This window comes from Pseudomonas fontis, from assembly GCF_028656955.1.
In the GTDB taxonomy this organism is placed as follows: Bacteria; Pseudomonadota; Gammaproteobacteria; order Pseudomonadales; family Pseudomonadaceae; genus Aquipseudomonas; species Aquipseudomonas fontis.
The window spans coordinates 1-54,919 of record NZ_JAMDGY010000015.1; the positions used below are offsets into that span (position 1 = coordinate 1).

At 63.8% G+C, this 54,919-nt stretch carries 41 protein-coding genes; 12 read left to right on the plus strand and 29 right to left on the minus strand.

The window, feature by feature from the left end:
• Nucleotides 1-549: 549 nt before the first annotated feature.
• From M5G11_RS05725 to M5G11_RS05745, 5 genes are all read left to right on the plus strand, one after another.
• A complete protein-coding gene (locus M5G11_RS05725) occupies nucleotides 550-2,007 on the plus strand; it encodes a sensor histidine kinase (RefSeq protein WP_273910057.1) in 1,458 nt (485 codons plus the stop codon).
• A gap of 181 nt (nucleotides 2,008-2,188) precedes the next feature.
• Complete coding sequence (locus tag M5G11_RS05730; protein WP_273910058.1) at nucleotides 2,189-4,948, plus strand: multicopper oxidase domain-containing protein; 2,760 nt, start codon at nucleotides 2,189-2,191, stop codon at nucleotides 4,946-4,948.
• Nucleotides 4,949-4,959: 11 nt separating this feature from the next.
• A complete protein-coding gene (locus tag M5G11_RS05735; RefSeq protein WP_273910059.1) occupies nucleotides 4,960-5,943 on the plus strand; it encodes an SCO family protein in 984 nt (327 codons plus the stop codon).
• A 108-nt stretch (nucleotides 5,944-6,051) separates the two neighbouring features.
• A complete protein-coding gene (locus M5G11_RS05740) occupies nucleotides 6,052-7,524 on the plus strand; it encodes a sensor histidine kinase (RefSeq protein WP_273910060.1) in 1,473 nt (490 codons plus the stop codon).
• Nucleotides 7,514-8,941, plus strand: a complete 1,428-nt coding sequence (locus M5G11_RS05745; RefSeq protein WP_273910061.1) for a sigma-54-dependent transcriptional regulator — start codon at nucleotides 7,514-7,516, stop codon at nucleotides 8,939-8,941. The genes M5G11_RS05740 and M5G11_RS05745 overlap by 11 nt, the downstream gene beginning before the upstream one ends.
• Nucleotides 8,942-9,063: 122 nt before the next feature.
• On the opposite strand, the gene M5G11_RS05750 is transcribed toward M5G11_RS05745, so the two are convergent.
• The 3 genes from M5G11_RS05750 to M5G11_RS05760 form a co-directional block, all read right to left on the minus strand.
• Nucleotides 9,064-10,260, minus strand: coding sequence for a hypothetical protein (locus M5G11_RS05750; RefSeq protein WP_273910062.1), 1,197 nt, complete (start codon nucleotides 10,258-10,260; stop codon nucleotides 9,064-9,066).
• Between the two features lie 84 nt (nucleotides 10,261-10,344).
• Nucleotides 10,345-10,812 carry a VOC family protein gene (locus tag M5G11_RS05755; protein ID WP_273910063.1) on the minus strand — a complete coding sequence of 156 codons (468 nt, stop codon included), beginning with the start codon at nucleotides 10,810-10,812 and terminating at the stop codon, nucleotides 10,345-10,347.
• A gap of 187 nt (nucleotides 10,813-10,999) precedes the next feature.
• A complete protein-coding gene (locus tag M5G11_RS05760) occupies nucleotides 11,000-12,619 on the minus strand; it encodes an NADP-dependent glyceraldehyde-3-phosphate dehydrogenase (RefSeq protein WP_273910064.1) in 1,620 nt (539 codons plus the stop codon).
• Nucleotides 12,620-12,758: 139 nt separating this feature from the next.
• Between M5G11_RS05760 and M5G11_RS05765 the strand changes: the two genes are divergently transcribed.
• Entirely contained in the window at nucleotides 12,759-14,987 is a 2,229-nt protein-coding gene (locus tag M5G11_RS05765) for a putative bifunctional diguanylate cyclase/phosphodiesterase (protein ID WP_273910065.1), read from the plus strand.
• Here M5G11_RS05765 and M5G11_RS05770 read toward each other — a convergent pair whose 3' ends face one another.
• Complete coding sequence (locus M5G11_RS05770) at nucleotides 14,988-19,418, minus strand: dermonecrotic toxin domain-containing protein (RefSeq protein ID WP_273910066.1); 4,431 nt, start codon at nucleotides 19,416-19,418, stop codon at nucleotides 14,988-14,990.
• 119 nt (nucleotides 19,419-19,537) lie between these two features.
• Between M5G11_RS05770 and M5G11_RS05775 the strand changes: the two genes are divergently transcribed.
• Complete coding sequence (locus M5G11_RS05775; protein WP_273910067.1) at nucleotides 19,538-19,732, plus strand: hypothetical protein; 195 nt, start codon at nucleotides 19,538-19,540, stop codon at nucleotides 19,730-19,732.
• Between the two features lie 157 nt (nucleotides 19,733-19,889).
• Here the strand turns inward: M5G11_RS05775 and M5G11_RS05780 are convergent, their stop codons facing one another.
• The 16 genes from M5G11_RS05780 to M5G11_RS05855 are packed head-to-tail and all read right to left on the minus strand — an operon-like array spanning nucleotide 19,890 to nucleotide 37,846.
• Complete coding sequence (locus M5G11_RS05780; RefSeq protein ID WP_273910068.1) at nucleotides 19,890-20,690, minus strand: carbohydrate deacetylase; 801 nt, start codon at nucleotides 20,688-20,690, stop codon at nucleotides 19,890-19,892.
• Nucleotides 20,662-21,837 carry a GNAT family N-acetyltransferase gene (locus M5G11_RS05785; RefSeq protein WP_273910069.1) on the minus strand — a complete coding sequence of 392 codons (1,176 nt, stop codon included), beginning with the start codon at nucleotides 21,835-21,837 and terminating at the stop codon, nucleotides 20,662-20,664. Before M5G11_RS05785 ends, M5G11_RS05780 begins: the two co-directional genes overlap by 29 nt.
• Before the next feature lie 3 nt (nucleotides 21,838-21,840).
• Nucleotides 21,841-22,530 (minus strand): GNAT family N-acetyltransferase, encoded by a 690-nt coding sequence (locus tag M5G11_RS05790; RefSeq protein WP_273910070.1) that lies wholly within the window; start codon nucleotides 22,528-22,530, stop codon nucleotides 21,841-21,843.
• Between the two features lie 46 nt (nucleotides 22,531-22,576).
• Nucleotides 22,577-24,505, minus strand: coding sequence for a hypothetical protein (locus tag M5G11_RS05795; RefSeq protein ID WP_273910071.1), 1,929 nt, complete (start codon nucleotides 24,503-24,505; stop codon nucleotides 22,577-22,579).
• Nucleotides 24,502-25,806 carry an oligosaccharide flippase family protein gene (locus M5G11_RS05800; protein WP_273910072.1) on the minus strand — a complete coding sequence of 435 codons (1,305 nt, stop codon included), beginning with the start codon at nucleotides 25,804-25,806 and terminating at the stop codon, nucleotides 24,502-24,504. Before M5G11_RS05800 ends, M5G11_RS05795 begins: the two co-directional genes overlap by 4 nt.
• A complete protein-coding gene (locus M5G11_RS05805; RefSeq protein ID WP_273910073.1) occupies nucleotides 25,803-26,810 on the minus strand; it encodes a polysaccharide deacetylase family protein in 1,008 nt (335 codons plus the stop codon). The genes M5G11_RS05800 and M5G11_RS05805 overlap by 4 nt, the downstream gene beginning before the upstream one ends.
• Before the next feature lie 8 nt (nucleotides 26,811-26,818).
• Entirely contained in the window at nucleotides 26,819-27,955 is a 1,137-nt protein-coding gene (locus M5G11_RS05810) for a glycosyltransferase family 2 protein (protein ID WP_273910074.1), read from the minus strand.
• Nucleotides 27,948-28,910, minus strand: coding sequence for a glycosyltransferase family 2 protein (locus M5G11_RS05815; protein ID WP_273910075.1), 963 nt, complete (start codon nucleotides 28,908-28,910; stop codon nucleotides 27,948-27,950). Before M5G11_RS05815 ends, M5G11_RS05810 begins: the two co-directional genes overlap by 8 nt.
• Nucleotides 28,907-30,277, minus strand: coding sequence for an O-antigen ligase family protein (locus M5G11_RS05820; RefSeq protein WP_273910076.1), 1,371 nt, complete (start codon nucleotides 30,275-30,277; stop codon nucleotides 28,907-28,909). Before M5G11_RS05820 ends, M5G11_RS05815 begins: the two co-directional genes overlap by 4 nt.
• Nucleotides 30,274-31,374, minus strand: coding sequence for a glycosyltransferase family 4 protein (locus M5G11_RS05825; protein WP_420793801.1), 1,101 nt, complete (start codon nucleotides 31,372-31,374; stop codon nucleotides 30,274-30,276). The genes M5G11_RS05820 and M5G11_RS05825 overlap by 4 nt, the downstream gene beginning before the upstream one ends.
• The gene (locus tag M5G11_RS05830) at nucleotides 31,359-32,951 is read right to left on the minus strand and encodes a GumC family protein (RefSeq protein WP_273910077.1); all 1,593 of its coding nucleotides are present in this window, start codon (nucleotides 32,949-32,951) and stop codon (nucleotides 31,359-31,361) included. The genes M5G11_RS05825 and M5G11_RS05830 overlap by 16 nt, the downstream gene beginning before the upstream one ends.
• 20 nt (nucleotides 32,952-32,971) lie before the next feature.
• Nucleotides 32,972-34,000, minus strand: a complete 1,029-nt coding sequence (locus tag M5G11_RS05835) for a polysaccharide biosynthesis/export family protein (protein ID WP_273910078.1) — start codon at nucleotides 33,998-34,000, stop codon at nucleotides 32,972-32,974.
• A gap of 23 nt (nucleotides 34,001-34,023) precedes the next feature.
• The gene (locus M5G11_RS05840; RefSeq protein WP_273910079.1) at nucleotides 34,024-34,671 is read right to left on the minus strand and encodes a CpsD/CapB family tyrosine-protein kinase; all 648 of its coding nucleotides are present in this window, start codon (nucleotides 34,669-34,671) and stop codon (nucleotides 34,024-34,026) included.
• Entirely contained in the window at nucleotides 34,672-35,418 is a 747-nt protein-coding gene (locus M5G11_RS05845) for a sugar transferase (protein ID WP_273910080.1), read from the minus strand.
• Nucleotides 35,415-36,497, minus strand: a complete 1,083-nt coding sequence (locus M5G11_RS05850; protein ID WP_273910081.1) for an NAD-dependent epimerase — start codon at nucleotides 36,495-36,497, stop codon at nucleotides 35,415-35,417. The genes M5G11_RS05845 and M5G11_RS05850 overlap by 4 nt, the downstream gene beginning before the upstream one ends.
• Nucleotides 36,494-37,846, minus strand: a complete 1,353-nt coding sequence (locus tag M5G11_RS05855) for a UDP-glucose dehydrogenase family protein (RefSeq protein WP_273910082.1) — start codon at nucleotides 37,844-37,846, stop codon at nucleotides 36,494-36,496. The genes M5G11_RS05850 and M5G11_RS05855 overlap by 4 nt, the downstream gene beginning before the upstream one ends.
• A 406-nt stretch (nucleotides 37,847-38,252) precedes the next feature.
• Between M5G11_RS05855 and M5G11_RS05860 the strand changes: the two genes are divergently transcribed.
• Complete coding sequence (locus tag M5G11_RS05860) at nucleotides 38,253-39,950, plus strand: sulfatase-like hydrolase/transferase (protein WP_273910083.1); 1,698 nt, start codon at nucleotides 38,253-38,255, stop codon at nucleotides 39,948-39,950.
• 117 nt (nucleotides 39,951-40,067) lie between these two features.
• Here M5G11_RS05860 and M5G11_RS05865 read toward each other — a convergent pair whose 3' ends face one another.
• On the minus strand, nucleotides 40,068-41,003 hold the full coding sequence (locus M5G11_RS05865; protein WP_273910084.1) for a LysR substrate-binding domain-containing protein: 936 nt from the start codon (nucleotides 41,001-41,003) through the stop codon (nucleotides 40,068-40,070).
• Between the two features lie 146 nt (nucleotides 41,004-41,149).
• Between M5G11_RS05865 and M5G11_RS05870 the strand changes: the two genes are divergently transcribed.
• The 3 genes from M5G11_RS05870 to M5G11_RS05880 all read left to right on the plus strand — a co-directional run bounded on the left by M5G11_RS05870 (nucleotide 41,150) and on the right by M5G11_RS05880 (nucleotide 46,493).
• Complete coding sequence (locus M5G11_RS05870; protein WP_273910085.1) at nucleotides 41,150-42,526, plus strand: L-serine ammonia-lyase; 1,377 nt, start codon at nucleotides 41,150-41,152, stop codon at nucleotides 42,524-42,526.
• A gap of 166 nt (nucleotides 42,527-42,692) precedes the next feature.
• Entirely contained in the window at nucleotides 42,693-43,991 is a 1,299-nt protein-coding gene (locus tag M5G11_RS05875) for a serine/threonine transporter (RefSeq protein ID WP_273910086.1), read from the plus strand.
• 114 nt (nucleotides 43,992-44,105) lie between these two features.
• Nucleotides 44,106-46,493 carry a DUF3772 domain-containing protein gene (locus tag M5G11_RS05880; RefSeq protein WP_273910087.1) on the plus strand — a complete coding sequence of 796 codons (2,388 nt, stop codon included), beginning with the start codon at nucleotides 44,106-44,108 and terminating at the stop codon, nucleotides 46,491-46,493.
• A 42-nt stretch (nucleotides 46,494-46,535) separates the two neighbouring features.
• Here M5G11_RS05880 and M5G11_RS05885 read toward each other — a convergent pair whose 3' ends face one another.
• A complete protein-coding gene (locus M5G11_RS05885) occupies nucleotides 46,536-47,018 on the minus strand; it encodes a DUF1842 domain-containing protein (RefSeq protein WP_273910088.1) in 483 nt (160 codons plus the stop codon).
• Nucleotides 47,019-47,037: 19 nt separating this feature from the next.
• The gene (locus M5G11_RS05890; RefSeq protein WP_273910089.1) at nucleotides 47,038-47,640 is read right to left on the minus strand and encodes a DUF1842 domain-containing protein; all 603 of its coding nucleotides are present in this window, start codon (nucleotides 47,638-47,640) and stop codon (nucleotides 47,038-47,040) included.
• Between the two features lie 446 nt (nucleotides 47,641-48,086).
• Here M5G11_RS05890 and M5G11_RS05895 point away from each other — a divergent pair, with 446 nt between their 5' ends.
• A complete protein-coding gene (locus M5G11_RS05895; protein ID WP_273910090.1) occupies nucleotides 48,087-48,521 on the plus strand; it encodes a PaaI family thioesterase in 435 nt (144 codons plus the stop codon).
• Nucleotides 48,522-48,554: 33 nt separating this feature from the next.
• Here M5G11_RS05895 and M5G11_RS05900 read toward each other — a convergent pair whose 3' ends face one another.
• From M5G11_RS05900 to M5G11_RS05925, 6 genes are all read right to left on the minus strand, one after another.
• A complete protein-coding gene (locus M5G11_RS05900; RefSeq protein ID WP_273910091.1) occupies nucleotides 48,555-49,100 on the minus strand; it encodes a PqiC family protein in 546 nt (181 codons plus the stop codon).
• A gap of 17 nt (nucleotides 49,101-49,117) precedes the next feature.
• Nucleotides 49,118-50,761 (minus strand): PqiB family protein, encoded by a 1,644-nt coding sequence (locus M5G11_RS05905; protein WP_273910092.1) that lies wholly within the window; start codon nucleotides 50,759-50,761, stop codon nucleotides 49,118-49,120.
• Complete coding sequence (locus M5G11_RS05910) at nucleotides 50,742-51,368, minus strand: paraquat-inducible protein A (RefSeq protein ID WP_273910093.1); 627 nt, start codon at nucleotides 51,366-51,368, stop codon at nucleotides 50,742-50,744. Before M5G11_RS05910 ends, M5G11_RS05905 begins: the two co-directional genes overlap by 20 nt.
• Nucleotides 51,365-51,964 (minus strand): paraquat-inducible protein A, encoded by a 600-nt coding sequence (locus M5G11_RS05915; RefSeq protein ID WP_273910094.1) that lies wholly within the window; start codon nucleotides 51,962-51,964, stop codon nucleotides 51,365-51,367. Before M5G11_RS05915 ends, M5G11_RS05910 begins: the two co-directional genes overlap by 4 nt.
• A gap of 81 nt (nucleotides 51,965-52,045) precedes the next feature.
• On the minus strand, nucleotides 52,046-53,707 hold the full coding sequence (locus tag M5G11_RS05920; protein ID WP_273910095.1) for an alkaline phosphatase D family protein: 1,662 nt from the start codon (nucleotides 53,705-53,707) through the stop codon (nucleotides 52,046-52,048).
• A 72-nt stretch (nucleotides 53,708-53,779) separates the two neighbouring features.
• Nucleotides 53,780-54,550 carry an ABC transporter ATP-binding protein gene (locus M5G11_RS05925; protein WP_273910096.1) on the minus strand — a complete coding sequence of 257 codons (771 nt, stop codon included), beginning with the start codon at nucleotides 54,548-54,550 and terminating at the stop codon, nucleotides 53,780-53,782.
• Nucleotides 54,551-54,919 lie beyond the last annotated feature (369 nt).

Consider the following 54,919-nt stretch of genomic DNA (forward strand, 5'->3'; position numbering starts at 1 on the left):
CTCCTCAGGAAAAGTGAGAACCTCAGCAGTGTAGACCTGAGGTTCTCGCCGGGCTGACCATCTCATTAACGCCCAGCCCCACCATTCGGCCCTACGCTTCGCTTCGGGTCCCTTCACTCCGGTGCCGTTAAACGGGCCCGCGGACACAAGTTGCTGCGCAACTTGCACGCCTCGCGTCTTCGGCTTACGCCGAAGGGGGCTACGCCCCTGCCCGTTTAACGACACCTGCGTTCAGCCTCTGGAAGACGGGGCGCTCAGATCAAAATCAAGGGCAGATCAAGAGCAACGGCACAATTCGCTTCGCTCTTGCTCTGCAGGCTGTGAACGCAACTGTCGTGCGAAATTTTGTAGCCGCTGCCGTCAGGCTGCGCTGGAGCCCGAGAGGGCTCCCAAAGGCGGCGCCTACTATGCAGGCGAGCGCAGCCTGACGGCAGCGGCTAGAGGCCCCGCACAAAACGAATAAGCCCCCCAAACAGCAGCCTCCCCAGATAAGGGCCCAACCCCCAATCCTGGGCTATACCTAACAGCAACCGGGCCCGGGAGTACGCCATGAGCACCGATCAGACCCTGGAATCAGCCACACTGCGCACCGCCAGCACGCCGGTAGCCCCCGAGCGCCCGGCTTTCAACCTGCTGCGCTGGTACGCCGTGGTCAGCCTGGCCGTGATCGTCAGCGTCGCCGTTGGCCTGGGCCTGATCTCCAGCCGCTTCGTGATCAACGAAAGCGTCGAACGCGACGCCTTGCTCACCGCCCAGTTCATCCAGTCAATCGCCTCAGCCGAAGTGCGCCACGTCGCCATTCCCAACATCCGCACCATGGGCGAACTGCTCGACCCACGCCTGGACGAAGCCTTCCCCGACGTCACCCCCGAATCGCGCCGTAGCGCCCGCTGGGAGTTCCTCGACCACATCGCCCACCTGCCAGACGTGCTGCTGGCCAATATCTACGCCCCCGACCGCACGGTGATCTGGTCCACCAACCCGGCCCTGATCGGCAAGCTGATCGACGCCGACGAAGACCTCGACCATGCCTTCGACTACAAGGTCCGGGTCTCGGCCAGCTACCACAACATCGACGATGCCCGCAGCGAACAGAAATTCATCGTGCCGCCACAAAACCTGTTCATCGAAAACTACATCCCGCTGTTCGACAACAGCGGCGAACACGTCACCGCCATGGTGGAAATCTACAAGGAACCCCGCGACCTGATCGAACGCATCGAAAACGGCCTGCTACTGATCTGGCTCGGTACGGCGCTAGGGGCCGGGGTGGTGTATTTCAGCCTGTACCTGATCGTGCGCCGGGCCGCCATCTTGCTGGCCGTGCAGCAGAAACAACTGATCAACAACGAAACCTATATCGCCCTGGGCGAAATGTCCTCGGCGGTCGCCCACAGCCTGCGCAACCCCCTGGCAAGCATCCGCTCCAGCGCAGAATTGGCGCTGGAATTCGATGACGGCGCCGCCCACAAGAACATCAACGACATCATCTTCCAGGTCGACCGCATGTCGCAGTGGGTGCGCGAGCTGCTGCAATCGTTGCGGCCACTCACTGACGAGCTTGAGGAGGTCGACCTGCAGCGAGCTCTGCGCGAAAGCCTGAACGCCTATCGCGCAGCACTCGATGCCGCCCACATCACCCTGCAGGTCGGCGAGCTGCAAGGCCTGCGTGTGCTCGGGCAAACGGTGATGCTGGTGCAGGTGTTCAACAGCCTGATCGCCAACGCGCTCGAAGCCATGCCCGATGGCGGCGAACTGCGCCTGGAAGTAGCGCGCCAGGAGCGCAAGGTGCTCAGCCTGCGCCTGAGCGACACCGGCAAGGGCATGAGCGGGCCGCTGCAACGCATGGCCTTCAAACCGTTCTTCACCACCAAGCAAGGTGGCTTGGGCGTTGGCCTGGTACTGGTGAAGCGCATCATGGAACGCTTCGGCGGCTCGGTACGGCTTAGCAGCCGTGAAGGCGAGGGCACCTGCGTGCTCCTGACCTTCCGCGTGCCCCCCCGTTAACGGGGGATTTTCCCCAGAGCGGGTACCCCCCCATTCGCTAGCCGCTATCACCAAGGTATTAATTCACAAGGTAAAATCAGCGCTGACATATTCAGTCACAGTTTTGGCCGGGTAATTGCTTTTTAACATTACCGACCGCCATTTCGGAGTGACTGCCATGTCCAGATGCAGACCTTACTTGATGTCTATCAGCGCCGTTGCCGCGATGGTCTTGGCATTCGAGCTGGCGGCCAGCCCGATTGATGACGTCGCCCCACCCGAGCCAAACGACCCTTCTCACTTCAACGATCCCCCGGCAGATCCCGCCGCCGCGCTCAACGAGCTGCCAAGCTTGCCCGAGGCCAACGTCGGCGCCTTCGACCTGCCCGATGGCATCGAGGGCGACCGCGATACACCGCGCAAGGAAAACGGCCTGCCACCGGCGCAGCAGACGAGCTTCAACTACCCCACCAACGGCAAGCCCAGCCCGCTGTTCGGCGCCCAGCCGTTCACCCAGCAGTTGCTCCTGTTCGAAGAATTCGGCCCGGCGCGGCTGGACCCGACCACCCCGGCAGGCCCGCTGAGCTTCCCGGCCCCGAGCATCGGCCCGGCGCCCCAGCAGGACCCCGCCAGTGTCGCCCGTAGCACCCCGGCCGGGCCCTTGCTGGATGCCTTCCTCAAGCAACCGGGCTTGACCCCGTTCCCCAGCCAGTTCGCCAACGTGGTCGACCGCAACCCCTGGCAGTCGCAGATCGAGCTGTTCCTCAATCGTCACATCGCAGCCCCGGCAGAGGGCCGCCCGCCTGGAAAGGGCTGGTCGCACCAACGCTGGAACGAGTTCTACCCCCAGGCCGCGTACAAAACCGCCCAGGCCGGGGCACGGATCAATGGCGGCCTGCGTGACGGCGCGCAAATGCACCACTACGCGGTCGGCGAGTTCGGCCCGGGCGGGCTGTATTACAACACCGCCGGGCAAACCAACACCCAAGGCACCACCAAGGGCGTGGACACCCGTTTCCACCCGAGCATGCCGCTGCAGGATCACAAATCGGTGTGGACCTTCGACGGCACCCTGCCGCCCAAGCTGCTGATGGTGCGCTATGGCCAGCCGGTGTTGATGCGTCACTACAACGCCTTGCCCATCGACCCGTCCGCCAACCATGGCTTTGGCCTGCACACCATCAGCACCCACGAACACAACGGCCATGCACCGGCCGAAAGCGACGGCTATGCCAACGCGTTCTTCTTCCCGGGGCAGTATTACGACTATCGCTGGCCGATCCAGCTGGCCGGCTACGACAGCATCAACACCCGCGCCGAAGACCCGCGTGCAGCGTTCCCCTGCGCGCCAGGTGAAACCCTCTGGGTGAACGACGCCAACCCAGGGCTCAAGACCTGCGACCACGGCAGCATCCGCATCCGTGGCGATTACCGCGAAACCATGAGCACCCACTGGTTCCACGACCACATGCTCGATTTCACCGCGCAGAACGTCTACAAGGGCAACGCGGCGATGATGAACTACTACAGCGCCCTGGACCGTGGCAACGAGGCCGTCGATGACGGGGTCAACCTGCGCTTGCCCAGCGGCTCGGCACTGGCCTGGGGCAACCGTGACTACGACGTCAACCTGGTGATCGCCGACAAGGCCTGGGATGCCAATGGCCAGCTGTGGTTCAACCCGTTCAACACCGACGGCTTTCTCGGTGACCAGATCCTGGTCAACTGGCAGTACAAACCGAACCTCGACGTGCGCGCGCGCAGTTATCGCTTCAGGATCCTCAACGGCTCGGTGTCGCGTTACCTGAAGCTGGCACTGGTCCGCGAAATCAAGGGCAGCAGCGGCGAGTTCCAGGGCCCCAAGGGCTCGGGCCTGTCGTATGCCCGCGTGCCGTTCCACCTGATCGCCAACGACGGCAACATCATGGAACACAGCGTGCCGTTCGACGGCAGCATGGACCTTGATGCCGACGGCGACAAACAGAACCACAACGCCATCCTGCCGACCCAGGGCATCGCCGAACGCTTCGATATCATCGTCAATTTCGCGAAGAACGGCGTCAAAACGGGCGACAAGCTGTACCTGCTCAACCTCAAGGAACACGACACCGGCAAGGGCCCGAAAGACGACATCGCCCTGGCCGACGCGTTGTCGGAGAAATACCTGGCAGCCATCAAGCAATCGAGCAAGGGCCCGCAGTGGGACAAGGGCGACCCGGCCGTGGGCAAGGTGTTGCAATTCACCGTCAAGGCCTACAGCGGCCAGGACCTGGCGATGGACCCGGCGCTGTATGAGCCGGCCAAGCCCGGCAAGGCCATGGGCAAGATCATGATCCCGCTCAAGCTGCACCGCGACGACCCGGCCGACCAGGCCAGGCTGGCCCAGGCCCGGCACCGCACGTTCATCTTCGGGCGCTCTGATGGCTCCGACAAGGTGCCGTGGACGGTCAAGACCGACGGCGGCTTTGGCTACAACATGGACCCGCGCCGGCTGAGCTCGGCGGTCCAGTTGGCCAGCGGGCCGACGGATGCCGGCAGCAGCGGCTTCGGCACCTTGGAAGTGTGGAAGATCCAGAACGGTGGCAACGGCTGGAGCCACCCGGTGCATGTGCATTTCGAGGAGGGCATCATCCTCAGCCGCGGCGGCAAGGCGCCGCCCGAATGGGAGAAATGGGCGCGCAAGGACGTCTACCGGATCGGCAGTGAAAAGGACGGCACCGACTCGGTGGAAATGGCGATCAATTTCCGCGAGTTCGCCGGCACCTACATGGAGCACTGTCACAACACCCAGCACGAGGACAACTCGATGCTGCTGCGCTGGGACATTGAGCACCCCGGCCAGTTCCAGATGATGCCGACGCCACTGCCCAGCTGGGACGGCGTGAAGTACATCAACTCCGCTGCGCTGCCGACCTGGCGCCTGGGCGACGGGTTTGGTCCACAGGTCAAGGTGAAGAACTGAAGGGGGCCGTCATGGGCAGGCACGTATACAGGCTGGCGGCATGGCTGTGCGGCGTTGCGCTGTTGGCAACGGCCGCCCGGGCGGACGAAGCGCAAACGCCGTGGGGGCGTGACTACTTCCCCAACACCGAACTGGTCGACCACAACGGCCGTACCGTGCATTTCTTCGACGACCTGATCAAGGACAAGGTCGTGGTGGTCAACTTCATCTTCACTGGCTGTGGCGATTCCTGCCCGCTGGAGACCGCGCGCTTGCGCCAGGTCCAGCAACTGCTGGGCGAGCGGGTCGGGCGTGAAGTGTTCTTCTACTCGATCAGCATCGACCCGCTGTCGGACACGCCCGAGGTACTCAAGGCCTACGCCGACAAGTTCAAGGTTGGCCCCGGCTGGCTGTTCCTCACGGGTGAGTTCGAGCAGATCACCCAGCTGCGCCAGGCGCTGGGCCTGTTCATCGAGGGTATCGACAACGGTCGCAATCGCGACCACAACCTCAGCCTGATCGTCGGCAACCAGGCCACCGGCCGTTGGATGAAGGCCTCACCCTTCGAGAACCCATGGATTCTCGCCGACCAGTTGGCCAACAGCTTGCAGAACTGGAAACAGCCCAGCGGTGGCGAGAGTTACGCCCAGGCTCCGCAGATCCGCCCACCCAGTCACGGCGAGGAGCTGTTTCGCACCCGCTGCGCAGCCTGTCACAGCCTCGGGCCAACTGACGGCCAGACCACCGGCATGCGCGCCGTAGGCCCGGACCTGCTCGGGGTGACCACGCGCCGTGAGCCCGCCTGGTTGAGCCGCTGGATTCGTGAACCGGATCGCCTGCTCGCCGAACAGGACCCGCTCGCGCTGGAGATGTTCGAACGCTACAACCAGGTGAGGATGCCCAACCTGGGCCTGAACGAGGCCGATACCCAAGCGCTGATCGATTTTTTGCAGGCCGAACAGGACCGACAACTGAAGCTGAGTAGCCAGCAGGCCGGCACGCTTACCTTGCAGTGAAGGTAAAGTGCTATCACCGTGCGTCGCGTCATAGCTAATCATGTCCGCTGACCACGCCGCGCTGCGCTATAAGCTTTTAAAGCAAGCATCCCACCAGGAAATCTTCCGATGCAGATGCTCAATAACGATAAGGTGGCCCGCGAGGCCCCAACAGACCAGCCGTGGGCCCGACCGCAGCGCCAGTTCAACCTGCTGCGCTGGTTCTCGCTGGTCAGCCTGGTGATCATCGCCTCGGTGGCTGCGGGGTTGGGCTATGTCTCGACCGCGTTTGTCGTGCGCGAAAGCGTCGAGCGCGACGCCATGCTCACGGCGCAGTTCATCCAGGCAATGGCCCAGGCCGAAGTGCGCCATGCGCGTATTGCGCCCGGCGTGACCATGGGCGAGTTGCTCGACCCACGACGCGACAGCAGCCATCCGGAGGTCGCAGCTGATGTCGCCGCCAGCGCCCGGGTCGAGTTTCTCGAGCATGTCGAACACCTGCCCGATACGCTGCTGGCGAATGTCTACGCGCTGGACCGGACCATCGTCTGGTCGACCAACCCGCAATTGATCGGCAAGAAGATCGAGGCGGACGAAGACCTGGACGAGTCATTCGAGTCCAGGGTGCCGGTGTCGGCCAGCTACCACAAGGCGGACGATGACCGTGACGAGCAGAAGTTCCTGCGTGAGCCGGACTACCTGTTCATCGAGAACTACATCCCGATGTTCAGCAACGACGGCACCAAGGTCGTGTCGATGGTCGAAGTCTACAAGGAGCCCCAGGACCTGGTGCGGCGTATCCAGCGCGGCTACGTGCTGATCTGGAGCAGCACGATCATTGGCGGGATCCTGGTCTACCTCGGCCTGTTCTGGATCGTTCGCCGCGGCGCCGGCATGCTGGCCACGCAGCAGACGCAACTGATCGCCAGCGAAACCTTTGTCGCGCTGGGGGAAATGTCCTCGGCGGTGGCCCATAGCCTGCGCAACCCCCTGGCGACCATCCGTTCCAGCGCCGAACTGGCCCACGAAGTGGCCAGCCAGCCGGCGCAGAAGAACATCGACGACATCATCAGCCAGGTTGATCGCATGTCGCGCTGGGTACGCGAACTGCTGGTGTCCCTGCGCCCGGTGCATGACGACGCCGAGGCAGTCGACTTGTTGGCCAGCATCGACGACACCCGTGCAGCCTTTGCCCCACAGCTCAAGCGCAACGGCGTGCAGGTCGAGATGCAGGCGCCCGACAGTGCCTGGGTGGTCAGCCAGCCGGTGTTGCTCACGCAAATTCTCAACAGCCTGTTTTCCAATGCACTGGAAGCCATGCCCAGCGGCGGGCGGCTGAATATCGAGGTGACCTTGCTGGCCGGCGGGCGGCAATTGCACATGCTGCTGAGCGACACCGGCAAGGGCATGACCCAGCAACAGGAGCGCATGGTCTTCAAACCGTTTTTCACCACCAAGCAGGGCGGCCTGGGGGTCGGCCTGGTGTTGGTCAAACGCATCATGGAACGATTCGGCGGCGCGGTCAGCCTGACCAGCCGCGAGGAGGAGGGAACCCGTGTCAGCCTGACGTTCAATGTGGTGGGAGGGGATCATGGAACATAGCATTCTGGTGGTCGAGGATGACGAACTCCTTGCCGAGAACATACAGACCTACCTTGAGCGCAAGAACTTCGAGGTCACCGTCTGCCACAGCGCCGAGGAAGCCCTCGAGCTGTTGCAGCGGGTGCAGCCCGATGCAGTGCTCACCGACAACTCGCTGCCGGGCATGAACGGTCACGAGCTGCTGCGCATCCTGGTGGCCAAGGCGCCGGAGCTCAAGGTCATCATGATGACCGGCTATGGCAACGTCGAGGATGCGGTCACCGCCATGAAGGAGGGGGCTTTCCACTACCTGACCAAACCGGTGGCCCTGGCCGAGCTCAAGGTCATGCTCGACAAGGCCCTGGCCACCGAGCGGATGGAACGGACCTTGTCCTTCTACCAGGAGCGCGAGGCGCAAAAGTCCGGGGTACAGGCGCTGCTGGGCGAGTCGCTGGCGATGCTTGATCTCAAACACACCATCGGCCAGTTGCTGGAAGCCGAGCGGCGCATGACCGGCGGGGATCTGCCGCCGGTGCTGGTGGAGGGCGAGACCGGCACCGGCAAGGAACTGGTGGCGCGCGCCCTGCATTTTGACGGGCCGCGTAGCAAGGGGCCGTTTATCGAGTTCAACTGCGCATCGATCCCGGCCAACCTGCTGGAGGCGGAGTTGTTCGGCCACGAGAAGGGTGCCTTCACTGACGCCAAGGACCGTCGGGTCGGCCTGGTGGAGGCGGCGGACGGCGGCACCTTGTTTCTCGACGAGATTGGCGAGATGGACCTGCTGTTGCAGGCCAAGCTGCTGAAGCTGCTGGAAGACCGCACCATCCGCCGGATCGGCGCGGTGAAGGAGCGCAAGGTCGACCTGCGGATCATCAGTGCGACCAACTGCAACCTGGAGCAGATGGTGCAGCAGGGCAAGTTCCGTCGGGATCTGTTCTTCCGCCTGCGGATCATTGCCATCAAGGTGCCGCGTTTGTATGCGCGAGGTGAGGATGTGCTGCTGCTGGCCCAGCATTTTCTCGGGCTGCATGGCAAACGCTATGGCAAGTCGAAATTGCGCTTCAGCCCCGAGGCGCAGGAGCTGCTGCTGAATTACAGCTGGCCGGGCAATGTGCGGGAGCTACGCAACATGCTCGAGCAGACTGTGCTGCTGACGCCGCATGAGGTCATCGCGGCCAACCAGCTGAATGTGTGCATGAGCCTGGTGGATGAGCCGCTGGACCTGCCAATGCAAGCCTTGCATGAGTCGCGGGCGGTGCCGGAGGGGCTGGAGTCGATGAACCTGCCGGAGGTGGAACGCGACATGGTGCGCAAGATGCTCGACCGTACGGACTGGAACGTGACCAAGTCGGCGCGCCTGTTGGGGTTGAGTCGCGACATGCTGCGCTATCGGATCGAGAAGCTGGGGCTTACCCGGCCAGACAAGCGACAGTGGTGAGGCTATCGCCGGCAAGGCCGGCTCCCACAGAACAGCAATCCATCGCCGGCCCCAGCTTCAAGGCACTTTGGATACCTGTGGGAGCCGGCTTTGCCGGCGATGAGGCCTACACAGTCGACGGACTACTCCCGCCCGCGCATGAAGAACCCCGCCACATACTTGCGAAACGTCTCCAGGCTCTTGAAGTCGGCAAAGCGCTTGAAGGTCTCGGCATCCGGTTCCGGCCCCAGCGGCTGCTCGGTGAGCGACACCGAAAGCACCCGGTCCTGATCGGAACTGAGCACCAGCTCATCCATTACCTGCCCACCAATCACCGGCCGGCGCATGATCACCCGCACACCCTTGCTTGCCATCCAGTCGATCAACGACATGAGCATTTTCAGCGGTTCGCGCTCTTCCTCCCGGTACACCGGGAACATCTGCCCGCGTGACAGTACCGGCACGCTGGCGACATGGATCAGTTCATAGAAATGGCTACCCGCCGTAGCCGGCGAATAGATCGCCAGGGCCAGCAGCGGCCCCGGCGTCTTGCTGCCACCCCACAGCAAGTGGTGGCCCTGAAAATCAAAGCCGTCCTCGCTGCGCTCATTGAACACCTTGCGTGCCTTGATCTGGCTGACGCAATCAAGCATCAAGCCATGCCGGCGATGATTGCCGAACACCGTGGACTCCCGTAGCCGCGCCTTGAGCATCATCATGTGCTTCATGTCCAGGCGGGTTTCCAGGTAGTTGCTCGCCGGCACGCGTTCGATCAATGGGTAACGGTTGGCCACGCTGCGCAGTTCGCTGAACTGCGCGGTGAGGTCTTTTTTCAGGTGTGTGGCGTAGACGTTCAAGCCGCTGGCTTCGATCAATGTCAGTAGCAGCGAGAGCAAGCGATGCTGCTCGCGCTTGTCGCCCGCGCCCGCAGTGTCGGCCCCCCCGGCCTCGGTAACGCGCTTGAAGTCGCCGATCAGGCGCAGCGGTGTATCGGGTGGCAGCCAGGCTGCCGGGGCGCTGTCGAGGTCATCATGGCTGTCGGCCGTGTCGCGCTCATCCTTGATGAAGGCGCAGTGTGCGGCATGTTCGGCAGTGCCCGGGTTGTTCTTCAGGAACAGCGTGCCGGTATGGCTGTTGAGCGTGACGTTGAGGACCGGCATGGCCTTAGGCTGACAGTCGCAAGCCAGCCAGTGCCCGGCGGCGCGCACCTTCATCAGCAGCTGATTGGCTTGCAGCAGGCGTGGCCCTTCCAGGGTGCCCTGGGCAAAACCGCGCAACAGTTGTTCTTCGGCGGGTGTCAGTGTGCGCACCAGCGCGGCGTTTTTTTCGATGATTCGCATGGACTATCCTGGCCAGCCTTCCTTTGCCTGCCACCTTAAATCAAAGCCCGGCTGGCGACCATGGGTGCCAGCCGGGCAGGGGGCTTAGCCTTGGGCGCCGCCGAACATTTTCGCGGCGCGTGCGCGGATCTCTTCCACGCTCAGGTCTTCCTTGTGGGTGGCAATGAACCAGAGGTTGCCGAACGGGTCTTTAACGCTGCCGCTGCGGTCACCGTAGAACTGGTCTGTCACGGGGCTGTCTTGTATGGCACCAGCCTTGATGGCCTGGGCGAAGGTGGCGTCGACATCTTCGACGTACAGGTGCAGCCCGATGCCAGGTTTTGCCTGCTCCTGGTTGCCGAGTGAGCTCATGTCACAGGGTTCGGCAAGCATCAGCGATGAATCGCCGATTTTCAGCTCGGCATGGCCGACCCTGCCGTCGGGGCCGTTGAGACGGAACATCTCGATGGCGCCAAAGGCCTCTTTGTAGAACTCGATGGCGATGTGGGCGCCTTTGATGCCCAGGTACGGGGTGATGCTGTGCTGCCCTTCGGGGATTGGTTTGACGGCCATTTTGTGGGTCCTCCTCAAGATCAAGCGGGGTAGGTGGCTTGTGCAAACCCTATGGGAGCTGGCCTTGCCAGCGATATCGCCGGCAAGGGCGGCTCCCACAATGGTGTTGCAGTTAACTGTATATTTGTACAGTTTTGGCGTTTACGCAAACCGAAAATTCACCCCACATGACCAGCGGTACACCCCCTCAGAAAATGTAGTCGGTGGTCAGGAAGCTCGACTCGCGGTTGCGGATGATCTCGCTGATCAACTGCTTGTTGCTCTCCTGGAACTTGGTCGCCACCAGGGTGCGGATCGAGAACACGCGCAAGGCATCGTGCACCGACAGCGTGCCCTCGGCCGAATTCTTGCGGCCATTGAACGGGTAGGTGTCCGGGCCACGTTGGCATTGGGCGTTGAGGTTGATCCGGCCGACCTGGTTGGCGAAGGTGTCGACCAGCCGGCCAACATCGGCGCTGTTGGTGCCAAAGATGCTCAACTGCTGGCCAAAGTCCGAATCCAGCACGTAGTCGATCACCGTCTGCAGGTCGCGGTAAGGCACCACCGGCACCACCGGGCCGAACTGCTCCTCCTGGTACACCCGCATCAGCGGGCTGACCGGGTACAGCAGCGCCGGGTAGAAGAACGAGCCCCGGCTTTGCCCACCCCCGGGGTTGAGTACCCGCGCGCCTTTTTCCACGGCATCGTCAACCAGGCCCTTGAGGTAGTCGATTTTCCCCGCTTCCGGCAGCGGGGTCAGGCTGACCCCGGGCTCCCAGGGCATGCCCGGCTTGAGTGCGGCAAGCTTGTGCTGGAATTTGTCGAGGAAGCTGTCGACCACCTGTTCATGCACGAAGAGGATCTTCAGCGCCGTGCAGCGCTGGCCGTTGAACGACAGCGCCCCGGTCAGCGCCTCGTTCACCGCGTTGTCCAGGTCTACCTCAGGCAGCACGATCCCCGGGTTCTTCGCATCCAGCCCGAGTGCCGCGCGCAGGCGGTGTGGGCGCGGGTGGAGTTTCTTCAGGTCGCTGGCGGCCTTGTTGGTGCCGATAAAGGCGAACACGTCGATCTTGCCACTGGCCATCAGCGCGCTGACGGTCTCCCGGCCACGGCCGTAAATCACGTTGATCACGCCTGCCGGGAAGCTGTCGCGGAAGGCCTCCAGCAGCGGGCGAATCAGCAGTACACCGAACTTGGCCGGCTTGAACACCACGGTATTGCCCATGATCAGTGCCGGGATCAGCGTGGTGAAGGTCTCGTTCAGCGGGTAGTTGTACGGGCCCATGCACAGGGCCACGCCCAATGGCGCGCGGCGGATCTGGCCGAGGGTGTCCTGTTCCAGCTCGAAGCGGCTGGAGCGACGGTCGAGTTCCTTGAGGGCGCCGATGGTGTCGACAATGTAGTCGCAGGTTCGGTCGAACTCCTTTTCCGAGTCCTTGAGATTCTTGCCGATTTCCCACATCAGCAGCTTGACCACGGCGCTGCGCTGTTCACGCATGCGCGCCAGGAACGCTTCGACGTGCTGGATGCGCTCGGCCACGCGCATGTTCGGCCAGGCCCCACGGCCCTTGTCGTAGGCGCGCACGGCGGCGTCGAGGGCGGTGAGGGCGGTGTCGGCATCGAGCAGCGGGGCGCTGCCGAGGATCACCTGCTGCTCGGCGCTGTCGGTTTTCAGCCACACCGGGCTGCGCACCGTGGCCAGCGGGCCGTCCCAGCGCACCAGTTGACCGTCCACCAGGTAGTCGCGTTGCTCCAGCGGGTCGCCCAGGCGGTAGGCTTCGGGGATGTCGTTGGCAGCGGGAAACAGCGAATCAAGCAGACCAGTCATAACGCAGCACCTCTTTTTCTATCGATGGGTGAAACGGTTCAGCCCGAGCATAAACCCAGCTTGCGAAAAAAAGCCAGCCTCACTCAATATTGTCGGGAGCACGCCGATAAACCGGTAATCCGTTGCGAACTGCTGGCGTATGACAATAAAAATCCTCGCGCTAGATGATAGTCAAATCCTCCCGGCGCCCCTGCGCAAGTCGCTGTATCGGCTGCTGCCGGTCGGTTTTGCGCTGATCGGCATCGGCCTGTCGGTGGTGCTCGGGCACCTGGATATCACGCGCCAGGAAAGCGAGCTGGTGAGCAATGCCAGCGCGCGCCTGTCTGGTGTGCGTGCCAGCCTGGAGGCGCAACTGCGCACGGCCTTTGGCGAAACCGAAGGCATCGCCCAACTGATCAGCGCCGACGGCGAGATCACTGCGGAACATTTCCATGACATGGCCCGCCAGGCCATCGCCTCAGCGCCTTACCTGCGGCATATCTCCCTGGGCCCGGGGGACATCATTTCTGATGTCTACCCCATGGCCGGCAACCAGAGCGTGCTGGGCATCAATTACCGGCACCTGGCCGATCAGTACCCCATGCTGCAGCGCGCGCGGACGATTCACGGCCCGGTGCTGGCCGGGCCGGTGGCGTTGTATCAGGGCGGCCGCGCGCTGATCTACCGGCGCCCGGTGTTTCTCAAGGGCCGCAAGGGCGTGGAGTTCTACTGGGGCAACGTGTCGATCGTTGCCGACATCGACTCCTTGCTGCGTGTGGCCGGGATCGACCAGGACAGCAGTTTCGACCTGGCCTTGCGCGGCGCCGACGGCAGGGGCGCCTCGGGCGAGATGATCTGGGGCGATGCCAAATTGTTCGACCAGACCTCGGTCACCCTCAACGTCGATGTGCCGGGCGGGCTTTGGCAGCTGGCCGCGACGCCCCGTGGCGGCTGGCCGACGATGAGCCTGTTCGCCTCGCCGCTGTTCCTGTTTGCCCTGAGCTGCACTGGCCTGTTCAGCGTATTTGTCGCCCAGCTCAATCGCAATAACCGCCTGATCAAGCTGCGCAATCGCGAGCTCAAGCAATCCCAGGCACAGCTGGAGCGCCTGGCGCATTACGATGCGGTTACGGGCCTGGCCAACCGCGTGCTGTTCCGCCGACGTCTGCAACAGCTGACCAATGAGACTGGCCCGGCGCTGGCCGTGCTGGTGCTCGATATCGACGGTTTCAAGCAGGTCAACGACAGCCTCGGCCATGCCATGGGCGACCTGATGCTGGAGCTGGCCGCCCGGCGTTTCACCCAGACCCTCGGCGCCCATGACACCGTGTGTCGCCTGGGCGGTGACGAGTTCGCCTTCATCTTGCGCAATGTCGATGTACCCGGTTCGGTGCGGGTGCCGGTGGAGGCCTTGTTGCGTTGCCTGCAGGCGCCGTTCGACCTCAAGGGTAATGCGGCGCTGGTCACCGGCAGTATCGGCGTGGCCCTGTACCCGCAGCACGGGCAGAGTTGCGACAACCTGCTGCGCCATGCCGACACGGCGATGTATGCGGCCAAGGAAAGCGGACGCAATGCCTGGCGGGAGTACCACGGCCAGATGACCGAGCGCCTGCAACAGAAGCTGGCCCTGGAAGGGGCCTTGCGTCGGGCGCTGGAAAACAACGAATTCGAGATGTGGTACCAGCCCAAGATCGACCTGTTCAGCGGCCGCCTGGAAGGCGCCGAAGCCTTGCTGCGTTGGCGTGACCCGACCCAGGGGCTGATTTCGCCTGCCGAGTTCATCCCGTTGGCGGAGCGCTCCGGGCTGATCATCCCACTGGGCGAGCGCGTGCTGGAGCTGGTGTGCAGCCAGGTGCGGCGCTGGCGCGACAGTGATCTGCTGTTCGGCCCCATCGCGATCAACGTGGCGGCGGTGCAGATCGAGCGCAGCGACTACGTACGCAGCCTGCAACAGGCACTGCAACGCCATGAACTGCTACCCTCGGTGCTGGAGGTGGAAATCACCGAGAGCCTTTTGATGGAAAGCCAGCAACACGCCTGTGACGTACTGTTGCGCCTGCAACAGATGGGCATTGCCACGGCGGTGGATGACTTCGGCACGGGCTATTCGTCGCTGGCCTATTTGAAGTCGTTGCCCATCGACCACCTGAAAATCGACCGGGCATTCATCAAGGACCTGCCAGGTGATGACAGCGATGTCGCCATCACCCGCGCGGTGATCGACCTGGGCCATGCCCTGGGCTTCAGGATCACCGCCGAGGGCATTGAGACAGAAGAGCAGTATGCGTTCCTGCGCAATGCCGGTTGTGACCAGGGCCAGGGCTTCCTGATGGGGCGGCCGATGCCGGTGGCGCAGTTCGAACAATGGCTGGCCGCCCGCCAGGGTTGATCACCAACTGAGCAGGGTGCCCTCCAGTACGCCACGGGTCAGGCTGCGCAACAAGGCGTCGGTGTTCTGCGTGAAGGCATCGCGCAGGCGCCGGGCCTCGTTGACATAGTCACCCTCGCTCAAGGTTTCGGCGTGCTCAAGCTCGGCATCCAGGGTGGCGCGCAGGGCGTCAAAGCGCGCGCTGTAGCGCTGCTGCAGCCAGTCGACCCAGCCGCTGTAATGGTATTCCTCTTCGGTATCGCGCACGAACAGTGCATCCAGCCCCTGATCGTTGGCCGGGCTCAGTTGCAGCAGCCGCTCGCGCAGTTGCTCCCGCCACTGAGCGGTGAGCGGGGCCTCCAGGCCGTCGGCCAGGTCCAGCGTGACCCGCTCGTCAGGCGTGGGCGCCAAGGGCAGGTCCAACTCGGGGTCTTGGGCCAGGTGTTGCAGGGTCCACTGGTTCAGCTCTTCCAGGGCAGTGTCTTCGACAAAATCGGGCAGCGCCTGGGGCAGGGCGAAGGCCACTTCATTCTCGCGCACCAGGCGGGTGTAGACGCGCAGCAGGGTTTGCGCGCGGGCCTGGGGTTCGGGCTCGGCCATGGCGCGGTCGACCTCGAAGCGAAACTCCAGCTCCAGCAAGCCGCCGGCATCGATTTGCAGGGCGCGCTGCATGGCGCTGGGGTTGCTGTCCATCCACGCCAACAGGCGCCAGTAGCGCCTGCGGCTGGTGGCCGGCGCCGCGAGGTATTCGTCGGTTTCGTAGAGTTCGCGCAGGCCGCGTCGATAGCTGATCGGCAGGCGTTCCTTGAGGCGTCGCCAGAGTGCCTGCTGCGCTGGCGTGGTGCCGTCGAGTAGGCCTTCGTAGTCAACTTCGCCAACCAGCAGATCGACACCGTGCGCAGTGAAGTAGTCGTCGATGTGTGTCAGCGCGGTTTGCCCCAGCGGGTTCTGCTCCAGGCGCAGGGCTTCGCCGACAGCCTGGGGAAACTGGAAGTCGGCGGGTAGATCACTTATTTCATTTTCGGTCAGGTCGATGACCAGTGGATCGACCAGCGCTTCAAGGCCTGCCGGCAGCGCTTCCAGTTCACAAGCGCACAGGTCCAGGTATTCCAAATGGGGTAGTGCGCTGAACTGCGGCGCACGTTGCAGCGGGTTGATCGACAAGTCGAGGGTCTGCAAGGCGTTGTAGCTGTCCAGCACCGGCTGCTGGTCGGGGCTCCAGGCGATACGGTTGAAGGACAGGTCCAGGCGTTTCAACTGTGCAGTCGGAACACTCGGTATCCGGGTCAAGTTGCAGCGCGTCAGGGAGAGGCGCTGAAGTGAAGGGAAGTGCTGGATGAACGTTTGCGGCAGGTCGGCCAGGGGATTGTTGCTGAGGTCCAGGTCGTGCACCTCGGCCAGCGTCTCGGACAGTACGGGAAAGCTCGCCAGGTCCGCCTCGGTCAGGCCTAGCCGCGCGAGCTTGAGGCGGACACCGGATGCGCCCGAAGGCAGCACCTGCAGGGAGATGCGCTGCCAGGCACGGACCAGCTCGGTGGCCACGGATTGCCGGCGTTCGAGGTTGCCGCTCCAGGCCTGCAGGTTGGACTGCAAGCGGGCCAAACGGGCTTCCAGGTGCTGGAGTTCCTCGGTGGGCAGTTTGTTTTCTGCCGTCCAGCGCTCGATAACCGCCTGCGCCTCGGCTTCGCTGGTGGCGGGGTACAAGGCGCGGTAGCGGGTCATCACTGAAGGTGCATCCGCCTGCGCAGCGGGGTAGCCCTCAGCCTGGTCCATGCCGCCGAGCAGGCGCCCGCTATCGGGCCAACTATCAGGACGATGCGACCATAACCACTGCGGCAACTTGTTGCGGTGGCTGGCACTGAAAGCCTTGATCTGAGACAGCAAGGCTTCCGGTTGTTCAAGGTTCAGCCCCAGTGCCTGGCGCCGCGCTTCAGGCAAGGCATGCAGCAGGGCGCGCGGCAGGTCGTTGTCCAGCGGGTTGACCGCGCGGGTTTGCAGCGGGTGCGCGCCGTCATAGGCACGATAGCCATCCAGCGACTTCACGATGACCCTGCGTTCGGCCGCGCCCGCTGGCCCCAGGCGCGTGAGCAGCGGGCCCTGCGGGGTGCCTGCGCGCAACTCCAGGCAGACCTTGGGCGACCAGCCCGGTAGCCGGCCCAGGCAGGTGAACAGCAGGCGCTCGCTGTCGGCACTGGCCAACGCCGGACAATACGCGCCTTCCAGGGCGCGGGTCAGCGGCAGTTCGCTGGCGATCTGCGCGGCGTTGTCGAGCAGGGTGGCCGAGGGCTCGCCAGTGGCCATCCAGTGCGCGCGCTCTGAGGCGCTCAGCAAACGGTTTGCCAGCGGTTTGCTCAAGCGTGGGGCGTGCAGTTGCAAGGTCTCGCGCAGTGGGTCTTCGGCAATGCCTGCCTGATAGAAGCGCTCGAACAGCGTTGGATAGGCGGCGGTTTCGTCAGGGAGTGCGCTGGCCGCTTGGGCCTGGCGGTCGGCGCTGATCCTGTCCAGGCTGTCACTGAGCAACAGCGGCGGTGCTTCATTGTCCAGGTGCATCTTGCGCAGCCTGTCTTGCGAGGTGCCGCTGATTTGGCAGGCCTGGTCGAGTTCGGCATCGCTGAAACTGTCCACCGAGTGGCCGATGCGGCGCAGCAGTTGTGCCCGTGTCCAGCTCAACGGGCGCTCATGCACCTGGCGCCAGGCGCCCCGGCCATTGTGTTCAAGGGGGGGCTGGAAGGCCTCGGCACGTGCCGGATGGCGCAGCTGCCATTTGCCGGAAGCCTCATCAAACGCTTGTTCATACAGTGCCCCATCAAGGCGGATGTAGTAGCGCTCACCCAGTTGGTACTGGCCCAGGGCATTGGGCTGCAACTCGGCGGGGAGTTCAATGCTGCAGCGGTAAGGTGCGAGGTCGGGCTTCCACAGGCGAGCACTGCCGTCGGGGCGCTGCACTTCGACCAGGCTGTCCATCAGTTTCGGGTTCGCCAGTTTGCCGGCGAGGTGGCCGGCTACACCCATGCCGCCGATTACCGCGACATTCAACGCCACGCCTTCCAGGTGCGCCATGGCGGTGTCGATATCGCCGTCTTGCCAGGCTTCGACGCCCTCGATCACTTCGTCCAGCAGTTGCACGGCGGTCACCGCCAGCATGATCTCGCCCAGGCCCGGCACAAAGAATGCCGCCAGATTCAGCAGGTTCAGGCCAATGCTCTCCCAGTAGGCCAGGCGCGCCTTGCGGGTGGCTTCATCGACGTCGGCAGTGGGCACCGCGAGCAGCCGGGCGTCATCCTGGATGCGTTGCACATGGCGGTCTTGCAGGGTGCCAAAGAGGTCTTCGCCGAAAGGCAGCAAGCGCAGGTGCAGATCTGCATCGCCATCCGCGACCCACTGCGGGCTGTCCTCGTCCGAGGGGGCGCCTTGCAGGTTGCGCTTGAGCACACTGAAGAAGTGTTCCTGTTGGCCTTGCGGGACGAAGCGGCTGAAGAACGTGCGGTACTGGGGGGAACACAGGCTGGTCTTCAGCTGGGTTTGCAGGGCCGTCAGGCTTGAATGCTCGCTCAGCGGGTGGTCTGCACCTGGCAGGTAGAGCAGCACGCTGGCGCCTGTGGCCGAGGCGTGGTCGACCAGCAAGGCATCGTGCAACGGCACACCGAACAGGCTCAGGCTCCAGCATTGCCCTGGGGTGTCGCCCAGTACGGCCAGGGCGCGTTCCTGGGCGGGGCCGTCTATGTTGCCGTGGACACGCGCCAGGTGAATGCACAGGCGCAGGTTGTCTTTGCTGGCGTTGATCGACAGGGCGCGCAGTCGGTCGCGGTTTTCAGGGGCCTCGTATACCTGTTTCAGGTGTTGCTGGTATCGCCCGCCAAGGTCGACGCTGCGACAGCTTCGGGCGAAATCGGCAGGTGTCAGTGCCAGGCGGCTATAGCGGTAGTTGTAGGTCGCGGTACTGCTGTTGTAGTTGGGGATCAGGCTGAAACTGCCGGGTGGGGTCAGCGCGCTTTGTGTTTCGAACTCGATGTCTTCCTCGAAATTTTGCAGCGCTGCCTGCAACAGGTTGTGCACCTTGTGGTGCAGTCGGTAGGACAGGGCCCACCAGATGAACTCACGTTCGAACACCACCAGTTCACAGGTGGCAACCGGCAGGCTGAAGCGGTGGACGGTGTGCAGATGGTCTTGCAGCAATGGCTCGGCAAAGCTGCGCAGGCCTTGCAGGCCGCTGAGTTCGCGGGCCAGTTCGCGTTGCGAGCGGCGACAGGCAAGCTGGCTGTCGAGCACCGCCTGGCGCCAGTCGGGTGGGGCATTGGCCAGCCAGTCGGCCGGTTGTTGCGCGAGCCCCTGGGCGGGGCGTTGGCTGTGGCGCAGTTGCTGCCAATGGTGGGCGTTCAGGTGGCGGGCCCAGTCGGGCAGTTGTCGTTCTAGAAAGGCGCGGTGGATGTCAGCGGCGGCAGTGTTGGCCATGGGTGTGCTCCGGTGAGGTGGGCCTCACAGGAGATGCAATCGAGGGTTGGGCGAGGTGGTAGTTATTGCGTGGTGGCCGGCTATAGTGAAGGGGTCGTCCTTTTGCCGAGCATGTGCCTATGAGCCTGATCAGCCGCGAAGTCTGGTGGTTCCAGCCACCCAAGCCAGGTCAGACCGAAGCCGATCTGAAGTGGGGGTTTCTGGAGATCTACAGTGACCGCACCGCCGCATTCATCGATGAGCGCCCGACGCCCGAGCAGTTGGCGACGCGCAAAAGCTGCCGGTATTTTCCGGCAGAGGATGAGCCTGAGTAGATCCTGCTGGGTTTGCAGTGCCGCTGATACCTGTGGGAGCTGGCCTTGCCAGCGATTGATTGCGCAGCAATCACAGGTATTGTGCTGACTGCACCGGCCTCATCGCCGGCAAGGCCGGCTCCCACAATAAATCAGGAGGTCTTGCTGATAATCCCATTCAAACCTTCTCGCCAAGCAGACCACTTCCCACTGGTGTTGCAGTAAGCACGCCATACCCCACCCGCGGTACCCCGGCCAAACGCTGTTCGAGCAACGCCTGCAACGACTCGCCAGTACCCAGATACGCATCACCAAAGTCATGGCTGCCCAGCGCACTCGGATGCGCAACAATCTCCAACAGCCCATCAGCCGGCGCCAGCCCGTCACGCAGGTCCACCGGGGTGCACACATAGTCCGCCGTTGCCCCGGCCAACTGCCGCAAGCGCCGGTTGAGCAAGCGCTTGAATACTCGCTTGGCCGGGTTGATGTTGTGCCCCAGGTTGCGCGCCAAGCGCACCGGCACGCCTTCACGCGCGGCAAACCGCGCAACGATTTCGCCAATTGGCCAGATGTTGTGCACATGCTGGTGCGAGTCCAGGTGGCTCGGCATCAAGCCCAGGTTCAGGCAATGCTGCCACTGCGCGGCCAGTTCCTCTTCCACCGCCTCACGTGCCGCACGGCCCAGGCGCAGGCACTTGCGCGACACCCCCAGGTCGAACTCGCCACTCGCCGTGCAGAACTGTGGCAACTGGCCGATGGCTTTGCTCAGCGGCCGGCCATAGGTCAGGTTGAAGTGCAACCCGACCCGCCCGCGCAGCGCCGGTTGCTGGGCCAGGGCACAGGCCGCCTTGAACGCCGGCATGTTGGCCATGGCGGTGGCCGAGCTGATCAAGCCGCTATGAAAGGCTCGCAGTATCACGGCATTGGTGTGTTCGCTAAGACCGAAGTCGTCAGCGTTGACTATGACCCGGGATGGCATCCTGGCGCTCCTGTTGGTTGGACGGCGGGGTACTGGGCACAGCCGGCGAGGCGACCGCTCGCGCCTGTCGAGCCTTGAACCAAGGTTTGAGACGCTGCCAGAGACGCAGGGCCAGCCCCAGGCACAGCCCGCTGGGTCGCCAGCTGTAGAAGCTCTGGCGCCAATGCTCAACCTGCCCGGTCATGCGCTCATGCAACTGATGGCTGGAGTTCTCCAGGCTGACCCGCGAGGCGTCGATCCACTGCCAGCCCTCGTCGAGCCCCCAGTCAATCCACTCCTGCAACAGCGCCCGGCCACTGCCCAGGTCGGCGTATTGCGGGATGAACGCCAGGTTGTAGTCGTACAGCCGACCACGCTCCAGCAGCCCGAGCCGGTAGCTGATGCAACGCCCATCCAGCTCCAGCACCACCAGGCGCAAACGGCCATCGGCCGCCAGGGCGGCAAAGGCCTGGAACATCCACTGGCGCTGCGCCGGCAGGCTGAAAATGCCGACACCGTCGTCGCCTTTCCAGCTCACGGCCTCGACCGCACTCACTGCTTCCAGCCACTGCAAGGCGTTGTCGGCAGTCGGGGTCACCCGGCGCACCTGCGCGCCCAATGCGGCAATACGCTTGCGCGCGCGGCGCAGCTTGTAGCGCGGGTCGCCACTGACTTCCTGGCGGTCCGCGTCACTGAGCTGATGCACCGGTGCCCGGCAGGCCAGGCGCTGCTCGAAGGTGGAGCTGCGCTGTGCCCAGCACTGCAACCATGGTGATTCCCCGGTGACCTCACTGAGTTGCAGCAACGCATGGGGCAGCTTTTGGCGGATCGCCTTGAGCACCAGCGTCGCGTTCAACGACGACAGGTCCATCAGCAAGCCGATGCGATCACTCATCGGGTAGCCCAGATGGCGTACCACCCGAAACGTCAACGGCCCCTGTCGCTCAAGGCAGACGATCAGCGGCAGGCACAGGCACAGCCGCCCCGCGTCATGGCCCAGCAAGATCTGCAGGCTCTGGTCGGCGGGCAGCGCCTGTTCGGCGGCCTGCAACCAGGCCAGGCTGTTGAACGGCGTGGCATCCGCCACCGCCTGACGCAACTGCTCGTAGTCGGCGGCGGGGAAGTCGTCGCAACGCAGCGAGGTGCGCCAGCTCAGGCTCGGCTGCATGGCTCAGGCCACCGTGGCCGGTGCGTTGCTTGGCGCCGGTTTGCGCAGGGCATCCAGGCGCGAGCCGCTGTAGCGGGTTTCGCGGAAGAACTTCCAGCGCCCGAACAGGCAGTACACGTGGGTCACCCGGCCCTGTTCCTTGTAGCCCATGCGCAGGTGCAGCTTGAGCGCCGGGATGTTGTGGGTTTCGCAAACATCCACCACCTTGTCGCAGCCCTGGGCGAGCATGGCCTTCCACAGGTCCAGTTGCAGGTCCACCGACAAGGTAGTACCCCAATAGGCGCGGGTCAGTTCGCCGCCGAATTCGAAGAACTCCCCGGGCTCCACCGGGAACCAGCACCCGTAGTAATGGCGGTCGTGGTAATGGCGCATGCTGCCCCAGATGAATGCCACCACGTGACCTTCGTCATCCAGGTGCATGACCCCGGTATGGCCCTCGGCGGCCAGCTCGCGCATGGTCTCCACGCGGTCGCCGAAGTTTTTCGCGAAGGCTTGCACGTTGTGCACGGTAATCGCCGTGCTGCGAGTGGGCGGGTAGGGCTTGAGCGAATGCGGCGGCACCGGGCTGACCAGGTCACGCTCCATCCACAGCAGTTCCCAGTGATAGAAGAAGTAATGCTTGAACGCGGTGTTCAAGGTTGCCCGCAGGCCTTTCTGGCGAATGCGTTGTTTTAGCTGAATCAAGGAACTCATGTTGCCTCCTGGATCGTGCAGGGAATATAACGGCCGGCGCGGCGTTTCATGACGCCGTCCAGCGCAGGGCAAACAGCGTCTGCCCCGGCAGTTCGAACTGGTATTGCCCGCGCTGGCAGTGGTACTGCGCGCTGCGCGGCTGGTTGTCGGGCCCAAAGAAGGTCAGCGTCTGCGCGCCCTGCGCGCAGGTCGGGGTGGCGGTACTCAGGCTCACCTGTTGCAGCCGCGCGCTCTTGTTCACCCCCAGCAGGCTGCGTTGTTGGGCCCGGGCCATGGCCAGGGCGTCGACCTCGAAGGCGTCGTTGTCCAGTTGCAGCACCTGGTCCAGCCAGTGCTGCTGGATGAACTGCTGGGCCAGGCCGACCGGCTTGAGCTCAAAACGGTCGCTGCCCAGCACACGCACCATGCCCTTGGGGTATTCCGGCTCGTCGGCGATATGGAACCAGTTGATCATGTCGAGCAGGCCGTCCTGGGCAGCGTTGATCACCACCGAGGTCCACCACAGTGCAGCGTATTGGGTCTCCTGCTCGTAGGGGCTCAGCGTCGAGCCGCTGGAAAGGTTGGTCTGGTCGATCAGCAGGGGTTTGCGCGGCAGGCCCTGGGCATCACGCCCGACCAGGTCGGCAGCCTGGCGCAAGGCGTCGCGGTAACTGCGGGTGGCCAGCAGGTCGCGGACCATCCATTCGTGCCAGGCCAGGGCGTCGATCCGTTCGCCGAACTCGGCCAGCAGCCGGCGCGACCACTCCAGCCCGCGACGCTCGGCGCTGTTGCTGGCCAGGGGGCCGTCGACGAAGCGCGAGCTGGCCGGCGCGGCAATGCGCACCCCGGCTTCGCGGGCACCCGGGTAGCGCTCGACCCGCTCCAGCATGGCCTTGAACAGGCTGCGGTACGCCGGGTAGTCGGTGTAGTTCAGGTTGGGCTCGTCGGCGAAGGCAATGTAGTGGGTGCCCTTGCCCCCGAGCGCGACACTGGCGGCGAGCCAGGCATCCAGGCCACTGGCAGTGGCTTTGTCGTCGCGCAGCACGGCGCGCCGGTCGGTGGAACCGAGCAGGGTGATGTCGTGCTGGATGCCGAAGCGTTCGCGGTAAAGCTGGCGGAAGGCATTCTCGTAGCCGGGCTTGCGCTGCAGCACATCGGCAAAGGCATAAAAGCCCGCCGCTTGCAGGCCGAGCTGGTCGAGCACGGCAAAGCTGCTCGGTGGCGGTACCACGTACGGCAGGTTGTTGCCGATTTTCGGGGTCGGCCCCAGCACCTGCTCGCTGCTGCGCAACTGCACGCTGCCGGTTTGCTGGCGCAGGCTGCCGAGGTCTTCGGCGCGGCGGGCGAACAGGTTGGCGCTGCCATCGAGCCAGAACGCCGCCTTGCCGGCGCCTTGCAGGTCCAGGCGCCAGGTCTGCTCGCGCGGGCTGACCGGCAGGGCTACCTGGTCGAACTGCCAGTAGGCGCGGTGCTGTTGCAAGGCCAGGTCGACCCGGCTGCCGTCACTCAGGCGTGTGGCCCGCAGGGCGCTGACGCCGCCATGCTGCTTGCCGCCGAGCACGGCCTGCTCATTGGCGCCGACGCGGAAGAACAGCTGCGTGCCGCGCTCCACCGCCATGCTGAAGTGCACTTTCGCCGGTGCAAACAGCGCTCGCGTGCTGTCGGCGAATTCAAGGCGATAGTTGCGAAAGCTGTAGCCGGGTACTTCCACCTGATAGCTGGCGTGCTCGGCCGCCAACGGCCAACTCAACTGGCCCCGGCTTTCTTCGGCGCTGATTGCGCGGTGCGCGGCCAGGCGCCCATTGCCGTCGAGCAGGAACACCTGCTCGCGGTTGCCATCGGCCTGCCAGGCGGGGCTCCAGCTCAGGGTCAGGGTGTCGGCCCGGGTGGGGGTGAGGTACAGGCTGCCGTCGCGGATGTCCGGCCAACGCACGTTCGCTGCCTGTACCGAGGCGGCCAGCAGCACGCCGGGCAGCACCCACCAGGCCTGGTTCATGCGGCCCTCCGTTGCAGCATCTGGCGCAGTGGTGCCAGGTCGGAAGGCAGGATCAGCAAGGTTTTCAGCAGCGGCACAGCACTCAGCCGGCAATACATCAGCAGCATCGCCACGGTCACGCCCAGGTAGGCGATGGACGATGCCGCCGCCGCACCGACGATGCCATAGCGCGGAATCAGGATCACGTTCATCACCAGGTTGGCCGCCGCGCCGACCCCCATCATCAATGACACCGCGCCGGGACGGTTCTTGCCGAGCAGGTCCAGGCGCAGGATGCTCGCGTAGCACAGGCCGAACAGGCCTGGCAGCAGGGCCAGCAAGGCCGGGTAGGCCGGCTGGTATTCGGCACCGAACAGCGTGACGATCAGCCATTCGCCGATCAGCGCCATGCTCAGGCAGGCGCCCAGCATCACCGTGGCGGTCAGGCGCAGGGCCAGCGGGGTCAGTTTGTCCATGCCGGCGTCCTGTTGCAGCAGGCGTTTCATCAGCGGCGTGGTCACCGCTTCCGGGACGATCAGCAGCAGTTCGGCGGCGGCGCTGGCCATGGCGTAATGGCCCAGGGCAGTGCTGCCCAGCATGGCCCCGATAAACAGGTAGTCCGAGCGCAGGATGACCTGCTGGAACAGCAGGTCGGGGTGGCTCTTGGCACTGTAGGAGAGCAGCTCGCGCTGGCCGCTGCGGTCCCATTGCAGCTTGATCGAATGTTGCCGGCCGAGCCACACCAGGCCGGCCACCACCACCAGGGCAATGCCCACCAGCCAGCTGATCAGCGCCGCCTCCAGCGCCGAGTTCTGCCACATCCAGAACAGCCCGACGAACAGCAGCAGCGGCACCAGTGATTCGGTCAGGCGCAGCATGTTGAAGGCGCCGACATCGCCGGTCGCGTTGTGCAGGGTCAGCAGGCCGCTCTTGAGCACGGTCAATGGCACGGCCAGCAACAGTAGCCAGGCCAGCAGGCCGAGCTGGGTGGTCACCTCAAGCTCGGTGCCGAATTCGCGCATCAGCGCTACGCACACCAGGGTCAGCGCCCCGGCCACCAGGCAACCGAAGATCAGCACCTGGCTCAGCAACAGCCCCATCGAACGTTGTTGCGCCGCCTGGTAGCCCACGGCGGTGTTCAGGCCACCGCTGGTGGCGGCGCTGATCAGGTCGGGCAGGGTGCTCAGCAGGGCGAACAGGCCCCGCTCGCTGGGGCCGAGGATGCGCGCCAGCAATACGTTGCGCAGCAAGCGCAGGGCGATCATCGCCAGGCGTGTACCCATGCTCAACAGCAGGTGGCGCAGGTAGTGGTTGCGGCTCATCCGTGTGCTCCCCGGCTGATGCGCCAGGCCAGCAGCGAAGGGCGGCTGGCATTGCGCTGGCTGACGCCGATGCGCGGCAGCGCCAGTGGGTCGTCGCTGGGGCTGCACAGGGCCGCGCGGGTGCTCAGTGCATAGGGGTAGCGGTGCGCGGCCAAGCGTTGGCGAACCCGCAGGTCGTGATCACCATTAGGGTAGCAGTACACCGGCAATGGCTGACGGCAACCCTGGGCCAGGGCGTTCTGGCTGCGGCTCAGTTCTTCGTCCAGGCGGCGGTCGTCAAGGCCCGGCAACAGCGCGTGGCTGGCGCCGTGGGGGCCGAAGCTGATCAGGCCGGAGTCTTCCAGTTCGCGCACCTGCTGCCAGTCCAGCGCCTGTGGCAGGGATTCGGTCGGGCAGGCGTCGGTGAGCAAGTGCAGGGCCTGCGGCGACAGGCTCTTGAGACTTTGCAGGTAGCGCGCCAGGACATTGCTGCGCGCGTGCGGGCGCTCGTTCATGAAAAACGCTGCCGGCAACGGCCGGCCGATCTTGCGCACCTGCTCGATCAGTTGCCGCTGGGCAAGTTCGCCATGACTGCCCCACAGGGTTTCGCCCAGGCTTTCCCACCAGAAACGCTGGCGGCTGCCGATGTAGTCAGTCGAGAGGAAGATGCTTGCCGGCACCTGGTGCCGTTGCAGCAGCGGGAAGGCGTTGAGCGCGTTGTCTCGCCAGCCGTCATCGAAGGTCAGCGCCACCCGCGGCTTGCCGTCGGACAGCACGGGGTCGGCTTGCAGCAGTTGCATCAGGCTGACGCACTCGAAATGCTGCGGCAGCCAGCGCAGCAAGCGCTCGAACGCCTGTGGGCCGACGCACAGTTCGTTGCGGTGCGGCAGCTCGGCGCTGGCGTCGTCGGCCAGCACCCGGTGCAGCATCAGGATCAACCGGGCACCGCGCAGCTGCCGGCGGCCGGCGGGGGAGTTGAGGTACAGCCAACCGCTGGCACGCTTGAGACTGGTCTTGATCGGCATGTAGGCACTCATCGTGTCTGGTCGGGGTTCCATTGGTTGTAGCTGTGCCCGCGCAAGAACTGCCACAGGCCAACGCTCATGCCGGCCAGGGTCACCAGCACGTAGGCGGCCAGGCGAAACGGCTTGGGCAGGCGCTGGCGCACATCCAGCAGGCCGGCCACGGCGCAGGCATAGCCAAGCAGCTGGGCGGCCAGGGTGAAGCGGTAGAAACCGTGGTCGTCGAGCAACCACAGGTTGGCCAGCAGCAGCGGCAACAGCAGCACCGGGGCCAGCCGGCGGATCAACTTGTGGCTGATCAGCGCGATGGCATACAGGCCGTGGCGCAGCGGGTTGAGCAGTTCACGCCGCGCCGCCAGGCTGATCAGGCCGCCGACGGTGACCCGCTGGCGGCGGTAGAACTGCCGCCCGGCCTCATCCACGCCCTGGTCGAGCACCAGCGCCTGGTCGACATACACCACGCGCTTGCCGGCAACCGGGGCGCAGGTGTTGATGTAGAAGTCGTCGTTGACCAGTTTCGGGATCGGCTGGAACAGCTCGCGGCGCAAGGCCTGCAGGTAGCCGTCGGCCGACACCGTGCAGCCGGTGCGGCTTTCTACCCGGCGCAGCCAGGCTTCGTAATGGCGGTACAGGCTTTCGCCCACGCTCAGGCCTTTGCCGGGTTTGGCGATCAGCATCTTGCCGACGCTGCCGCCCACCTGCGGGTCGGCGAATGGCGCCAGCAAGGCGCGCAGGGTGCCCTCCTGCCAGTGCGTGTCGGCATCGCTGAACACCAAGATGTCGCCGGTGCAGTGCGCGACGGCGGCATTCAATACGCTGTTCTTGCCCATGCGCGGCAGGTCGAGCACCTGGATGCGCGGGTCATCGAAGCTGCGTGCCAAGGCAACCGTGCGGTCGCTGGAGCCGTCGCTGGCGACGACGATCTGCAGGGTGGCGGGCTGGTAGTCATGGCCCAGCAGGTTGCGCAGCTTGTTCTCGATGTTGCGCTCTTCATTGTGCGCGGCCACCACCACGCTGATGTTCTGCGCTGGCAACGGGCCGGGCTGATGGCGCGGGAACAACGGCCCGACCAGGGTGAGTAGCAGCGGGTAGCCGAGCCAGGCATAGAACGGCAGCAGCAGGCACAGCCAGAAAATGAACTCAGCCACGGGCAGGCCTCCTTGCGTTCCAGTTGAACAGGCTGAAGATGAAGGCAGCGCCAGCCAGGTGCAGGCGGATCCAGTGCAGGCCCCAAAGCTGCAAGGTGAACAGCGGGTCGCGATGCCGCAGGCTCTGGCGCAGGCTCAAGGCCAGGGCCGGCAGGCTGGAGACGAACAGCAGGAACACCCCCAGTGGCTCGGCGTCATCGAGGATTGCCGACACCGCGAAAATATCCAGCAGCCAGGCCGCCACGGACAGCATCGGCAAGCGCAACAGGCGCAGGCTGGCGCCGTTGCTGCGCAGCAGTTGCAACTGGCTGCTCTGGCGCCACAGTTCCTTGCCCAGCCATTCCCGCCAGCTGCCTTCGAAGCCCCAGTGCCAGGCCACTGGCGAGCGCACCGCGAGCAGGCGGGCACCGGCCTGGCTCAGGCGCAGGGTGAAGTCCTTGTCCTCGCCGGTGCGCAGGGTTTCGCTGAAACCACCGACCTGATCGAACCAGCGGCGCTGCATCAGCAGGTTGGGCGTCGGCAGCCATTGCACGCGGTGCTCTGCCTGGGTGCCGGACAATGCGCGGCGTTGCCAGGCACGGGCGAACCACGGCGCCTGGCGTGGCGTGTCGCAATCCAGGGCGAAGACGTCGCCATGGCCTTGGACATGCAACGCCATCAGCATGTCCAGCCAATGTTCCGGCACTTCGATATCGGCATCCAGGAACGCCAGCCACTCACCGCTGCTGGCGCGCGTACCGTGGTTACGCAGGGCGCCGATGGTCAGCCCCGGCAGGCTCAGGACCTGGGCGCCTAGGCTGCGGGCAATCTGTGGGCCATCGTCGCTGGAACCGTTGTCGGCCACGATCAGTTCGCAGTCGAACCCGGCGGCTTCGGCCGCCTTGCGCACCGACTGCAAGGTGCGGCCGATATGCCGCGCCTCGTTGAACATCGGCACCACGACGCTGACTTTCATGCGGCCCCCTGGGCCAGGCGCGCCTCTTCAGCCTTCAGGCGCAGCACGCTGGAGAGTGCCAGCAGGATCCACAGGTATTTGTGGTTGGGGGCGCTGAGGAACATCAGGAACAGCCCGATGGCGAGCATGCTCATGCACAGGTGGGTGAGCAGGTCGGCCTGGTCATGGTTGCCCTGCTGCATCCACAAGCGCCGGGCGTACAGCAGGTTGTACAAGGCGAAGGCGACCATGCCGACGAACAGGATGCCGGCCGGTACGCCGACCTCGCTGAAGATCTCCAGGTAGGTGTTGTGCGCGCGCCGGTACAGGTCGCCGACCTTCTTGTTGGCCGAGAACGCCTTGGCATAGCCGGTGGTGGCGTACTGCAGCGGGAAGGTGCCAGGGCCGGTGCCGAGCAGGGGATGCTCGCGGATCATCTTGCTGCCAACCACGATGTAGGACGAGCGACGGCCCAGCGAATCATCCTGGAAGGCATTGACCCCGGACTTGAGCAGCGCCAGTGACTGGATCCGCGCCACATAGGCCGGCGGCATCAGCGCCGCCGCCGTGGGCAGCAGGATCGCCAGGCCGAGCATGGCGAAACCCAAATGCCGTGGGCGCACGCGGGCAACCTGGTCGCGGTAGTGGAACAGCACGATCCCCAGGCTGAGCAGCAGCACCACCAGCCCCGAGCGTGAGTTGGTCTTGGTCATGCCGGCGAGCAGCAGCAGGCAGCAGGCAATCCAGAACAGGCGCTGCAGCCAGTTCGGGCTCTTGAGCACCAGCCACAGGGCCATGGGCACGGCGATGGCGATCAGCATGGCGAACACGTTGGGGTCTTCGAGCAAGCCGGCGGCGCGGCCTTCGTCCTGATACTTGGCCGAGAACATCGCCATGATGCAGGTCAGGGTGACGCTGAGGGTCACCAGCCGGCACATCAGCGGCAGGTTGAGTTCACGCCCGATCAGCAGGGTAATGGCAAACAGCAGCAGGCCCACGGCCAATTCACGGAAGTGCCCCAGTGACATCTCGGTGCTGTCGCTGGCCAGGAAACTCAGTGCATACAGCGCCAGAAAGCCCAGCAGCAGGCGCCACATCGGGCTGCGCAGGCGCTCGCCGGGCAGTTGCCCCACGGCCAGTTGCAGCAACAGCACCAGGGCCAGGGCTGCGCCGATCAGCTTGGAGGCTGACAGTTCACTGTCCTTGAACAGGCCTTCGAGCGGCACCAGGGTGATGATTGCCAGCAGCCCCCAGGCTGGGCGCCGATACAGCGCCAGCAGGCCGGCCAGGCCGATCACCGCGCCGGGCGCGAGGAACGGCCAGGGGCTGGCCAGCAAGCCCACGCAGACAAGCGCCAGCAGGGCGATCAGCGACAGTGGAATGATCATGCGCAGGTCTCCGTTGCCGAGCGCAGGTACACCTTGGCCCAGCGTTGTGCCAGCGTCGGCAGGTGGTAGCGTTCGCGTTGCGTGCGACGTGCCTGGGCGATCAGCTCGCCGGCCTGGGCCGGGTCGAGCATCAGCGCCTCAAGCTGGCTGGCCAGCTCCTGCACGGCCAGCGGCTGGGCGAGCAAACCGCTGCGGCCGTGTTCGATCACATCGGGAATACCGCCCACGCTGAAGGCCACCACCGGCACGCCATCCTGCATGGCTTCGAGCAGGATCATCGGCGTGCCCTCGGTACGCGAACTGATCACCAGCGCATCCAGGCGCGCCATCCATGGGCGCATGTCGCGTTGAAAACCCGCCAGGCGAATCCGCGTGCTCAGCCCCGCTGCATCGATACGCGCCTGCAAGGCGTCGCGCTGCGGCCCGTCGCCGAGCATCACCGCGTCCAGTTGGGCGTGGCGCTGGCACAGCGGGATCAGGCTGTCGAGGAACAGGTCCGGGCCTTTCTCACTGCTCAATCGCCCGACGTAACCGGCCAGCCAGCGGCCATCGGCAGGGTGGCGATCGGGCAGGGCGGGGGCGTCGGGCAAGCCGTTGGGGATCACCTGCAGTTTGGCCTCGGCGACCCCGGCCTTGAGGTGGATGGCCTTGATGCTCTCGGCCACGCAGATCACCTTGGCGACGGTGCGGGTGCGGCACAGTTGCAGGCTCACCCAGGTGTAGAAGCGTTGCTTGCGGCTGCTCGGGGTGAAGCCGTGCTGGGTGGCGACCATCGGCAGGCGCCAGAGCGTGGCGCCGAGCCAGCCGAACACCAGGCCCTTGAAGTTGTGGCTGTTGATCAGCGCCCCGGCCTTGCGCTGTTCGCGCAGCAGCGCCAGGCATTCGCCCAGCCCGTTGCAGGTGCGACAGGCCACCCCGGCGGCGCGAAAACGCGCCACCAGGTCGTCCGGCGCCCCGAGGAACAGCACCTGGTGCTGCCCCGGGGTGGCCTGGCAATGGTCCAGCAACATCCGCTCGGCACCGTAGAACCCACCGCTGCTCAGCAGGTGCAGGATCGGCCGCGACGGGGGCAGGGCAGTGCTCAATTGCGCACCCAGTGCATCAGCCGTGGCAGCGTCCAGCCCGTGTGCGGGTTGGGTACTTCCGGGGTCTGGTCGTTGATCACCAGCAGTACCGGCAGGCCCAGTTGATGGGTGATCTGCGACGGGTGCTTGAAGCGATGATCGAAGAACTCACGCACATAGACCAGGGCGATGCCCAGCAGCAAGCCGGTGAGCATGCCGAACGGAATGATCAGCATGGGTTTGGGGAACGCCGGCTCTGCGGGTTCGTACGGCGCGCTGAGTACCCGTGCGTTGGACACGTCGCCTGCCAGCAGGCGTTCGCCACGGGCCTCTTCGTAACGCTGGGTGTAGGTGAAGAAGGCCTTGTGCAGGGCGTCGATCTCGGTGTCGAGCTGACGGGCCTTGCTCTGGGTTTCCTGCAACTGGTGGACGCGGGTCTTGTAGTCGGCAATCCGCTGGGTTTTCTGGCCAATCACGCCCTGGACCACATTCAGGTCCTGTTCACGCTCCTGGATCCGGTTGGTAACGATCTTGAGGAACTGCTGGCGGGTCTTGGCGATCTGCTCACGCTGCAGCAGCATCTGCTCGCTGCCTGGCTGGAACACCGCCAGGTCGCTGACGTAGGTCAGCACCTGGGTGGTCAGGCGCTCGCCCAGTTGCTTGATCTCGCGGTCTTCGAACGCCACGTTGTCGACCGTGGTGGTGAAGGTGTAGGGGAAGGCGAAATCACGCATGTTGGCGTTGCTGGCCGAGGCCAGGCTGGTCTTCAGGTATTGCAGCCATTGCTGGCTTTGCAGCAGGCGGTCGCGGTACTGGTTGAGCGCCTGTTCCTCGGTGTTGATGGCATTGAGGCGGAAGGTGATCTCTTCCTTGGGGTCTGATGAGCCGATGCCTTCAAGCATGCCCAGGCGCTTGTTTTCCAGGTCATCCATGCGCACCTGGTATTGCAGTTTCTTCTGCTCGTAGAACTCCTGGGGCAGCTCGTTGGATTGCAGGTTCTGGCGGTTGCGCAGGTAGTTGTCGAGCAGCCGGCTGACGAACATCGTGCCGATCTTCGGGTCGGGGAAGCTGTAGGTCACCGAGACCACGTTGGAGCCCGGCAGTGTTTCGATCTTCAGGTCCTTGATGGCTTCGTCAGTCAGGGTGTCGAGCTGGGTATCACGCACCGGATCGACCGCCAGGCCGAACAACGCACGCACCGGGTTGATCACGTACTCGCGCAGCGGATTGATGATCACGCTGCGGATCGGGCCGAACAGCAGGCGCTGGAACACCCCGGGCTTGACCTCGTAGTGGCCTTCGTCACGCAGCTCGCTGATGGTCTGGCGGATCAGGCTGGGCGAGCGCAGGATGTTGCTCTCGGTTTCCATGTCGGCCAGTGACGGCGGGATGAACTTGTCGGTTTCCTGGGCCAGGGCAGTGTTGGTGTCGCTCTGCGAGAGTTTTTTCGACTGCACGATGACTTCGGCCGTGATGTCGAAACTCTGCTTGAGCACCAGGGGCAACAACAGCGCTATTACCGCGAATATCAGGAAGACCCGCTTCACCAACTGGCGGTTGGCGAAGAAGATCCTGAAGAATTCATGCAGGTAGTTCTCTTTTGGGTTCATGCGCATGTACCTGCCTGAAGTTAGTTGCTGTTGTCGTCTTTGTTGTCGACGCGATACGAGAAGCTGAAGCCGACCCCCTGGAACAGCACGACATCGGCCAGTTGCCGAGCCAGCTCGCCGGCGCTGGCCAGACGGGTCTTGGGCACGTAGAGCATGTCGTCCGCCTGCAGGTAGGCGACCTGGTTGGCCTTACCGTCCAGCGCCGCATCGACGTCGTACGGCACGGCCTGCACCTGGTTGCCGTTGCGCCGCATGATCACCACCGAGTCCAGGCGCGCCTTGATGCTCGGCCCGCGTGCCAGGGTCAGGGCCTCAAGCACCGAGACCGGGCGGCGGATCGGGTAGGAGCCCGGCTGGCCGACTTCACCCAGCACGTAGATCTCGTTCACCGCAGTGGACTTGAGCAGCACGTCCACGGTCATGCGCCCTGGCAAGTTGGCGTAGCGCTTGTTGAGCAAGGTTTCGAGCTGGTTGACGGTCATGCCCTGCAGCGGGATCGAGCCGATCTCCGGGAAGCTGGCATGGCCATCGGTGCCCACGGTGATCTCCCGGCTCATGCCGGTGGCGGGGTGGTTCAGGGCACTCTTGAGGTTCTGTTCGTTGGTCAGCGGGCTGATCACCTGCACCGTCAACTGGTCGCGGTTGGGCTGGAACAGGCTCTTGTTGCGGTAGGCCTGCTGGATGGTCGCGCGGGCCTGCTCGGGGGTCAGGCCAATGACCTTCACCGAGGTGTTGGCGGCGGGCAGGTTGATGCTGCCGTCAGGCAGCACCAGCTGGTTGCCATTGAGCGAGCTGGCCGAAAGGAAGTTCAGCCCCACGGTATCGCCGGACTGGATGCGGTAGGCGTCCGAGCCGCTGGTGCTGATGTGGAAGATCACGTCGAGCACGTCCTGCGGGCGCAGTACCTGCTCACTGCGCGGCAGTTCGGTGTCCTGGGCATTGGCCGGCGCAGCGGTGAGGATCTGCACCGGCATCTGGGTGCTCTGCTGTGTCGTGCAGGCCGCCAGCGGCAGCAGCGCAAGCAGGAAGAACAAGGTTCTGGCTTTCATGTTGTCGTCCTTTGCCTGGCTGCTCAGAGGTTGTTGTAGAGCCACTTGGGCATGTAGTACTTGCGTTTGTTGAACACGCTGCCGATCAATTTTGCGCCGGCCTGGGTCAGGCGCTGGGCGGCGGCCTGGGCCACTTCCCAGCGGGTGTCTTCGGCGGTGACCACCAGGATCACCCCGTCGACCAGGGTGCCGATCACCAGGCTGTCGGGGCTGGCGTAGATCGCTTCGCCGTCAACCACCACGAAGCGGTAGTCCTTGGCCAGGTTGCTCAGCAAGGCGCGCATCAGGTCCGGGTTGAGGCGTTCCTTGCCGCGCTTGTAGATGCCGCTGGGCAGGATGTCGAATGGCTGGTCAGACAGGCGCACCACGCAATCGCGCAACAGGGGCGGGGTGTCCTGGTTGAACATCAGGTCGCTGAAGCCGCGCTGTTTCTCCAGTTTCAGCTGCTGGCTGAGGCTGTTGCTGCTGGGGCTGGCGTCCACCAGCAACACCGACTCGCCGCTCATCAGCGCCAACTGGCTGGCAAAGGCCAGGGCGCTGGTGCTGGTGCCGCTGCCGGTATTGGCGGCGGTCAACAACAGCGTGCGCTGGTCCTCATCGAGCACGGTGGAGGTCAGGTTGGTTTCGCTGGGGGTGGCGATGGTCAGACTTCTCGAAGTAGAACCGTCCATTCAACTTGCTCCGTGGCCGCTGAAGACTTTGAAGGGGGTCTTGAGCAGGATCTTCAGGTCCAGGCTCAAGCTCTGTTCGGCGATGTAGCTCAGGTCCAGCTCCACGCGCTGATCAAAATCGATGTTGCTGCGCCCGGAGATCTGCCACAGGCCGGTCATGCCGGGGTAGATGCTCAGGCGGGCGAGGTGGTTGTCCTTGTAGCGGTAGGCGTTGAACGAGGTCGGCCGCGGGCCGACCAGGCGCATGTCGCCACGGATCACGTTGAACAGGTTGGGCAGTTCGTCCAGGCTGCTGCGGCGCAGCCAGTGGCCGATTCTGGTGACGCGCGGGTCCTTGTCGATCTTGAAGTCGATGGAGTCGGCGCCGTGCTTGTTCAGGTGGCGCACCGAGTCTTTCAAGGCCTCGGCGTTGGCGACCATGGTGCGGAACTTGAACATGCCGAACGAGCGGCCACGGTAGCCGGTACGCTTCTGCACGAAGAACACCGGGCCGGGGCTGCTGAACTTGACCACGGCCGCAAGGCCGAGCATCAGTGGCGAGATCAGCGTCAGGATCACCAGGGCGCCGAAACAGGCCACCACCCGGTTGGTCCGCGACAGGGTCCAGGGGCGCCCGCCGGCGCGGCCGGTGAACCAACCACGACCTTGCATATGGATGGCGGCATCCATGCGTGCGCGGTGTGCGGGGTCCATGCGTTTGTCTTGACGCAGTGCCTGCAGTTGCGCGTCTTTGGGTTGTCCGGTCATACCACCCTCCGTTGATGCTCGGGTTGCGCCCCCTGCGCCGACCCGTTGGCCCGCGCGGTGTCTGCGTCCGCCTGCGGGTAGTAGTCAGAAAACCAGGCGACAAAGCGCCCGAGCCCTTCATCGAGGGAAATCCCTGGGGTAAAGCCGGTGGCGCGCTCCAGCGCGCTGGCATCGGCGCAGGTGTCGATCACATCGCCTGGCTGCAATGGCAGCAGCTCGATCTCGGCTTTGCGCTGCAGGTGTTTTTCCAGCAGTGCGACGTAGTCGGTCAGCGCCACCGGGCGTTGCCCGCCAATGTTGTAGAGGCGCCAGGGCGCATGGCTGGTGGCCGGGTCCGGGTGCTGGTGGTCCCAGACCGGGTCGGCTTGCGGCGCCAGGGGGATCAGGCGCACCAGGCTCTCGACGATGTCATCGACATAGGTGAAGTCGCGCTGGTGCTGGCCGAAGTTGAACAGCTTGATCGGCTGGCCTTCACTGATCGCGCGGGCGAACTGGATCGGCGACATGTCTGGCCGGCCCCAGGGCCCGTACACCGTGAAGAAGCGCAGGCCGGTGGCCGGCACAGCGAACAGGTGGCTGTAGCTGTGGGCCATCAGTTCGTTGGCTTTCTTGCTGGCGGCGTACAGTGACAACGGGTGATCCACGGCGTCCTGTACGGCGTACGGGGTGTGCTGGTTGCTGCCGTAGACCGAGCTGGAGGAGGCATACAGCAAGTGCTGCACAGGGTAGCGGCGGCAGCTTTCGAGAATATTGAGAAAGCCCACCAGGTTGCTGTCGATATAGCTGCGCGGGTTTTCCAGCGAATAGCGCACCCCGGCCTGGGCGGCCAGGTGGATGACCACTTCCGGGCGCTCTACGGCAAACAGGGCGTCGATCCCGGCGGCGTCCTTGAGGTCCAGGCGGTGCAGGGCAAATGCCCCGGCTTGTTCCTCGACCCAGCGCACCCGCGCTTCCTTGAGGGCCGGGTCGTAGTAGTCGTTGAAGTTGTCCAGGCCAATCACCTGATGCCCGTCACGCAGCAGGCGCAGCGTGCAATGGGCACCGATGAAACCGGCAGCGCCGGTGACCAGGATCTTCATGGCTTGGGCGCCTCGGGCTGCACATGGCGCAGGCCGATGCCGCTGTAGTGCAGGCCATGGGTGGCGACCTGGTCAGGGTTGTACAGGTTGCGCCCGTCGATGATCAGCTTGGCCCGCAGCTTGCTCGCCAGCATGGCGAAGTCGACCACCCTGAAGTTCTTCCACTCGGTACAGATCACCAGGGCGTCAGCGTCTTCCAGGGTGTCGTCGCGAGTGGCGCACAGTTGCAGGTCGTTGCGATAGCCGTAGATGCGCCGGCACTCGGACATGGCCTCCGGGTCGAAGGCTCGCACCGTGGCCCCTTCGGCCCACAGTGACTCCATCAGGTAGCGGCTGGGTGCTTCGCGCATGTCGTCGGTGTTGGGCTTGAAGGCCAGGCCCCAGAGCGCGATGGACTTGCCTTCAAGGCTGCCGGGGAAGCGCTCCTTGAGTTTGCGAAAGAGGATATGGCGCTGCGCGTCGTTCACTTCGCTGACGCTTTGCAGCAGGCGCAGCGGCATGCCGTTGCGCTCGGCGGTGTGCAGCAGGGCACGCAGGTCCTTGGGGAAGCACGAGCCGCCAAAGCCGCAGCCGGGGTAGATGAAGTGGTAGCCGATGCGTGGGTCGGAGCCGATCCCCTTGCGCACCGCCTCGATATCCGCCCCCAGGTGCTCGCTGAGGTTGGCCAGTTCGTTCATGAAACTGATGCGGGTGGCGAGCATGGCGTTGGCCGCGTACTTGGTCAGCTCGGCGCTGCGGTTGTCCATGAACATCAGTTTTTCGCGGTTGCGGCAGAAAGGCGCGTACAGCTCTTCGAGCTGGTCGTGGGCCTGGTCGTCGTCGGTGCCGATGATGATCCGGTCGGGGCGCATGCAGTCGGCCAGGGCGCTGCCTTCCTTGAGAAATTCGGGGTTGGAGACCACGCGTACTTTCAGTTCGCCCTTGCCCAGGCGATCCAGTTCGCTGCGCGCGAGGGCCGCGACCTTGTCGGCAGTGCCCACCGGCACGGTGGACTTGATGATCAGGGTGCGGTCGGCGGTCATCAGCGCGGCGATCTGCGCGGTGACACCCAAGACGTGGGAGAGGTCGGCCGAGCCGTCCTCATCCGGTGGCGTACCGACGGCGATGAAGATCAGCTCGGCATGGCTTACGGCATCGCTGGCCTGGGTGGTAAACAGCAGACGACCTTCCTTGATGTTCTCCTCGAGGGCAGAAGACAGCCCCGGCTCATGGATCGGCGGGACGGCCTGACGCAGTTGGCTGATCTTGTGGGCGTCGATGTCTGCGCAGAGCACCCGGTGACCGACATCGGCCAGGGCAGCTGCTTGCACAAGACCGACATAGCCGGTGCCAAATACGCTCACGTCCATGTCGGCGTGCCTCGTATGGAGTTAAAGGGATGTAACAGTGGTTTGATTTCGGTATAGACCAGCGTCGGCGATTTGTGTCAAACGGATGGCATGTTTCGCCGGATTTACAGCGGCTGGGTTTTCGAGCGATTTGCCATCAACCCTTTCTTAATCCGTACCTTAGCGTTGATAAACACTGGCACTTAGCCGGCAAGCAAAACGATGAACGGTCGTAAGCCTTGGAAAACAAGGTTTTTAGCGGGGTGGGTTGTTTCATTTACGCATCAGATAAGCATTCTCGACTGGTCAAAATCAGGTGTCCTAAGTTCGCCATTTTTTTGACTTTTGCCGGTTTGCGCTTTAGTGCTGGGCTGCTACCGTTTGAGAATCCCTGCGGCTGCAAGGGGCATTTTCTGGCGAGGAACACATGCGCGGGTTGATCAAGGGACTGTTGCTGCTGCTCTACCTGTCGAGTTTTTACGGCTACTACCTCGAACGCATCGATGCCCTTGGCCTGGGCTTGCCGTTGTTGCTGTATGCCGGGGTATTTGCCGTGCTGGTCGCGGCCTTGTGGCTGGCCGCGAACATTCGCCAGACGCCGTTGCGTTGGCTGTTTGCCCTGGCGTTTTTTGCCAGCGCAGTGTTCTTCGACGCCTACACCAGCATCACTGCGGACTACCTGACCTACAGCGGCTTTGTCTCGATGGTGTATTCCGGTGGCTTTATCGGCGATGCACTGGACCAGTACCGCAGCGTGATCATCACCTCGTTGGCCAAGGCACTGCTGTTGCTATTGGGCCTGGGGATCAGGCCCGGTGAGCGGCCCTATATGCCACGGGTATTGCCCTGGGCCGCGCCGCTGCTGGGGCTGGCTTTGCTGACCGGCATCCTGTTCATCCGCGCCGGCGAAGGCGCGCGCGGGCTGCCGGTGATGTACACGCCGCTGGCCTATATGAACCTGTTCATCTACGAGCACTTCCATGACAGTGTCGGCCCGCGTGAGCCGGTCACGCTGCCGCGCACCGGCCCGGCCCTGGCCCGCGATATCGTGTTGATCATCGACGAAAGTGTCTCGGGCAACTACCTCGACCTGAACACCGCGCACGGCGTGCGCAGCAACCTGAACCAGCCCCAGCCGGGCGTGAAGCTGTTCAACTATGGCTATGCTGCCTCGGTTGCCAATTGCAGCGCCGACACCAACGTCACCCTGCGCTATGGCGGCACCCGCACCGATTACCTGCGGATCAACTCGACCATGCCGTCGATCTGGCAGTACGCCAAGCAGGCCGGGTTGGGGACGGTCTATATCGACGGCCAGCGCACTGGTGGCAACCTGCAGAACCTGATGAATGCCACGGAAAAGCGTGATATCGACCAGTTCATCCAGTTCGACGACACGCCAGTGCGTGACCGCGATATGGCCGCCGTGGCCAAACTGATCGAACTGCTGGGGGACGGCAAGCCGCAGTTGATCGTAATGAACAAGGTCGGTGTGCATTTCCCGGTGCATGACAAGTACCCGGACGATTTCATGCTCTATCGTCCGGCCTTGCCGCGTGGGCGCTACACCGATATCACCGACACCGGCCAGCGTGAGGGCTTTGGCGGGCAGCCGGCGGACTGGGCGTTGTACCGCAACTCGTACAAGAACAGCGTGCTGTGGAATGTCGGAGAGTTCTTCAAGCGGCTGTTCGCCCAGGGGGATCTGAGCCAGGCCGTGGTGATCTACACCTCCGACCATGGGCAGGACCTGCACGAGCGGGGCAATCCGGGCTTGAACACCCATTGCGACAGTGACCCGGTGGAGGAAGAGGGCCTGGTGCCGCTGGTGGTGATCCAGGGCGCGGGGCTGCACACGCTGGACTGGCAGGCGCAGTTGGCGGCGAACAAGGACAAGTCCAGCCACTACAACATCTTCCCGACCTTGTTGCAGTTGCTGGGGTATGACCCTGCGGCGATTCAGCCAGTCTACGGGCGGGCGCTGGATGTGCAGACAGAGGATGATTTCAGTTTCAACACCCGCTTCAATGCGCGGCTGGGGGCCAAGCCGGTGTTCAAGCATATTGATTTGAGCGAGGTGGTGACGCCGACCGAAGATGCGCAGTCGGTGAGCACGACGCCGTAACTGCGTAGGCCGCATCGCCGGCAAGGCCGGCTCCCACAGGGTCCATGGCCACCCTGATTTCTGTGGGAGCTGGCTTTGCCAGCGATGCAAGGCACAGCCTTGCCAGGGCAGGTGGCTTTACACCAGCTTGTGCAATGCCCTGAACATCTGCGCTTCTTCCACCAGCCAGTCATGCACTGCCCGCGCACTTGGGTGGGCCAGGGTGCCGGCTGAATACAGCAGCACATAGCGCTTGTGGTTGGCGATCGGCAGCCCGAACGGCACGATCAGTGTGCCTCGTTCCAACTCGTCATTGAGCAAGGTGCGCCGCGCAATCGCCACGCCGATTCCGGCAATCGCCGCCTCAATGGTCAAGTGATTGCGGTTGAACGTGTGCCCACGGCGCACATCCAGCCCCTGCGCACCAATCGCCTCCAGGTAGAACTCCCATTCCGCGTACTCCGAGCTGCCGCGCCAGGCCGTGATGTCGTGCAACAACGGGTAATGCACCAGGTCGGCCGGGCCATGCAGCGGCGGGCGTCCGCGCAGCAGGGCCGGTGAGCACACCGGGAAAATTTCTTCATCCAGCAGCGGCGTGGAATGCATGCCGGGGTAGCTGCCGTCGTTCAGGTCGATGGCCAGGTCAAAGTCGCCTTCGTGCAACGCCTGGTTGCTGTCCTCGGCCACCAGGCGCAACTGGATATCCGGAAAGCGCTGTTGCAGGCGCGGCAAGCGCGGCGTCAGCCATTTGGCCAGGAACGAGGGGATCGAGCGCAAGCGCAGGGTGCCACGGATATCACCGGCATCCAGGCGCAGCAATTCGGCTTCGATGCTGCCGTAGGCTTCGTTGACCGTCAGCGCCAGGCGCTGCCCCTCGGCCGTCAGCTCGACGCCACGGGCCCGGCGCAGGAACAGGCGAAAGCCCAGGCGCTCTTCCAACTGGCGAATCTGCTGGCTCACCGCCCCTGGGGTGATATGCAGCTCCTCCGCGCAACGGGTGAACGACAAATGCCGCGCCGCACAGGCAAACACGTGTAGCCAGACATACAGCTGACCATTCATTAGCCGCTTCATCGTTTAGTCCTGCTAAAGCCTTGTGTAGGAGTTTTCGTTGGTCATTGCCGTTTGAGATCGGCAGTATCGCGCAACTTCGCGACACCTATCAATTTTTACACAACGCCGCAGGGTGACATCGGTCGCCTGAGCGTGCAGGCATTAGCATGGCTATCAGTGTTTTCGATCTTTTCAAAATTGGTATCGGGCCTTCCAGCTCGCATACCGTGGGCCCGATGCGGGCAGCCGCCAGCTTTGTCGCAACCTTGCGCGGGCAGGGGTTGCTGGAGCAGGTGGGCCGGGTCGAGGTGCGTCTGTATGGCTCGCTGTCGGCGACCGGTGTTGGCCATGCCACCGACCGCGCCTGCCTGCTGGGGCTGATGGGCGAGTGGCCGGACCGGATCGACCCGCACAGCATCGAGCCGCGTATCCAGCAATTGCACGACAGTGCCGTGCTGATGCTCGACGGCAGCCAGCCAATCCCGTTCGACTGCCAGCGTGACTTGCTGCTGCTCGATGAAAGCCTGCCGTACCACCCCAACGCCATGACCCTGGAGGCCAGTGGCGAGGCGGGTTTGCTGTTGCAGCAGACCTATTATTCGGTGGGCGGTGGTTTCATCGTCGAAGCCGCTGAAATCGGTGGTAAAGGCAGTACGAGCGAGCAGGTTTCGCTGCCCTACGACTTCGACAGTGCCGAGCAACTGCTGGCCTTGTGCAAGAAGCACAAGCTGCGGGTGAGTCAGCTGATGATGGCCAACGAGCTGGCCTGGCGCGAGGAAGCTGACGTGCGCAGCGGTTTGCTGCAACTCTGGGCGGCGATGCGCGAGTGTGTCGACAACGGCCTGCGTAACGAAGGCATTCTGCCCGGCGGGCTGAAGGTCAAGCGCCGCGCGGCCAAGCTGCACCGCAGCCTGCAGGAGCTGGGCAAGCCGAACGTGATCGGCTCGACCTTGAGCGCCATGGAGTGGGTCAACCTGTTCGCCCTGGCGGTCAACGAAGAGAACGCCGCCGGCGGGCGCATGGTTACTGCGCCCACCAATGGCGCGGCGGGGATCATCCCGGCGGTGCTGCATTACTACATGAAGTTCTGCCCCGAGGCCTGCGACGACGATGTCGTCAACTTCCTGCTCAGTGCGGCTGCCGTGGGCATCCTGTGCAAGAAGAACGCCTCGATCTCCGGCGCCGAAGTGGGCTGCCAGGGCGAGGTCGGTTCGGCCTGCTCGATGGCTGCCGCCGGCTTGGCCGACGTGCTCGGGGCGACCCCGGAGCAGTTGGAAAACGCTGCGGAAATCGCCCTGGAGCACAACCTTGGGCTGACCTGCGACCCGGTCGGCGGCCTGGTGCAGATCCCGTGCATCGAGCGCAACGCGATTGCTGCGGTGAAGGCGATCAACGCGGTGCAGATGGCGCTGCGTGGCGATGGCGAGCATTTCATTTCCCTGGACCGGGTGATTCGCACCATGCGCGACACCGGGGCCGATATGCACGAGAACTACAAGGAGACGTCTCGCGGCGGGCTGGCGGTCAGCTACGTCGAGTGTTGAGCTGAATCTGGCGAGGCGTTGCCTCGCTTTCGCTGGCAAGGCCAGCTCCCACAGTTTTCATGCACCCTGCTGACCCTGTGGGAGCTGGCTTTGCCAGCGATGGGCCGCACAGCGGCCCCGCACCAAGTTGTTCATAGGCAACAAAAACAATTACAAGGCGAAATCGATGACTGATGTAAACAGCACCACGACTATTCGTGTGGATTCGGCTGCGTCCACCACCAGCACCGGCTGGAACCGAAACGACACCACCTGGGCCCTGGGCCTGTACGGCACCGCCATCGGCGCCGGTACCCTGTTCCTGCCGATCAACGCCGGGGTAGGGGGCTTCTGGCCGCTGCTCGCGCTGGCCTTGCTGGCGTTCCCGATGACCTTCTTCGCCCACCGCGGGCTGACCCGCTTCGTCCTCTCCGGGCGCAAAGGCGGCAACGAAGACATCACCGAAGTCGTTGAAGAGCACTTTGGCGTCGGCGCCGGCAAACTGATCACCTTGCTCTACTTCTTTGCGATCTTCCCGATCCTGCTGGTGTACAGCGTCGCCCTGACCAACACCTTGACCAGTTTCATGGAGCACCAGTTGCACATCAGCCCACCGCCGCGCGCCTTGCTGGCGTTACTGCTGGTGTGCGGGCTGATGATCGTGGTGCGCAGCGGGCAGAACATCATCGTCAAGGTGATGAGCCTGCTGGTCTACCCGTTCGTCGCGGCCCTGCTGTTGCTGGCCGTGAGCCTGATCCCCAACTGGAACGGCGCGTTCTTTGCCCAGGCCGCAGAAGGCATGGCCCCGGGGCTGTTCTTCAAGACGCTGTGGCTGGCCATTCCGGTCATGGTCTTCTCGTTCAACCATTCGCCGATCATCTCGGCCTTTGCCGTTGACCAGAAGCACCGCTATGGTGAACGCGCCGACGAAAAAAGCGGCCGCACCCTGGCCGTGGCGCACGTGATGATGGTGTTGACGGTGATGTTCTTCTGCTTCAGCTGTGTGCTGGCACTGTCCCCAGCGGACCTGGCCGCCGCCAAGCAGCAGAACATCTCGATCCTGTCGTACCTGGCCAACCATTTCCAGACGCCAATGATCGCCTTTGTCGCGCCATTGATCGCCCTGGTGGCAATCACCAAGTCGTTCCTGGGCCACTACATCGGCGCCAGCGAAGGCTTCCAGGGCCTGATCGTGAAAAGCCTGCGTGGTCGCGGCAAACAGCTGCCGGCCAAGCGCCTGGAGCAACTGACCGCGCTGTTCATGGTGCTGACCTGCTGGGCCGTGGCAACCATCAACCCAAGCATCCTGGGCATGATCGAAGCCATCGGCGGGCCAATCATCGCCTGCCTGCTGTTCCTGATGCCGATGTATGCGATCCACAAGGTGCCGTCGCTGCGCAAGTACTCGGGCAAGGCGTCGAACCTGTTCGTGGTGCTGATCGGCCTGATCACCCTGTCGGCGATCGCGTTCTCGGTCATTCCTTGATTGCGCTTCGCTAGCTGTACCTGCAGACGGGGGCCAACAGGCCCCCGTCTGCTTTCTGCCGCGCCGCGCTTTGCCAACTATGCTGGACTGACCCGCAACGCGTGGAGTCCTCCTATGCCGTTCAAGCTCGTCGCCCGAGCCGTGCTCCTGTGGTTGCTTTGCCTGCCATGCACAGCCGGCTTCGCTGCCGATACCGTGGATGTTCAGGCCGCGCTGGATGTGCCGGTCACGGCCCTGACGGCTGATGACGATCTGCAATCGGTCCAGGACCGTCTTGATGTGCTCAAACAGCAGGTGTCGGTTGCCACCGAGTACGAGCAACTGGTCACCCTGCGCGATCACGCCGAACAACTGATAAAGGACGCTGATCAGGTTGCGCTGGCCAAGCGCCCGGAGCTGTTGCAGGTGCAGGCGCAACTTGATGTCATCGGCCCTGCGCCGGTTGTGGGGGCGGCGCCGGAGACCCCGGCGGTGGCGCAGCAACGTGCCATGCTCAGCGATAGAAAAGCGCTGGCGGTCAGTGAGTTGCAGCAGCTGCAGACCATCAAGGAAAGCGCTTCGCGGCTGACGGTACAAATTGGTGAAGTGCGCCGCAATGAACTGGAATCGCAGATCACCCTGCGCTCGCAGAGCCTGCTCAACCCGCAGTTCTGGTCGTCGCTGTTTTACCTGGCACCCGATGACCAGCAGCGCCTGAGGGCGTTCAACGAGCAAGTCGTGTCTGCCGTCGTGGCCGTCTGGCAACCTGAACGACGGGCCAACAGCGTCATGCTGTTGCTGCTCGCACTGGCGCTGTGCACGGTCATTCGCCAGTTGCTCGAACGCTTCCTCGGCCGCTACTGCATGCGCAGGCTGCCGGTGGGGCGACTGCGGCGCAGCACGCTGGCCCTGCTGATGACGCTGACCACACTGGTGACGGTGGGCGGCTCGTTTGCGCTGGTGTACCGGGTATTCATCCCGCAGGACAACTTGAGCCCGGCGTTGCAGAACTTTGCCGAGGAGTTCGTTACCCTCACGTTCACCTGCGTGTTTCTTGCCGGCCTGAGCCGTGCGTTGTTGTCGGTGCATCACCCCTCCTGGCGGCTACCGGACATTGCCGACCCCGTGGCCTTGGCGATTCGGCCATTTGCCCCGTTGCTGGCGGCGGTGCTGATGGTGTGCGCGACTTCGCTGCGGGTGAGTTACGTCATCGGCATGAGCGTGCAGGTCAATATTCTCGGGCGCGGCCTGTTGGCCCTGATGGTCATCCTGATCGTAGGCGCGGCCCTGTGGCGTCTGCATCAGGCGCGCAAGCAGATGATTGCTGCGGGCGAACCCATCGAGGACCGCACGCTGCTGTCCGGGCTGTTGCTGCTCGGTGTGGCGGCGGTGCTGCTGGTGGCGTCGTTCGCCTTGTTGACCGGCTATATCTCGTTCGCCTCGTTCCTGGTGTACCAGCTCATCTGGTTCTACATGGTCCTGAGCTGTGTCTACCTGCTGACGCAATGGTTGCTGGATGTCTGCGAAAGCCTGTTCTCCCCGCGCCATGCGAGCGGCAAGGCGCTCAAGCAGGTGCTGGGCCTGGGCGATGAACGCCTGGAACAGGTGGAGATTGTCCTCAAGGGGGCGATCCGTGCGTTCCTCCTGCTGCTCATGGTGGTAGCGCTGTTTGTCGGCGGTTTTGGTACCTCCTTGACCGAGCTGTTCAACAGCACGCTGGTGGTGCTGGGCGGTGAGGGGCTGCGCACCCTGAACATCGTGCCCAGGCACTTGCTCAACGGCGCGCTGATCTTCCTGATTGGCTGGTACCTGATTCGCACCCTGCGCCGCTGGCTGGACGCGGAACTGCTGCCCAAGACCGACATGGACCCGGGCATGTGGGCCTCGCTCAGCACGCTGTTCAGCAATATCGGCTACGCAGTGCTGATCGTCCTGACCTTCTATGCGTTGGGGGTCAAGTGGAGCAACCTGGCGTGGATCGTCAGCGCCTTGTCGGTGGGGATCGGCTTTGGCCTTCAGGAGATCGTCAAGAACTTCGTCTCCGGGCTGATTCTGCTGACCGAGCGACCGGTCAAGGTCGGCGACCTGGTGAGCTTTGGCGAGATCGAAGGCGACATCAAGCGCATCAATGTCCGGGCCACGGAAATCCAGTTGGCCGACCGTTCGATGGTCATCGTGCCCAACTCCCAGCTGATCTCGCAGAACCTGCGCAACGTGACCAAGGGCGGCGTGGCCCAGGGGGTGGCGATGCTTGAGCTGACCTTTACCCCGGACATCGACCCGGAACAGATCAAGACCTTGCTGTACGAGAGTTTTTCCGAGCACGAGGCGATTCTGGAAAAGCCGGCGCCGACGGTGCGTTTCATCAAGGTGACGGTCGATGGGGTATTGGTGCGGGTGACGGGTTTTGTCAGCAGCCCTCGGGTGGTGCTGGGCACCAAGAGTGAATTGCTGATCGATATTCTCAAGCGCTTGCACGGGGCGGGCATTGCATTGGCGGGTACGCCGGCGGTGCTGAAATAGAAGGGATGGCCTGCACCGTGCAGGCCATCACCTTGTCGACGGTTAAGCGTTTGCCGGCTGACGAATCAGGGCACGCAAGCGGGTGTGGCTGTGTTCAGCCGCCGCCTTGTGCGTTTGCGCTGTTTCGGTCGGGGCCTGGTGCACGCTGGCGTGCGGGACCACTTGCCAGTGGCGCTCAGGGCCGTTGAGCGGCAGGTAACGGTAGCTGGCGGTGCCAGACTCCCAATCAGCAGCAAGGATGCCGTGCAGATGGAAGGTCTGCTCCAGCGTGCTGAACGGGCCGCTTGGGCTGCCGGTCAGGTTCAGCACGATGTGCGCTTCACCTTCCCCGAGCAAGAGGTCCGAGTATTCCCCCCACACATCTGCGTGGAAGTTCAGTGGCGGGTAGGTGCTCTGGAAAATCCGCGCGACACCGCTGACTCGTTTCGCCGGGGTGTTGACCAACAGGTCGAGGGTCAGCACAGGGGCACCGAGCAGGCCGGTGGTGACATTGATACGGGTATGGAACAGTCCTACTGCTGGCATGGTATGACTCCTTGTCTGGTCAGGCGCGGCTGGACTTGCCGGCTTTGCCGGAAGCGGTCTTGGTCGAATCGATCGCGTGGCTCAGGGTCTGGCTTACGTCAGCACCGGCAATGGCCTTGAGGTGCTCCGCGTTGCCGGATGCGATGGCGGCTTCCAGGGTCGCCGAATTGAGTCGAGCCTGTTTGTCGACCGCACCGGATTCCTTGACCCGCGAATCTTCGCGCTTGGCAGGCACCTGGCCCACGCTGATCCACTCCTGTGGGCTGACCTGGTATTCATAGGTAGCCACGCCGGTCAGCCAGTCCACGTTGAGGACCAGGCGTTCCTTGAAGATCACGGGCGAGTTGGCGGTCGGGCCGCCGTGGTTGCCCTGCAGGGTGACCAGGATCTTGCTCTGGCTGGGTGGCAGGACGGTCAGGTAGCTGTAGGTGCCCCAGACATCCACATGCAGGTTCAGCGGTGGATTGGTGGCCTGGGTGATCTGCGCGGTGCCGCGTACGCTCTGGCCTGGAGTGTAGATCAGCAGATCAAGCTCTTGGCGCTGAGCGCCAGCGGCGCCGGTGCCGATGACATAGGACACGGGGAACAGTCCTACCGAAGGGGCTTGTAGAGAGTCAGTCATGGTGCCTCCATTGCAAACAATGAGTGGAAACAAGCGTTCACGCTGTTTCTGGCGGGCGACTTCCTGTGTCGACTAGGGGGTGAGTGAGTGTGGCGGTGCTCCTACCTCGATACGGTCACGCGCAGATTGCCTGCTGGGTAGACGGTGTCGATCCGCTTGGGTGGGCCAGGACAGCACACACGCCATGCCGAGAAGCAACGCTCATGAAGAACCCTTCCCTGGTACGCAGAGCTGCCTGCCTGGCAGCCCTGTGAGTTAAGCAGCGAACCGCGCCCTTGCCAGTCAGTGATGGCAAAGCTGCATCATCTCCGACGGGCGGCATGGCGTTTCGGGCAAAACCTAGTATTTCTGCCAGTTGTGCGGTGTGTGGGGCGGGTGCTGCAATGAATTCATCTGCGCGTGGAGGCCACCGGGCTGCGCTTGACCTTCAGGAGTACACAACCGTCATGGATTTCGAGAGCTACTTCTGGAAAATGGTGGAAGGCGAGTTTCCACTGTCCCCGGTCGCTGTCACCCTCGGCTGGCGCTTCCTTGAGTTCGAAGAAAGCACCTGCACGATGCAGGTCGAATACGAAGCCGGGCACACGCTCACCAACCTGAAGGGCTACCTGCAAGGTGGCATGTTGTCGGCGATGCTTGATGAGTGCATGGGGCCGGCAGTGTGCCTGTCGGTGGGGGACTTTCATTCCTTGACGACCATTGCGGTCGACACGCGATTCATCAACCCAGCCGCCCCGGGGATCATCCGTGCGGAAGGCCGCGTGGAGGCGCTCAAGGGCGAGATCTGCTTTACCTCCGGCACCTTGTTCGATCAGGCGGGCCTGCAACTGGCGACGGCCAACGCGGTGTTCAAGGTAGTCAGGCGCTCGACCCTGCAATGACCGCCCGAACGTGCGGCCAGGCAGGGCAGGCGACTAGTTTGGGCAGCCTCTCTGTGGGTTGTTTACCACCTGGGCTACCTGCTGGGCGAGGTGCTGCACGTTCTGTTGCTGCGCTGCGGCCAAGTCTTCGAGCGTCGGGCCGCTGGGGGTCTGCAACTGGCTACGACAGTCGATCGAGGCGCCGCTGGCCTCGCGCAGGCGCCAGCGGGCTTCGATCAGGGCGTATTTTCCCGGTAGCGAATCGAAGCGCACCACGTCCACCCGCAGCCCCAGCTTGCGCGGCCCGGTGCCGCCGCCCAGTTGGTCGACCAGGGCGCTGTGCAACTCGTCGCTTAGGCTCGCCCCCCACCAGTCGGTTTCGAGGATCACCAGCCCGCTGTTGCCCTGGCGAATGACCACCTGCGAACGGTCGACCTGCGGCGGTACGTTGATCTGCTCGATCTTGATCTCGGCATTGCCGATGTTCGGGCCGGCGCTGGTTCGCGCCGGGGTCAGCGTGTGGTAGTTGACCGGATCGCTGCGGCAGGCCGCAAGCAGCAGGACCAGCACCAGCAAGGACGGCTTCAGTGCAAACGGCATGGGGCGGGCTCCTGCGCTCAAGGGGACGGGCTATCGGCCGAGGCACCTTTCGGGCGGCCGAGCAGCAGCGATTCAGGGTGACGGCTGAGGTAGTCCGACAGTTCGCGCAACGAGCGCGACATGCGGTTCAGCTCATCCATGGTCTGGGAGATCTTCTCGCGTTGCGGCGAGTCGTCGGCCAGGGTCGAGTTGGCGCTCTGCAAGGTTTTGCTCAGCTCCTGCAAGGTGCCTTGAACGCCCGGCAGGGTCTTGGTGTTGACCTGTTGCAAGCCCTTGTGCAACTCGACCAGGTTGCGGTCCAGGTTGTTGGCGATGCGGTCGATTGGCAGTGCGTTGACCTTCTCCACCAACGCCTGGAACTGCTCCTGCAACTGCTGCAGGCTGCCGGGAATGGTCGGGATCCTGACTGGCCGTGCTTCGGCGTCAAACGCGACTTTTTCCGCCTTGGGGTAGAAGTCCAGCGAGATGTACAGCTGCCCGGTCAGCAGGTTGCCGCTGCGGGCCTGGGCGCGCAGGCCGTTGTCGACGAAGGTGTTGATCATGCGCACGGCGCTTTTTTCGTCGTCCGGGTCATGATTGAGCACCTTGAGCATCTTGGTGTGGGCCTGGCCCAGGCGTTGCGGGTAGACCACGATACCGACGATCACCGGGAAGATGCGCTGCTGCACATCGAAGTCCAGGTTGATCGATACCACCCGGCCAAACTCGATGCCGAGGAACTCCACCGGCGCCCCCACCTTGAGCCCGCGCAGCGACTGGTCGAAGCGCAATTGCAGGTACTGCGCCTTGCCGGAGGGCGGGGCAAGGGCGGTCTGGCGGTTGTCGAACAGCTCGAAATTCTTGTCCTGCTCGGCGGGCTGGTCTTCGGGGCTGTAGTCGGGGGCACGGAAGGCAATACCGCCCACCAGCATCGCCGACAGCGATTCGGTGCGCAGGTTGAAACCATCGGCACCGACGTTCAGGTCCACGCCGCTGACGTTCCAGAACCGCGTGTTCTCGGTGACGAAGGCATCATTGGGGGCGTGCACGAACACTTCGAGTTTTACCCGGTTGCCATCGGCCTCAAGCCCGTAGGACACCACCTGGCCCACCGGGATCTTGCGGTAGTACACCGGCGAGCCAACCCCCAGTGAGCCGAGGTCATCGGTGTGCAGGATGAAGCGCTTGCCGGGCTCGCCATAGGTAATCGGCGGTGGAGTTTCCAGGCCGATGAAGTTTTTCGAGCGCTCTTTCGCCTGGCCGGCATCGGCACCGATGAAGTCACCGGAGAGCAGGGTGTCTATACCGGAAATGCCGCTGGCGCCGATACGGGCGCGCTCCACCCAGAACTTCGAGTCCGTGCGGGTGAAGTTTTCGGCCTGCTTGACCAGCTTGATGGTGGCCGTGACGCTTTTCTGGTCCTCGCTGAGGTCCACGGTGGTGACCTGGCCGATCACCACGTTGCGGTACTTTACCGCCGTCTTGTTGGCTTCCAGGCCTTGGCCGGTCTTGAACACCACTTCAATGGTCGGCCCTTGACCCATCAGGTTGTTGACCACCAGCGAAATACCGATCAATACCGCCACGATCGGCACTATCCAGACCAGCGAAACACTGAAGCGTCGGGCTTTCACGGCCGGTTGGCCAGGCGAGGGCGTACCCTCAGGGGTGTCCGGCGTCATCCTCTTGCTCCCAGATCAGGCGGGGGTCGAAACTCATGGCGGCGAGCATGGTGAACACCACCACCATGCCGAAGAACAGGATACCCAGGCGGGGCTCGATATCGCCCAGCGCCTTGAACTTCACCAGCGCGGCAACCAGCGCCACGACCAACACGTCGAGCATAGACCAGTAACCGATCAACTCGACAAAGCGGTACAACCGCGCCCGTTGCTGGCGGGCCCAGTCGCTGCGGATCTGCACGGTGATCAGCAACAGCCCCAGCGCACAGAACTTGGTAGCCGGCACCGCGATGCTGGCGATGAAGATGATCAGCGCGATGTCCCAGGCGCCGTGCTCCCAGAACTCCAGCACACCGCTCATGATGGTGCTTTCGCTGCCCGCGCCGAACAGACTGGTGTTCATCACCGGCAGGAGGTTGGCCGGCACATAGAACACCAGCGCGGCGATCAGGTAGGCCCAGGTGCGAGCCAGCGAGTTGGGCTTGCGCCAGTGCAGCGGCGCGTCGCAGCGCTGGCAGTGGCTAGGTTGCCCGCGCAGGTCGCAGGCCATGCCGCAGGCGTGGCAGAGCACCAGGTTGAGGTCGGCGGCGCGCACGGGTTCGCTCATGGCAGGGTGTCCCACAGGTCGCGGATATCGCGGCCGGCGATGCGGATGATCAGCAGGCTGAGGATGGCCAGGGCAATCAGGCCGATGCCAGGCAACACATCGAGCAGGCCGGCCAGCTTGAACACCGCGACCATTGCGCCGAGCAGGCAGACTTCCAGCATGCTCCACGGGCGCAGGGTTTCCAGCCAGCGCATGCAGGTCTTGAACGCCGGTGAGCGTTTGCTGGCCAGGGCGAAGCACAGCACCCAGATCAGCAACACCAGCTGGAACAGCGGGGCGATGATGATCGAGATGGCTGCCACCCCGGCGATGAAGGTGATCGGGCCGGTGCTCAGGGCGAGCACCGAATCCCACAGGGTGGCGCTGTTGTGCAGGCCCTTGAGGCTGATGCTCATGACCGGGTAGAAATTGGCGAAAATCCAGAACACTGCGGCCGTTACACTCAGCGCGAGGCGTTGCTGGATGTTCAGGCCGTTGTAGCGCTGCAGCACCGCGCCGCAACGCTGGCACAGGGCCTTCTGGTGCTTCGCCAGTTCGACCTTGTGGTACACGCTGTCACAGTGCTCGCAAATGATCAGGCTCGCGGTATTGGCCATGGTGCGCGTTCCAGGGGCGGCGGGCATTAGCTCACTATAGAAGGGCACGGCGAATCGGCAACTGCATGGCACAACGGCCGCTTATTTGAGCAGCACCCGGCGCTTGGTCACCTCGCCGTCGTCCCCGTTGGGCCAGTGCAACTCCACCAGTACTTCGGTCTGCGTGCCATCCAGGCTGGGGCGCACGCAGAGCAGGGCGAAGTTCTTCCAGCCGGCCATGGCGTACCAGCGCTCGTAGTGCACCTTGGGCATGCCGCTCATTTCGCCGCCGGGGCTGATCGCCACCTTGAGGGCTTCCGGGGCCGGCATTCGCGATACCGCGCTGGAGGTTACCTGGAACACCTTGGCCGCCGGGTAATCCTTGTGCAGCAGGCGGAATACGCCGGCGCTGTGCACATCGCCGCTGAGGAAAGTGACCACCACGCCACGCTTGCCCAGCGCCGTGTATACCCGGTCCAGCAGGGCGCGGCGCTCCTTGAGGTTGGTGTCATGCTCCCAGCCATCCATGCAGTCGTCCTTGAGCGAGCCGATGTCGGCGTAGTTGCTCACGGCGCTGCGCCAATGCACCACCGGCACTGGCGAGACGATGAACACTGCCTTGGCCTGCTGTACGGCGGGGCTGGCCAGCCACTGCTCGAAGCGCTGCATTTGCGCACTGCCGAGGATCAGGAAGGGGTCACCCGGTTTTTCGATGTCATGCTGGCCGCGCATGTCCAGCACATAGAAGGCAGAACCGCCCTGTTCGAAGGCGTAGTCCCAGATGCAGGCATCCGGGTCATTGAGGTCGATGTGGGTGGTGGGGTTGTGGCTGTGTTCGTACTCGTAATAGGCCCGGCACGCGGCCCGCCACATCAGGTCGACGAGCATGGTGTTGGTTGGCGTGGCGGCACTTTCGAACAGCAACGAGATGCGGCTCTGGCGCTCCTTGAGGGTCAGCGAGCCCCAGCCATCCATGATCTCGTGATCGTCCCAGATCATGTACTGCGGGAAGCGTTCGTACACCTCGCGTTGGGTTGGCACATTCCAGTACACCCGGTAGAACCAGCGGTAGAGGTTGAGCAGGTACAGCTCGATGCCGGCCTTGTCGTAGCTGCCGTTGCCGCGCCGGTACTTGTCCAGCAGGGCCTGCTTGTTGGTTTTCAGCCATTCCCAGATATCCAGGAAGCCATTCTTGCGGTTGGTGTCGACATAGACCTGGTCACCGCCGCCGATGACGAACTGGGCGCGCTGGTCTTGCAGTTGTTGATGCAGCAATGGCCAGGCGCCGGCGCTGCCATCGGCGCTGATGGGGTCGTGGCAACTGTAGAAGCCGAAGGTCAGGGACTCTGGATTGCTCGCCGGGGTCATGAACAGCTTGGGCGTATCGCCGCCGATTTCGGTGCGCCGGCGGATGATCGCGCGGTCGGTCTGTGCGCTGATCAAGGCGTAATAGTAGGAGGTCTGGGGCTTGAGCCCGGTGACATCGAAAACCCCGGTCAGGTCGCTGTCGTAGCTGAACACGCGAGCCTGGCTGAATACCGGCTTGATCTTCTGCGCCTTGAGAAAGTCCGCCACGCCCAGTTCGTCCAGGCGCATCAGGTCGCCGGTCAGTGGCTGGCTGGTGACCACCAGCACCCACTCGCCGGGCAGGTACACGCGAAACCACAGGCGCACACTGGTCGGCGTGGCGGCACCGACGATGGCCGCACTGGCGAGTTTGGCGTACTTGCTTTCATTGGAGGTGGGGTCCAGTAGTTGGGACATTAGCGATTTCCTTATCAGGGTGTGGATCGATGCGTGCTTTCCCGGCAAGTAAAGCTCAAAACGGTGCTGTTATCAGCCGTGCCAGCAGCGATACCAGCCGTTGTTCTCGGTGATCTGCAGTGGGGTTTCATATAGTTCGGACAGGTTGGCGCTGGTGAGGATCTCGGCCTTGGGGCCATCGGCGACCACTTTGCCCTGGCGCAGCAGCACCACGCGTTCGGTTTCGGGGATGATCTCGTCGATATGGTGGGTGGTAATGATCATCGAGCGGCCTTCGTGGCAGAAGCTGCGCAACAGGCTGAGCATCGCCAGGCTGGCGCCCATGTCGAGGCCGTTGGCGGGTTCGTCGAGGATCAGCGTGTGTGGGTGATGGACCAGCGCGCGTGCCAGCAGCAGGCGGCGTTTTTGCCCGGTGGACTGGCGTTCGAACAGTGCCTGTTCGTCGTGCAGGCCCAGTGAGTGCATCAGTGCGCGGGCTTGTTCGCGTTGATCTTCGCTGGGTTGCAGGTGGCCATGGGCACCGATGGCGCCGAAGAAGCCTGAGACTACGACTTGCAGGGCGGTGGTGTGGGGGGTGTAGCCTTCCTGGAGGTCTTGCGAGACAAAGCCGATCTTGCTGCGCAGATCCCAGAGGTTGACCCGATCGTTGCCGAACAGCTTGAGCGAGCTGCCTTCGCGATCGACTGGGTAGAGTTCGCGGTTGACCAGTTTGAGCAGGGTGCTCTTGCCGGCGCCGTTGGGGCCGAGGATGGCGACGCGTTCGCCTTGTTCGAGGGTCAGGGAAAAACCGTCGAGGACTTTGGTTTCGCCCTGGTAGGCGGTGACATTGTTGAACTCGATCAAAGTTGCACTCCGGTCAGATCAGCGGGAGCACAGTATGCCTTGTGGGAGCGGCGTTGCGGCGATCCGACGGGTCCCGCGATCGAGTGTGCAGCGCTCGCAAGCCTGCTGGCGAGTGTCGGGCTGATGCACCGCATTCCTCTGGTTTTGCTGCCGCTGCGCGGCAGATCGCGGGACAAGGCCCGCTCCCACAGAGGTCTGTGCCAACCAGCCGAAATGAGGTCGTGCTCAATCCCTGTGGGAGCGGGCCTTGTCCCGCGATCGAGTGCGCAGCGCTCGCAAAGCCTGCTGGCAAGTGTCGGGCTGATGCACCGCATCCCTCTGATTTTGCTGCCGCTGCGCGCCAGATAACGGGACAACGCCCGCCCCCAC

Bases quoted from the DNA above. Each gene is read 5' to 3' on its own strand.
- M5G11_RS05725 (WP_273910057.1), top strand. From the start codon at position 550: ATGAGCACCGATCAGACCCTGGAATCAGCCACACTGCGCACCGCCAGC.
- M5G11_RS05730 (WP_273910058.1), top strand. From the start codon at position 2,189: ATGTCTATCAGCGCCGTTGCCGCGATGGTCTTGGCATTCGAGCTGGCG.
- M5G11_RS05735 (WP_273910059.1), top strand. From the start codon at position 4,960: ATGGGCAGGCACGTATACAGGCTGGCGGCATGGCTGTGCGGCGTTGCG.
- M5G11_RS05740 (WP_273910060.1), top strand. From the start codon at position 6,052: ATGCAGATGCTCAATAACGATAAGGTGGCCCGCGAGGCCCCAACAGAC.
- M5G11_RS05745 (WP_273910061.1), top strand. From the start codon at position 7,514: ATGGAACATAGCATTCTGGTGGTCGAGGATGACGAACTCCTTGCCGAG.
- M5G11_RS05750 (WP_273910062.1), bottom strand. From the start codon at position 10,260: ATGCGAATCATCGAAAAAAACGCCGCGCTGGTGCGCACACTGACACCC.
- M5G11_RS05755 (WP_273910063.1), bottom strand. From the start codon at position 10,812: ATGGCCGTCAAACCAATCCCCGAAGGGCAGCACAGCATCACCCCGTAC.
- M5G11_RS05760 (WP_273910064.1), bottom strand. From the start codon at position 12,619: ATGACTGGTCTGCTTGATTCGCTGTTTCCCGCTGCCAACGACATCCCC.
- M5G11_RS05765 (WP_273910065.1), top strand. From the start codon at position 12,759: ATGACAATAAAAATCCTCGCGCTAGATGATAGTCAAATCCTCCCGGCG.
- M5G11_RS05770 (WP_273910066.1), bottom strand. From the start codon at position 19,418: ATGGCCAACACTGCCGCCGCTGACATCCACCGCGCCTTTCTAGAACGA.
- M5G11_RS05775 (WP_273910067.1), top strand. From the start codon at position 19,538: ATGAGCCTGATCAGCCGCGAAGTCTGGTGGTTCCAGCCACCCAAGCCA.
- M5G11_RS05780 (WP_273910068.1), bottom strand. From the start codon at position 20,690: ATGCCATCCCGGGTCATAGTCAACGCTGACGACTTCGGTCTTAGCGAA.
- M5G11_RS05785 (WP_273910069.1), bottom strand. From the start codon at position 21,837: ATGCAGCCGAGCCTGAGCTGGCGCACCTCGCTGCGTTGCGACGACTTC.
- M5G11_RS05790 (WP_273910070.1), bottom strand. From the start codon at position 22,530: ATGAGTTCCTTGATTCAGCTAAAACAACGCATTCGCCAGAAAGGCCTG.
- M5G11_RS05795 (WP_273910071.1), bottom strand. From the start codon at position 24,505: ATGAACCAGGCCTGGTGGGTGCTGCCCGGCGTGCTGCTGGCCGCCTCG.
- M5G11_RS05800 (WP_273910072.1), bottom strand. From the start codon at position 25,806: ATGAGCCGCAACCACTACCTGCGCCACCTGCTGTTGAGCATGGGTACA.
- M5G11_RS05805 (WP_273910073.1), bottom strand. From the start codon at position 26,810: ATGCCGATCAAGACCAGTCTCAAGCGTGCCAGCGGTTGGCTGTACCTC.
- M5G11_RS05815 (WP_273910075.1), bottom strand. From the start codon at position 28,910: ATGAAAGTCAGCGTCGTGGTGCCGATGTTCAACGAGGCGCGGCATATC.
- M5G11_RS05820 (WP_273910076.1), bottom strand. From the start codon at position 30,277: ATGATCATTCCACTGTCGCTGATCGCCCTGCTGGCGCTTGTCTGCGTG.
- M5G11_RS05830 (WP_273910077.1), bottom strand. From the start codon at position 32,951: ATGAACCCAAAAGAGAACTACCTGCATGAATTCTTCAGGATCTTCTTC.
- M5G11_RS05835 (WP_273910078.1), bottom strand. From the start codon at position 34,000: ATGAAAGCCAGAACCTTGTTCTTCCTGCTTGCGCTGCTGCCGCTGGCG.
- M5G11_RS05840 (WP_273910079.1), bottom strand. From the start codon at position 34,671: ATGGACGGTTCTACTTCGAGAAGTCTGACCATCGCCACCCCCAGCGAA.
- M5G11_RS05845 (WP_273910080.1), bottom strand. From the start codon at position 35,418: ATGACCGGACAACCCAAAGACGCGCAACTGCAGGCACTGCGTCAAGAC.
- M5G11_RS05850 (WP_273910081.1), bottom strand. From the start codon at position 36,497: ATGAAGATCCTGGTCACCGGCGCTGCCGGTTTCATCGGTGCCCATTGC.
- M5G11_RS05855 (WP_273910082.1), bottom strand. From the start codon at position 37,846: ATGGACGTGAGCGTATTTGGCACCGGCTATGTCGGTCTTGTGCAAGCA.
- M5G11_RS05860 (WP_273910083.1), top strand. From the start codon at position 38,253: ATGCGCGGGTTGATCAAGGGACTGTTGCTGCTGCTCTACCTGTCGAGT.
- M5G11_RS05865 (WP_273910084.1), bottom strand. From the start codon at position 41,003: ATGAAGCGGCTAATGAATGGTCAGCTGTATGTCTGGCTACACGTGTTT.
- M5G11_RS05870 (WP_273910085.1), top strand. From the start codon at position 41,150: ATGGCTATCAGTGTTTTCGATCTTTTCAAAATTGGTATCGGGCCTTCC.
- M5G11_RS05875 (WP_273910086.1), top strand. From the start codon at position 42,693: ATGACTGATGTAAACAGCACCACGACTATTCGTGTGGATTCGGCTGCG.
- M5G11_RS05880 (WP_273910087.1), top strand. From the start codon at position 44,106: ATGCCGTTCAAGCTCGTCGCCCGAGCCGTGCTCCTGTGGTTGCTTTGC.
- M5G11_RS05885 (WP_273910088.1), bottom strand. From the start codon at position 47,018: ATGCCAGCAGTAGGACTGTTCCATACCCGTATCAATGTCACCACCGGC.
- M5G11_RS05890 (WP_273910089.1), bottom strand. From the start codon at position 47,640: ATGACTGACTCTCTACAAGCCCCTTCGGTAGGACTGTTCCCCGTGTCC.
- M5G11_RS05895 (WP_273910090.1), top strand. From the start codon at position 48,087: ATGGATTTCGAGAGCTACTTCTGGAAAATGGTGGAAGGCGAGTTTCCA.
- M5G11_RS05900 (WP_273910091.1), bottom strand. From the start codon at position 49,100: ATGCCGTTTGCACTGAAGCCGTCCTTGCTGGTGCTGGTCCTGCTGCTT.
- M5G11_RS05905 (WP_273910092.1), bottom strand. From the start codon at position 50,761: ATGACGCCGGACACCCCTGAGGGTACGCCCTCGCCTGGCCAACCGGCC.
- M5G11_RS05910 (WP_273910093.1), bottom strand. From the start codon at position 51,368: ATGAGCGAACCCGTGCGCGCCGCCGACCTCAACCTGGTGCTCTGCCAC.
- M5G11_RS05915 (WP_273910094.1), bottom strand. From the start codon at position 51,964: ATGGCCAATACCGCGAGCCTGATCATTTGCGAGCACTGTGACAGCGTG.
- M5G11_RS05920 (WP_273910095.1), bottom strand. From the start codon at position 53,707: ATGTCCCAACTACTGGACCCCACCTCCAATGAAAGCAAGTACGCCAAA.